Annotated in this window: 65 protein-coding genes and 1 pseudogene (1 of these 66 cut by a window edge); 16 read left to right on the top strand and 50 right to left on the bottom strand. The window is 59.1% G+C overall.

Translation table 11 applies throughout. The features are described 5' to 3' along the window. Positions 1-267 precede the first annotated feature (267 nt). Positions 268-354: pseudogene (locus BN1139_RS21910) on the top strand (gamma carbonic anhydrase family protein); the annotation flags it as partial. A 182-nt stretch (positions 355-536) separates the two neighbouring features. On the opposite strand, the gene rplQ reads toward BN1139_RS21910, so the two are convergent. The 28 genes from rplQ to rpsJ form a co-directional block, all read right to left on the bottom strand. Beyond that, a complete protein-coding gene (gene rplQ / locus BN1139_RS11445) occupies positions 537-920 on the bottom strand; it encodes a 50S ribosomal protein L17 (protein WP_005307999.1) in 384 nt (127 codons plus the stop codon). A gap of 43 nt (positions 921-963) precedes the next feature. After that, positions 964-1953 carry a DNA-directed RNA polymerase subunit alpha gene (locus BN1139_RS11450; protein WP_005355331.1) on the bottom strand — a complete coding sequence of 330 codons (990 nt, stop codon included), beginning with the start codon at positions 1951-1953 and terminating at the stop codon, positions 964-966. A gap of 25 nt (positions 1954-1978) precedes the next feature. Next, on the bottom strand, positions 1979-2599 hold the full coding sequence (rpsD, locus tag BN1139_RS11455; protein ID WP_005340600.1) for a 30S ribosomal protein S4: 621 nt from the start codon (positions 2597-2599) through the stop codon (positions 1979-1981). A gap of 39 nt (positions 2600-2638) precedes the next feature. Continuing rightward, positions 2639-3028 (bottom strand): 30S ribosomal protein S11, encoded by a 390-nt coding sequence (gene rpsK, locus BN1139_RS11460; protein WP_005307993.1) that lies wholly within the window; start codon positions 3026-3028, stop codon positions 2639-2641. A 14-nt stretch (positions 3029-3042) separates the two neighbouring features. Further along, complete coding sequence (gene rpsM, locus BN1139_RS11465) at positions 3043-3399, bottom strand: 30S ribosomal protein S13 (protein WP_005307991.1); 357 nt, start codon at positions 3397-3399, stop codon at positions 3043-3045. 139 nt (positions 3400-3538) lie between these two features. Beyond that, positions 3539-3652 (bottom strand): 50S ribosomal protein L36, encoded by a 114-nt coding sequence (gene rpmJ, locus BN1139_RS21010; protein ID WP_005319705.1) that lies wholly within the window; start codon positions 3650-3652, stop codon positions 3539-3541. A gap of 27 nt (positions 3653-3679) precedes the next feature. After that, the gene (secY, locus tag BN1139_RS11470) at positions 3680-5008 is read right to left on the bottom strand and encodes a preprotein translocase subunit SecY (RefSeq protein ID WP_005340602.1); all 1329 of its coding nucleotides are present in this window, start codon (positions 5006-5008) and stop codon (positions 3680-3682) included. Positions 5009-5016: 8 nt separating this feature from the next. Next, positions 5017-5454: a 50S ribosomal protein L15 gene (gene rplO, locus BN1139_RS11475; protein WP_005340604.1), complete on the bottom strand. Its 438-nt coding sequence runs from the start codon at positions 5452-5454 to the stop codon at positions 5017-5019. A gap of 2 nt (positions 5455-5456) precedes the next feature. Beyond that, complete coding sequence (gene rpmD / locus BN1139_RS11480) at positions 5457-5636, bottom strand: 50S ribosomal protein L30 (RefSeq protein ID WP_005307985.1); 180 nt, start codon at positions 5634-5636, stop codon at positions 5457-5459. A 6-nt stretch (positions 5637-5642) separates the two neighbouring features. Then, a complete protein-coding gene (gene rpsE / locus BN1139_RS11485; protein ID WP_005340605.1) occupies positions 5643-6143 on the bottom strand; it encodes a 30S ribosomal protein S5 in 501 nt (166 codons plus the stop codon). 14 nt (positions 6144-6157) lie between these two features. Next, entirely contained in the window at positions 6158-6511 is a 354-nt protein-coding gene (gene rplR / locus BN1139_RS11490) for a 50S ribosomal protein L18 (protein ID WP_005340606.1), read from the bottom strand. Between the two features lie 9 nt (positions 6512-6520). Next, positions 6521-7054 carry a 50S ribosomal protein L6 gene (gene rplF, locus BN1139_RS11495; protein ID WP_005340607.1) on the bottom strand — a complete coding sequence of 178 codons (534 nt, stop codon included), beginning with the start codon at positions 7052-7054 and terminating at the stop codon, positions 6521-6523. 13 nt (positions 7055-7067) lie between these two features. Beyond that, positions 7068-7460 (bottom strand): 30S ribosomal protein S8, encoded by a 393-nt coding sequence (rpsH, locus tag BN1139_RS11500; protein WP_005307980.1) that lies wholly within the window; start codon positions 7458-7460, stop codon positions 7068-7070. Between the two features lie 21 nt (positions 7461-7481). Continuing rightward, entirely contained in the window at positions 7482-7787 is a 306-nt protein-coding gene (gene rpsN, locus BN1139_RS11505) for a 30S ribosomal protein S14 (RefSeq protein ID WP_005340609.1), read from the bottom strand. A 10-nt stretch (positions 7788-7797) separates the two neighbouring features. After that, positions 7798-8337, bottom strand: a complete 540-nt coding sequence (rplE, locus tag BN1139_RS11510) for a 50S ribosomal protein L5 (RefSeq protein WP_005331162.1) — start codon at positions 8335-8337, stop codon at positions 7798-7800. A 13-nt stretch (positions 8338-8350) separates the two neighbouring features. Further along, positions 8351-8668 (bottom strand): 50S ribosomal protein L24, encoded by a 318-nt coding sequence (rplX, locus tag BN1139_RS11515; RefSeq protein WP_005307977.1) that lies wholly within the window; start codon positions 8666-8668, stop codon positions 8351-8353. 11 nt (positions 8669-8679) lie between these two features. Continuing rightward, on the bottom strand, positions 8680-9048 hold the full coding sequence (gene rplN / locus BN1139_RS11520) for a 50S ribosomal protein L14 (RefSeq protein WP_005307975.1): 369 nt from the start codon (positions 9046-9048) through the stop codon (positions 8680-8682). Positions 9049-9195: 147 nt separating this feature from the next. Then, positions 9196-9444 carry a 30S ribosomal protein S17 gene (gene rpsQ, locus BN1139_RS11525; protein WP_005307966.1) on the bottom strand — a complete coding sequence of 83 codons (249 nt, stop codon included), beginning with the start codon at positions 9442-9444 and terminating at the stop codon, positions 9196-9198. Next, positions 9444-9635 (bottom strand): 50S ribosomal protein L29, encoded by a 192-nt coding sequence (gene rpmC, locus BN1139_RS11530; RefSeq protein WP_005307965.1) that lies wholly within the window; start codon positions 9633-9635, stop codon positions 9444-9446. Before rpmC ends, rpsQ begins: the two co-directional genes overlap by 1 nt. Continuing rightward, positions 9635-10048, bottom strand: a complete 414-nt coding sequence (rplP, locus tag BN1139_RS11535) for a 50S ribosomal protein L16 (protein WP_005340612.1) — start codon at positions 10046-10048, stop codon at positions 9635-9637. Before rplP ends, rpmC begins: the two co-directional genes overlap by 1 nt. A 13-nt stretch (positions 10049-10061) precedes the next feature. After that, positions 10062-10775, bottom strand: coding sequence for a 30S ribosomal protein S3 (rpsC, locus tag BN1139_RS11540; RefSeq protein WP_005307962.1), 714 nt, complete (start codon positions 10773-10775; stop codon positions 10062-10064). Between the two features lie 3 nt (positions 10776-10778). Continuing rightward, complete coding sequence (gene rplV / locus BN1139_RS11545) at positions 10779-11123, bottom strand: 50S ribosomal protein L22 (RefSeq protein ID WP_005319741.1); 345 nt, start codon at positions 11121-11123, stop codon at positions 10779-10781. A 10-nt stretch (positions 11124-11133) separates the two neighbouring features. Further along, positions 11134-11412: a 30S ribosomal protein S19 gene (gene rpsS / locus BN1139_RS11550; RefSeq protein WP_005307960.1), complete on the bottom strand. Its 279-nt coding sequence runs from the start codon at positions 11410-11412 to the stop codon at positions 11134-11136. 22 nt (positions 11413-11434) lie between these two features. Then, positions 11435-12256 (bottom strand): 50S ribosomal protein L2, encoded by an 822-nt coding sequence (rplB, locus tag BN1139_RS11555; RefSeq protein ID WP_005340614.1) that lies wholly within the window; start codon positions 12254-12256, stop codon positions 11435-11437. A 15-nt stretch (positions 12257-12271) separates the two neighbouring features. Then, positions 12272-12574, bottom strand: a complete 303-nt coding sequence (gene rplW, locus BN1139_RS11560) for a 50S ribosomal protein L23 (protein WP_005307955.1) — start codon at positions 12572-12574, stop codon at positions 12272-12274. After that, positions 12571-13176 carry a 50S ribosomal protein L4 gene (rplD, locus tag BN1139_RS11565; protein WP_005340616.1) on the bottom strand — a complete coding sequence of 202 codons (606 nt, stop codon included), beginning with the start codon at positions 13174-13176 and terminating at the stop codon, positions 12571-12573. Before rplD ends, rplW begins: the two co-directional genes overlap by 4 nt. Before the next feature lie 17 nt (positions 13177-13193). Beyond that, entirely contained in the window at positions 13194-13826 is a 633-nt protein-coding gene (gene rplC, locus BN1139_RS11570; RefSeq protein WP_005340620.1) for a 50S ribosomal protein L3, read from the bottom strand. A 22-nt stretch (positions 13827-13848) separates the two neighbouring features. Beyond that, positions 13849-14160 carry a 30S ribosomal protein S10 gene (rpsJ, locus tag BN1139_RS11575; protein ID WP_005307944.1) on the bottom strand — a complete coding sequence of 104 codons (312 nt, stop codon included), beginning with the start codon at positions 14158-14160 and terminating at the stop codon, positions 13849-13851. 356 nt (positions 14161-14516) lie between these two features. On the opposite strand from rpsJ, the gene BN1139_RS11580 reads away from it, so the two are divergent. Next, entirely contained in the window at positions 14517-15431 is a 915-nt protein-coding gene (locus BN1139_RS11580) for a DMT family transporter (RefSeq protein WP_005355344.1), read from the top strand. A 37-nt stretch (positions 15432-15468) separates the two neighbouring features. On the opposite strand, the gene envZ is transcribed toward BN1139_RS11580, so the two are convergent. Both envZ and ompR read right to left on the bottom strand, forming a co-directional pair. Continuing rightward, the gene (gene envZ / locus BN1139_RS11585) at positions 15469-16779 is read right to left on the bottom strand and encodes a two-component system sensor histidine kinase EnvZ (protein ID WP_005355346.1); all 1311 of its coding nucleotides are present in this window, start codon (positions 16777-16779) and stop codon (positions 15469-15471) included. Next, positions 16776-17498, bottom strand: a complete 723-nt coding sequence (gene ompR / locus BN1139_RS11590) for an osmolarity response regulator transcription factor OmpR (RefSeq protein ID WP_005340625.1) — start codon at positions 17496-17498, stop codon at positions 16776-16778. Before ompR ends, envZ begins: the two co-directional genes overlap by 4 nt. A gap of 249 nt (positions 17499-17747) precedes the next feature. On the opposite strand from ompR, the gene greB reads away from it, so the two are divergent. Both greB and BN1139_RS11600 read left to right on the top strand, forming a co-directional pair. Beyond that, positions 17748-18221, top strand: a complete 474-nt coding sequence (greB, locus tag BN1139_RS11595; RefSeq protein WP_005355349.1) for a transcription elongation factor GreB — start codon at positions 17748-17750, stop codon at positions 18219-18221. A gap of 201 nt (positions 18222-18422) precedes the next feature. Further along, the gene (locus tag BN1139_RS11600; protein ID WP_041915435.1) at positions 18423-20732 is read left to right on the top strand and encodes a Tex family protein; all 2310 of its coding nucleotides are present in this window, start codon (positions 18423-18425) and stop codon (positions 20730-20732) included. Positions 20733-20801: 69 nt separating this feature from the next. On the opposite strand, the gene BN1139_RS11605 is transcribed toward BN1139_RS11600, so the two are convergent. The 4 genes from BN1139_RS11605 to bioH all read right to left on the bottom strand — a co-directional run bounded on the left by BN1139_RS11605 (position 20802) and on the right by bioH (position 23004). Beyond that, on the bottom strand, positions 20802-21080 hold the full coding sequence (locus tag BN1139_RS11605) for a hypothetical protein (RefSeq protein WP_005355353.1): 279 nt from the start codon (positions 21078-21080) through the stop codon (positions 20802-20804). 85 nt (positions 21081-21165) lie between these two features. Beyond that, positions 21166-21933, bottom strand: coding sequence for a putative metalloprotease CJM1_0395 family protein (locus BN1139_RS11610; RefSeq protein WP_005355355.1), 768 nt, complete (start codon positions 21931-21933; stop codon positions 21166-21168). A gap of 1 nt (position 21934) precedes the next feature. After that, the gene (locus tag BN1139_RS11615; RefSeq protein WP_005355358.1) at positions 21935-22168 is read right to left on the bottom strand and encodes a flagellar basal body rod C-terminal domain-containing protein; all 234 of its coding nucleotides are present in this window, start codon (positions 22166-22168) and stop codon (positions 21935-21937) included. Positions 22169-22239: 71 nt separating this feature from the next. Beyond that, a complete protein-coding gene (gene bioH, locus BN1139_RS11620; protein ID WP_005355361.1) occupies positions 22240-23004 on the bottom strand; it encodes a pimeloyl-ACP methyl ester esterase BioH in 765 nt (254 codons plus the stop codon). Positions 23005-23042: 38 nt separating this feature from the next. Between bioH and BN1139_RS11625 the strand changes: the two genes are divergently transcribed. Then, positions 23043-23771, top strand: a complete 729-nt coding sequence (locus BN1139_RS11625) for a hypothetical protein (protein WP_005355364.1) — start codon at positions 23043-23045, stop codon at positions 23769-23771. A gap of 80 nt (positions 23772-23851) precedes the next feature. Then, a complete protein-coding gene (gene nfuA / locus BN1139_RS11630; RefSeq protein WP_005340636.1) occupies positions 23852-24430 on the top strand; it encodes a Fe-S biogenesis protein NfuA in 579 nt (192 codons plus the stop codon). A gap of 69 nt (positions 24431-24499) precedes the next feature. Here nfuA and gpsA read toward each other — a convergent pair whose 3' ends face one another. The 3 genes from gpsA to BN1139_RS11645 are packed head-to-tail and all read right to left on the bottom strand — an operon-like array spanning position 24500 to position 26459. Further along, positions 24500-25504, bottom strand: a complete 1005-nt coding sequence (gpsA, locus tag BN1139_RS11635) for an NAD(P)H-dependent glycerol-3-phosphate dehydrogenase (protein WP_005355367.1) — start codon at positions 25502-25504, stop codon at positions 24500-24502. Between the two features lie 2 nt (positions 25505-25506). Beyond that, complete coding sequence (gene secB, locus BN1139_RS11640; RefSeq protein WP_005340639.1) at positions 25507-25977, bottom strand: protein-export chaperone SecB; 471 nt, start codon at positions 25975-25977, stop codon at positions 25507-25509. 50 nt (positions 25978-26027) lie between these two features. Next, positions 26028-26459, bottom strand: a complete 432-nt coding sequence (locus BN1139_RS11645; RefSeq protein WP_005355370.1) for a rhodanese-like domain-containing protein — start codon at positions 26457-26459, stop codon at positions 26028-26030. A 246-nt stretch (positions 26460-26705) separates the two neighbouring features. Between BN1139_RS11645 and gpmM the strand changes: the two genes are divergently transcribed. Together gpmM and envC are read left to right on the top strand one after the other, a co-directional pair. Next, a complete protein-coding gene (gene gpmM, locus BN1139_RS11650) occupies positions 26706-28235 on the top strand; it encodes a 2,3-bisphosphoglycerate-independent phosphoglycerate mutase (RefSeq protein WP_005355400.1) in 1530 nt (509 codons plus the stop codon). A gap of 9 nt (positions 28236-28244) precedes the next feature. Beyond that, positions 28245-29597, top strand: coding sequence for a murein hydrolase activator EnvC (gene envC, locus BN1139_RS11655; RefSeq protein WP_005355402.1), 1353 nt, complete (start codon positions 28245-28247; stop codon positions 29595-29597). A gap of 133 nt (positions 29598-29730) precedes the next feature. Here envC and BN1139_RS11660 read toward each other — a convergent pair whose 3' ends face one another. Continuing rightward, entirely contained in the window at positions 29731-30381 is a 651-nt protein-coding gene (locus BN1139_RS11660) for a Qnr family pentapeptide repeat protein (protein ID WP_005355405.1), read from the bottom strand. An 89-nt stretch (positions 30382-30470) separates the two neighbouring features. Here BN1139_RS11660 and BN1139_RS11665 point away from each other — a divergent pair, with 89 nt between their 5' ends. After that, positions 30471-31478 carry a substrate-binding domain-containing protein gene (locus BN1139_RS11665; RefSeq protein WP_005355407.1) on the top strand — a complete coding sequence of 336 codons (1008 nt, stop codon included), beginning with the start codon at positions 30471-30473 and terminating at the stop codon, positions 31476-31478. 84 nt (positions 31479-31562) lie between these two features. Here the strand turns inward: BN1139_RS11665 and BN1139_RS11670 are convergent, their stop codons facing one another. From BN1139_RS11670 to BN1139_RS11680, 3 genes are read right to left on the bottom strand one after another with little or no spacing between them, the layout of a single operon-like run. Further along, the gene (locus BN1139_RS11670) at positions 31563-32204 is read right to left on the bottom strand and encodes a bifunctional 4-hydroxy-2-oxoglutarate aldolase/2-dehydro-3-deoxy-phosphogluconate aldolase (protein ID WP_005342660.1); all 642 of its coding nucleotides are present in this window, start codon (positions 32202-32204) and stop codon (positions 31563-31565) included. Positions 32205-32213: 9 nt separating this feature from the next. Beyond that, positions 32214-34010, bottom strand: coding sequence for a phosphogluconate dehydratase (edd, locus tag BN1139_RS11675; RefSeq protein WP_005355410.1), 1797 nt, complete (start codon positions 34008-34010; stop codon positions 32214-32216). Continuing rightward, positions 34007-34516 carry a gluconokinase gene (locus BN1139_RS11680; RefSeq protein ID WP_005340649.1) on the bottom strand — a complete coding sequence of 170 codons (510 nt, stop codon included), beginning with the start codon at positions 34514-34516 and terminating at the stop codon, positions 34007-34009. Before BN1139_RS11680 ends, edd begins: the two co-directional genes overlap by 4 nt. Positions 34517-34761: 245 nt before the next feature. On the opposite strand from BN1139_RS11680, the gene gntU reads away from it, so the two are divergent. The 4 genes from gntU to BN1139_RS11700 all read left to right on the top strand — a co-directional run bounded on the left by gntU (position 34762) and on the right by BN1139_RS11700 (position 42123). Then, entirely contained in the window at positions 34762-36102 is a 1341-nt protein-coding gene (gene gntU / locus BN1139_RS11685) for a gluconate transporter (RefSeq protein WP_005355418.1), read from the top strand. 150 nt (positions 36103-36252) lie between these two features. Beyond that, complete coding sequence (gene pssA, locus BN1139_RS11690) at positions 36253-37602, top strand: CDP-diacylglycerol--serine O-phosphatidyltransferase (protein ID WP_005355420.1); 1350 nt, start codon at positions 36253-36255, stop codon at positions 37600-37602. Between the two features lie 190 nt (positions 37603-37792). Then, positions 37793-39862, top strand: coding sequence for an ATP-dependent DNA helicase RecG (gene recG / locus BN1139_RS11695; RefSeq protein ID WP_005355423.1), 2070 nt, complete (start codon positions 37793-37795; stop codon positions 39860-39862). 143 nt (positions 39863-40005) lie between these two features. Then, positions 40006-42123 carry an AsmA family protein gene (locus tag BN1139_RS11700; protein ID WP_005355429.1) on the top strand — a complete coding sequence of 706 codons (2118 nt, stop codon included), beginning with the start codon at positions 40006-40008 and terminating at the stop codon, positions 42121-42123. Between the two features lie 54 nt (positions 42124-42177). Here the strand turns inward: BN1139_RS11700 and BN1139_RS11705 are convergent, their stop codons facing one another. Next, positions 42178-43086 (bottom strand): bifunctional GNAT family N-acetyltransferase/hotdog fold thioesterase, encoded by a 909-nt coding sequence (locus BN1139_RS11705; RefSeq protein WP_005355431.1) that lies wholly within the window; start codon positions 43084-43086, stop codon positions 42178-42180. A gap of 51 nt (positions 43087-43137) precedes the next feature. Between BN1139_RS11705 and BN1139_RS11710 the strand changes: the two genes are divergently transcribed. Continuing rightward, entirely contained in the window at positions 43138-43818 is a 681-nt protein-coding gene (locus BN1139_RS11710) for a spermidine synthase (protein ID WP_005355433.1), read from the top strand. Here BN1139_RS11710 and dtd read toward each other — a convergent pair. The 5 genes from dtd to BN1139_RS11735 form a co-directional block, all read right to left on the bottom strand. After that, positions 43807-44244, bottom strand: coding sequence for a D-aminoacyl-tRNA deacylase (dtd, locus tag BN1139_RS11715; RefSeq protein ID WP_005340662.1), 438 nt, complete (start codon positions 44242-44244; stop codon positions 43807-43809). The genes BN1139_RS11710 and dtd overlap by 12 nt on opposite strands. 86 nt (positions 44245-44330) lie before the next feature. Next, positions 44331-45203, bottom strand: a complete 873-nt coding sequence (locus tag BN1139_RS11720; RefSeq protein WP_005355435.1) for a virulence factor BrkB family protein — start codon at positions 45201-45203, stop codon at positions 44331-44333. 176 nt (positions 45204-45379) lie between these two features. Next, entirely contained in the window at positions 45380-46621 is a 1242-nt protein-coding gene (locus tag BN1139_RS11725; RefSeq protein ID WP_005355437.1) for a malic enzyme-like NAD(P)-binding protein, read from the bottom strand. A 254-nt stretch (positions 46622-46875) separates the two neighbouring features. After that, positions 46876-48102, bottom strand: a complete 1227-nt coding sequence (locus BN1139_RS11730; RefSeq protein ID WP_005355439.1) for an aromatic amino acid transporter — start codon at positions 48100-48102, stop codon at positions 46876-46878. A 169-nt stretch (positions 48103-48271) separates the two neighbouring features. Beyond that, complete coding sequence (locus BN1139_RS11735; protein ID WP_005355441.1) at positions 48272-49705, bottom strand: DUF2867 domain-containing protein; 1434 nt, start codon at positions 49703-49705, stop codon at positions 48272-48274. Between the two features lie 198 nt (positions 49706-49903). Here BN1139_RS11735 and BN1139_RS11740 point away from each other — a divergent pair, with 198 nt between their 5' ends. Beyond that, positions 49904-50995 (top strand): hypothetical protein, encoded by a 1092-nt coding sequence (locus tag BN1139_RS11740; protein WP_041202828.1) that lies wholly within the window; start codon positions 49904-49906, stop codon positions 50993-50995. Positions 50996-51058: 63 nt separating this feature from the next. Here the strand turns inward: BN1139_RS11740 and priA are convergent, their stop codons facing one another. After that, complete coding sequence (gene priA / locus BN1139_RS11745) at positions 51059-53266, bottom strand: primosomal protein N' (RefSeq protein ID WP_005355445.1); 2208 nt, start codon at positions 53264-53266, stop codon at positions 51059-51061. Positions 53267-53413: 147 nt separating this feature from the next. Here priA and rpmE point away from each other — a divergent pair, with 147 nt between their 5' ends. Beyond that, positions 53414-53629: a 50S ribosomal protein L31 gene (gene rpmE, locus BN1139_RS11750; protein ID WP_005340673.1), complete on the top strand. Its 216-nt coding sequence runs from the start codon at positions 53414-53416 to the stop codon at positions 53627-53629. 100 nt (positions 53630-53729) lie between these two features. Here rpmE and BN1139_RS11755 read toward each other — a convergent pair whose 3' ends face one another. Continuing rightward, on the bottom strand, positions 53730-54380 hold the full coding sequence (locus BN1139_RS11755; RefSeq protein WP_005355447.1) for a chromophore lyase CpcT/CpeT: 651 nt from the start codon (positions 54378-54380) through the stop codon (positions 53730-53732). A gap of 122 nt (positions 54381-54502) precedes the next feature. Then, on the bottom strand, positions 54503-54868 hold the final stretch of the coding sequence (locus BN1139_RS11760; RefSeq protein WP_005355449.1) for a methyl-accepting chemotaxis protein. It continues 1488 nt past the right edge of the window; only the last 366 of its 1854 coding nucleotides appear in the window; the start codon falls outside the window, past its right edge; its stop codon occupies positions 54503-54505.

Here is a 54868-nt window from a genome sequence, read left to right on the forward strand (position 1 = left end):
ACGCAACAGTGTGTTGCTGCGGGAGTGGAATTCTACTCAACCGCCTTCTCGAGTCAAGCCTTATTTTCAAAGGCTTTTCGAGGTTACCGACTTGGCTTTCTGCGTTGCCGCTTGCCCTGTCGATGGAGGCGCATTATAGGGAACAGATTCTTTCTGGCAACCCCTCTCCTGCAATAAAATTGCAAAAAGGGCACTTTTTTAGTTATTCATATCCAACCACAGCTTTTATACAAACTTATCCACAGAAACCGGTTCCAGATTGCTAGAATGGCCGAAAACAAGGAGGCCAAGATGGACTTGCGACTGAGATCCTATAAGGGAACACGCCCGCAACTGGGCAAACGGGTGTATGTAGGGCGATATCAAGCTGGCTGACGATGCTCACGCCAAGTGAGCCAACTATTCACCGTTCAGCAGGGCTTGGGAACAGCGCTTACTTCTATAGAAGAATAAGAGGTGAATGATGAGTTGAGGCAGTTGAGGCAGTATCAGAATGGATTAAAAGAAAAGCCGGGACAAGCCCGGCTTTTTCTTTATCACTCAGCAGCTGCTTCAGCAGCGGCCGGGCGGTCTACCAGCTCAATATAAGCCATAGGGGCGTTGTCGCCTGCACGGAAACCGCATTTCAGAATGCGAGTATAACCGCCGGCGCGCTCCAGGTAGCGCGGGCCCAGTTCATTGAACAGCTTAGCCACGATCGCGTTATCGCGAGTACGGGCAAATGCCAGGCGACGATTAGCAACGCTATCAGTCTTGGCAAGGGTGATCAGCGGTTCAACTACACGACGCAGCTCTTTTGCCTTAGGCAGAGTCGTCTTGATGATCTCATGACGAACCAGGGAGCTGGCCATGTTGCGGAACATTGCCTGACGATGGCTGCTGTTCCGGTTCAGTTGACGACCACTCAAACGATGGCGCATGACCTTATCCTTCTAACTAAATCTGTGAAACCCGTAATCTGGATTACTCGTCAGCGATGCTGGCGGGCGGCCAGTTCTCAAGGCGCATGCCAAGAGACAGACCACGGGAGGCCAACACGTCCTTGATCTCAGTCAGGGACTTCTTACCGAGGTTAGGAGTCTTAAGCAACTCAACTTCGGTACGCTGTACCAGATCACCAATATAGTGGATAGCTTCTGCCTTCAGACAGTTCGCAGAACGAACTGTCAGCTCCAAATCATCGACAGGACGTAGCAGAATCGGATCAAACTCGGGTTTCTCTTCTTTCTTCTCGGGCACGCTGACATCGCGCAGATCCACGAAGGCTTCCAGTTGCTCAGCCAGAATAGTGGCAGAACGACGGATGGCTTCTTCAGGATCCAGGGTACCATTGGTCTCCATGTCGATGACCAGCTTGTCCAAGTCGGTACGCTGTTCCACACGTGCTGCCTCAACATTGTAGGCAATACGAACGATGGGGCTGAACGCAGAGTCCAGCAGCAGGCGACCAATCGGGCGCTCTTCGTCATCGTTGTGAACACGAGCAGAAGCAGGCACATAACCACGACCGCGCTGAACTTTCAGGCGCATGCTGATTTCAGCATTGGCACCTGTCAGGTGGCAGATTACGTGCTCCGGGTTTACGATCTCGACTTCATCACCGTAAGTGATATCACCAGCGGTAACGGGGCCTGTTCCAGACTTGGTCAGGGACAGAGTTACCTCGTCCTTGCCTTCCAGCTTCACAGCGATACCTTTCAGGTTGAGCAGGATTTCAAGAATGTCTTCCTGTACACCTTCTTTGCTGCTGTACTCATGCAGTACCCCGTCAATTTCGACTTCAGTAACTGCACAACCGGGCATAGATGACAGCAAAATACGACGCAGGGCGTTGCCCAGCGTGTGACCAAAGCCACGCTCGAGTGGCTCAAGAGTCACTTTCGCATGAGTCGGGCTAACTTGCTCGATGTCAACTAGCCGCGGTTTAAGAAAATCTGTTACAGAACCCAGCATTGTGTCCTCTCTTTAGAAGCTAGCTTTACTTGGAGTAAAGCTCGACGATCAGCTGTTCGTTAATGTCGGCAGACAGGTCGGAACGCTCTGGCAGACGCTTGAAAGCACCTTCCATTTTAGCGGCGTCAACCTCTACCCAAGTCGGCTTCTCACGCTGACCAGCAACTTCCAGGGAAGCTTTGATACGCGCTTGCTTCTTAGCCTTCTCACGAACGCAGATCACGTCCTCAGGGGAAACCTGGAAAGAAGGAATGTTCACAACGCGACCGTTTACCATGATGGCCTTGTGGCTCACCAGCTGACGAGATTCAGCACGGGTAGCGCCGAAGCCCATACGGTAAACAACGTTGTCCAAACGACCTTCCAGCAGCTGCAACAGGTTTTCACCGGTGTTACCCTTTTGACGGGCAGCGTCGCGGTAGTAGTTGCGGAACTGTTTTTCCAATACGCCGTAGATACGACGAACTTTTTGTTTCTCGCGCAGCTGAACACCGTAGTCGGACAGACGCGCTTTACGCGCACCGTGCTGACCAGGGGCGGTGTCAATCTTGCACTTAGAATCAATCGCACGAACACCTGACTTCAGGAAGAGGTCGGTGCCCTCACGACGGCTAAGCTTAAGCTTAGGACCGATATATCTTGCCATCTTCTTTCTCCAACAATCCTAGACCAAGTAGCTACAGCGTTATACGCGGCGCTTCTTGGGAGGACGACAACCGTTGTGCGGGATCGGAGTCACATCAGTAATGTTAGTGATGCGGAAACCAGCCGCGTTCAGGGCGCGGATGGAAGACTCACGACCGGGACCCGGACCTTTGACCATGACTTCCAGGTTCTTGACGCCATATTCTTTGGCCATCTCACCAGCGCGCTCGGCAGCTACCTGAGCAGCGAACGGGGTGGACTTACGAGAACCACGGAAACCGGAACCACCAGAAGTAGCCCAAGACAGAGCATTGCCCTGACGGTCAGTAATGGTCACGATTGTGTTGTTGAAAGATGCATGAACGTGCGCAATACCGTCGCTCACTTGCTTTTTAACGCGCTTGCGAGCACGAGTCGGAGTTTTAGCCATTTTCTACCTTCCCGTTACTTCTTGATAGCCTTGCGCGGACCCTTACGGGTACGAGCGTTGGTCTTGGTACGTTGACCACGAACAGGCAGGCTACGACGGTGACGCAAACCACGGTAGCAACCCAGATCCATCAATCGCTTGATGTTCATGGAAATCTGACGACGCAGGTCACCTTCAACGGTGAATTTACCTACTTGTTCACGCAGACTCTCGATCTGAGCTTCGTCCAGGTCTTTAATTTTCACATTCTCAGCGATACCGGCTGCGGCACAGATGGCCTTGGAGCGGGTACGACCGACGCCATAAATCGCAGTCAAAGCGATGACTGCATGCTTATGGTCAGGAATGTTAATGCCAGCGATACGGGCCACTATTCACTCCTACATATAGTAGATTACGACCACCACAAAGCCCGTGAGCGGATACGTGGCGGTCAACCAATACACAACAAAAGTTGGCTGGCTATATTAGCCAGCACAACTATTTGTTGCAAGTACTAACCGTAAAAAATTAGCCTTGGCGCTGTTTATGCTTTGGCTCGCTGCAAATCACACGCACCACACCGTGACGCTTGATGATTTTGCAGTTACGGCAGATTGCCTTAACGGAAGCACGAACTTTCATTGCTTAACTCCGTAACTACGCCGACCTTTAGCGGCCGTAGCCCTTCAGGTTGGCCTTCCTCAGGACGTCGCCATATTGATGAGACATCATATGGGTTTGTACCTGAGCCATGAAGTCCATGATAACTACCACGATAATCAGCAGCGAAGTGCCACCGAAGTAGAACTGTACGTTCCAGGCAGTCATCAAGAACTGGGGTACCAGACAGATAAAGGTTATATAGAGCGCACCTGCCAATGTCAGGCGAGTCATAACCTTATCGATGTAACGTGCTGTCTGCTCGCCCGGGCGAATCCCCGGGATAAAGGCTCCACTCTTCTTCAGATTATCTGCTGTCTCGCGGGGGTTGAACACCAGCGCGGTATAGAAGAAGCAGAAGAAGATAATGGCTGCTGCATACAGCATCTCGTAAAGCGGTTGACCCGGCTGCAGGACCATAGAGACCTGTTGCAGGATATCAGCTACTTTACCCTCACCCTGACCAAACCAAGAGGTAATGGTCCCCGGGAAGAGGATGATACTGGATGCGAAAATCGCAGGAATCACACCAGCCATATTCACTTTCAACGGCAGGTGTGTGCTTTGCGCGGCAAATACCTGGCGGCCTTGTTGACGCTTGGCATAGTTAACGACGATACGACGCTGACCACGCTCCACGAACACCACAAAGTAAGTCACTGCGAAAACAATCAAGCCCAGCAACAACAACAGCAGGATGTGCAATTCCCCTTGACGTGCCTGTTCGGCCGTAGCGCCAATGGCATGCGGCAGACCAGCAACGATACCTGTGAAAATAATCAACGAGATACCATTACCAATCCCACGCTCGGTAATCTGTTCACCCAACCACATCAAAAACATGGTACCGGTGACCAAACTCACAACCGCTGTGAAATAGAATCCTAGACCCGGATTAGTCACGAGTCCATGCATCATATTCGGCAGACCGGTTGCAATACCAATGGCCTGGAAAGTTCCCAAAACCAGCGTGCCCCAACGGGTATATTGGCTAATCTTGCGACGGCCGGATTCACCTTCTTTCTTGAGTTCAGCAAGAGCGGGGTGAACCACTGTCAGCAGCTGGATAATGATCGATGCCGAAATGTACGGCATGATCCCCAACGCAAGAATAGAAGCACGCGAGAGTGCACCACCACTGAACATGTTGAACATCTCAATGATGGTGCCCTTCTGTTGCTGGAACAACTCGGCCAGTACGGCGGCGTCAATACCAGGAATCGGCACATAAGAGCCTGCACGGAAAACGATAATCGCCCCGAGAACGAAGAGCAGACGGCTCTTCAGTTCACTCAGACCACCCTGTGCTTTAACATCCAATCCTGGTTTCTTAGCCATTGTACTGATTATTCCTCGATTTTACCGCCAGCGGCCTCGATGGCTGCGCGTGCACCTTTGGTGACGGACAGACCACGAACGGTCACAGCACGGTCAATGTTGCCTGACAGAACAACTTTAGCGAACACGATGTTCTTAGTAACAACACCGGCTTGCTTCAGAGTGCTCAGGTCGACCACATCACCTTCTACCAGGGCGATTTCGTTCAGACGCACTTCGGCAGAAACCAAAGATTTGCGAGAGAAGAAACCGAACTTCGGCAGACGGATTTTCAAAGGCATCTGGCCACCTTCGAAACCGTTGCGAACTTTGCCGCCACCGGAACGAGAGGTTTGGCCTTTAACACCACGACCACCAGTCTTGCCCAAGCCGGAGCCGATACCACGACCACGACGTTGTTTTTCAGGCTTGGAACCAGCGGCCGGAGACAGAGTGTTCAGACGCATGCTTAGCCCTCCACCTTAACCATGTAATAAACCTGGTTGATCATGCCGCGTACGCAAGGAGTATCTTCCAGCTCAACGGTGTGACCAATGCGACGCAGACCCAGACCACGCAGAGTCGCCTTGTGCTTTGGCAGACGGCCGATAGAGCTGCGAGTTTGAGTTACTTTTACAGTGTTAGCCATGTCGCATTACCCCAGAATTTCTTCAACGCGCAGACCACGCTTGGCAGCGATCTGTTCCGGTGATTGACCGTGAACCAGAGCGTCTACAGTAGCGCGAACAACGTTGATTGGGTTGGTGGAACCGTAGGTCTTGGCCAGCACGTTGTGGATACCGGCAACTTCCAGAACAGCACGCATAGCGCCGCCTGCAATGATACCAGTACCTTGGGAGGCCGGCTTCATGAACACGGTGGAGCCAGAGTGAACACCACGCACCGGGTGGTGCAGAGTGCCGTTGTTCAGCTCAACCTTGTTCAGGTTACGCTTAGCCTGTTCCATTGCTTTTTGAATAGCAGCCGGAACTTCACGGGCTTTACCGTAACCGTAACCTACACGGCCGTTACCATCACCCACCACGGTCAACGCGGTGAAGGACATGATACGACCACCTTTAACAGTTTTCGAAACACGGTTTACTGCAATGAGCTTTTCTTGCAGTTCGCCGGCTTGAGATTCGACTTTAGCCATCTTCGACTCCTAGCTTAGAACTGAAGACCAGCGTCACGTGCGGCAGCTGCCAGGGCAGCGATGCGACCGTGATACTTGAAACCGGAACGATCGAAAGATACGTTCTGAACGCCTTTGGCAATAGCACGCTCAGCGATAGCCTTACCTACAGCGGTAGCAGCATCTGCGTTACCGGTGTATTTCAGAGCTTCACTGATGGCTTTCTCTACTGTGGAAGCAGAGGCCAGAACTTCGGAACCGTTGGCTGCAATAACCTGCGCATAGATATGACGCGGGGTACGGTGAACAACCAGACGGGTAGCTCCCAGTTCCTGCATCTTTTTCCGAGCACGAGTAGCACGACGGAGACGAGCTGCTTTCTTGTCCATAGTGTTACCTTACTTCTTCTTAGCTTCTTTAGTACGCACTTGCTCGTTGGCATAGCGTACACCCTTGCCCTTGTAGGGCTCCGGAGCGCGGTAAGCACGGATATCGGCGGCGACTTGGCCAACCAGCTGCTTGTCGACGCCACGCAGAACGATTTCTGTAGCAGTCGGGCACTCAGCGGTCACACCAGCCGGCAGCGCATGCTCTACCGGGTGAGAGAAGCCCAGAGCCAGCGCAACAGCATTGCCCTTGATGGAGGCTTTATAACCTACACCAACCAGCTGCAGCTTGCGCTCGAAGCCTTGGGTAACACCGATTACCATGTTGTTGACCAATGCACGGGCAGTACCGGCCTGAGCGTCAGCACCAGCGATGCTGCCGCGCGGGGCGAACTTCAGTACATTGTCTTCTTTGGTCACTTCTACACCGGCGTGAATAGAGCGAACCAGAGAACCTTTACCACCTTTGATGGTCAGTTCCTGGCCGTTCAGAGTCACCTCTACGCCAGCAGGAATAGTGACGGGTGCCTTAGCAACACGAGACATTTCCTACCTCCTATTAAGCGACGTAGCAGATGATCTCACCGCCCATGCTTGCTTTGCGAGCAGCACGGTCAGTCATCACACCTTTAGACGTGGACACGATAGCAACACCGAGACCGCCCATAACTTTCGGCAGATCAGTAGTGCGCTTGTAAATACGCAGGCCTGGACGGCTTACGCGTTGGATCAGTTCTACAACTGGCTTGCCCTGGAAATATTTCAGTTCAATTTCCAGTTCCGGCTTCACGTCACCAGCTACGGAGTAGCCAGCGATGTAACCTTCTTCTTTCAGCACTTTGGCGATAGCCACTTTCAGCTTGGAAGAAGGCATGGAAACCGCAACTTTGCTCGCCGCCTGACCGTTACGGATGCGGGTCAGCATATCCGCGATCGGATCTTGCATGCTCATAAGTCTAACTCCCGAGATTCGTTACCAAGAAGCCTTCTTCAGGCCCGGAATTTCGCCCTTCATGGCATGCTCACGCACCTTGATGCGAGACAGGCCAAACTTGCGCAGGAAACCGTGCGGACGACCAGTAATATTGCAACGGTTACGCTGGCGGGACGGACTGGAATCACGGGGCAGCTGTTGCAGTTGCAGTACAGCATCCCAACGCGCTTCTTCAGAAGCGTTCATGTCAACGATGATAGCTTTCAGCTCGGCACGCTTGGTCGCGTACTTGGCTACCAGCTTGGCACGCTTTGCTTCGCGCGCTTTCATGGATGTTTTAGCCATAACCCTAACCTTACTTGCGGAATGGGAAGTTAAAGGCAGCCAGCAGAGCACGGCCTTCTTCATCGGTATTCGCGGAAGTGGTGATGGTGATATCCAGACCACGGACGCGATCGACTTTGTCATAGTCGATTTCCGGGAAGATGATCTGCTCACGCACGCCCATGGAGTAGTTACCACGACCGTCGAACGCTTTAGCGTTCAGGCCACGGAAGTCACGGATACGCGGTACGGAGATGCAGATCAGCCGTTCCAGGAACTCCCACATACGCTCGCCACGCAGGGTTACTTTACAACCTATCGGGTAGCCTTCACGAATCTTGAAGCCCGCAACAGATTTGCGAGCTTTGGTGATCAGCGGCTTCTGACCGGAAATGGCAGCCATATCGGCAGCAGCATTTTCCAGCAATTTCTTGTCAGAGATCGCTTCACCAACACCCATGTTCAGGGTGATTTTCTCGATCCGAGGGACTTGCATGATAGTCTTGTAACCGAACTGCTTGGACAGTTCATTTACTACATCGGATTTGTAGTAATCATGCAGTTTCGCCATCGTTAAACTCCAATTACTTCACAAGTTCGCCGGTGGATTTGAAGAAACGGACTTTTTTGCCGTCTTCAATCCGGAAACCAACGCGGTCAGCTTTGCCAGTGGCAGAGTTGAACAGCGCTACGTTTGATACATCGATGGGGGCTTCTTTGGTGACGATACCGCCAGCCTGACCCAGTGCGGGTACCGGCTTCTGGTGTTTCTTCACCTGGTTGATGCCTTCCACGATTACCTTACCTTTTGCAATCAGGACTTGAGTGACTTTGCCACGCTTGCCCTTGTCTTTGCCGGTAAGAACAATCACTTCGTCTTCGCGACGGATTTTAGCTGCCATCGTTCGACTCCTTACAGTACTTCGGGTGCCAGGGACACAATCTTCATGAACTTCTCATTACGCAGTTCACGGGTCACCGGGCCAAAAATACGAGTACCGATTGGCTGTTGGTTGTTGTTAAGCAACACAGCCGCATTGTTGTCGAAACGGATGACAGAGCCGTCCGGACGACGAACGCCTTTACGGGTGCGTACGACCACCGCGTTATACACATCACCTTTCTTCACTTTACCGCGAGGAATGGCTTCCTTGATGGAAACCTTGATGATGTCGCCGATGCCGGCGTAACGGCGGTGCGAGCCACCCAGAACCTTAATACACATTACACTGCGAGCGCCGGAGTTGTCGGCAACACCCAGCATACTTTGCATCTGGATCATCTTAGTGCTCCGCTTTGTTTACTTCTTATCCCTAATGGGATCTGGCTGCCTTCAAAAGGCGCGAAACTATAACACAGGATTTTCAGAAAAGGTAGCCTAAAAAACAAACGGCCCCTGAAAGGGGCCGCTTGGACTACAAAGTACCGATTAGGCCTTTTCTACAACGGCAACCAGGGTCCAGGACTTGGTCTTGGACAGCGGGCGGCATTCGCGGATTTCCACGAGGTCGCCAGCTTTGCACTCGTTGTTTTCGTCATGTACGTGCAGCTTGGTAGTGCGCTTGATGATCTTACCGTAGATCGGGTGCTTTACCTTGCGCTCGATAGCAACAGTGATGGACTTGTCCATCTTGTCGCTGATTACACGACCTTGCAGAGTACGGATCTTGTCAGTCATTACGCACCTGCCTTCTCAGTCAGTACAGTCTTGATACGTGCGACGTCACGACGCACTTGTTTCAGAGTGTGAGTCTGAGCCAGCTGGCCGGTGGACGCTTGCATGCGCATGTTGAATTGCTCACGCAGCAGGCCCAGCAGCTCCTGGTTCAGTTCTTCGACGCTCTTTTGACGCAGATCTTGGGCTTTCATCACATCACCGTCTTAATTACGAAAGTGGTCTGAACAGACAGCTTAGCTGCGGCCAGGGCAAACGCTTCACGCGCCAGAGCCTCAGGTACACCGTCCATCTCGTACAGAACCTTGCCAGGCTGGATCGGGCAAACCCAGTATTCCACGTTACCCTTACCTTTACCCATACGAACTTCGAGGGGCTTTTCGGTGATGGGCTTGTCCGGGAACACACGGATCCAGATCTTACCTTGACGCTTAACGTGACGGGTCATGGCACGACGGGCTGCTTCGATTTGACGAGCAGTCAGTTGACCACGGGATGTCGCCTTCAGGCCAAAGGTACCGAAGGATACTTCGTTACCAGAGGTGGCCAGACCGCGGTTACGACCCTTGTGGGTCTTGCGGAATTTAGTACGCTTAGGTTGCAACATTTACCGAATCTCCTTACTTAGCAGCGCGGCGCTTGTTGTCACGCTTGGGCTTTGCAGGAGCTTGCTCTTGAGCAGCGGCAGCGTTAACAGCAGCCAGACCGCCCAGAACTTCGCCCTTGAAGATCCAAACTTTAACGCCGATCACACCGTAAGTGGTGTGGGCTTCAGAAGTTGCGTAGTCGATGTCGGCACGCAGGGTGTGCAACGGCACACGACCTTCACGGTACCATTCGGTACGCGCGATTTCAGCGCCGCCCAGACGACCGGAAACTTCCACTTTGATGCCCTTGGCACCCAGGCGCATTGCGTTCTGTACGGCGCGCTTCATAGCACGACGGAACATTACACGACGCTCCAGCTGGGAAGTGATGCTGTCGGCAACGAGTTTGCCATCCAGCTCCGGCTTGCGGACTTCGGAAATGTTGATCTGAGCAGGCACGCCAGCAATAGTGGCTACAGCTTTGCGCAGCTTCTCAACGTCTTCGCCTTTCTTACCGATGACAACACCCGGACGAGCAGTGTGAATGGTCACACGGATGCTCTTGGCCGGACGCTCAATGGTGATCTTGGACAAGGACGCGTTTTTCAGTTCCTTGGTCAGGAACTGGCGTACTTGAAAATCGCTGTACAGGTTGTCAGCGAAGTCTTTGGTGTTCGCGAACCAGGTAGAATTCCAAGGCTTGGTAATACCCAGGCGAATGCCATTAGGATGTACTTTCTGACCCATTGCTTATCTCCCAGCCTTAGCGTCGGATACCACTACAGTGATGTGAGCGGTACGCTTGAGGATACGATCCGCACGACCTTTGGCACGCGGACGGATGCGCTTCATGGAGGGACCTTCGTCGACCATGATAGTAGCAACACGCAGCGCGTCGATATCGGCGCCTTCGTTGTGCTCAGCGTTTGCAATGGCAGATTCCAGCACTTTCTTAACCAGCACTGCAGCCTTTTTCGGGCTGAAGGTCAGGATATTCAGAGCCTTGTCTACGGACAGACCACGTACTTGATCGGCTACCAGACGAGCTTTCTGGGCAGAAGTACGGGCATAACGGTGTTTAGCGATAGCTTCCATCATTTATCCCTTAGCGCTTCTTAGCCTTCTTATCAGCAGCATGGCCGCGATAAGTACGAGTCGGTGCGAATTCACCCAGTTTGTGACCGATCATTTCTTCGGTAACGAAAACCGGAACGTGCTGACGACCATTATGGACAGCGATGGTCAAACCGATCATGTTCGGGATGATCATTGAACGACGGGACCAGGTTTTAACCGGCTTTTTATCCCCGCTTTCCACCGCTTTCTCTACCTTCTTCAGCAAGTGCAGGTCAATAAATGGACCCTTCTTGAGAGAACGTGGCATGGTGATTCCTCTATGTTAACAATTACTTGTTACGACGACGTACGATGTACTTGTCGGTACGCTTGTTCTTACGGGTCTTGAAGCCTTTAGCCTTCTGGCCCCATGGGGACACAGGCTGCATGCCCTTGTTACGACCCTCACCACCACCGTGCGGGTGGTCAACCGGGTTCATCGCCATACCGCGAACGGTCGGACGAATACCACGCCAGCGGTTTGCACCGGCTTTACCCAGTTGACGCAACATGTGCTCGGAGTTACCGACTTCACCGATGGTAGCGCGGCACTCGGCCAGAACTTTACGTACTTCGCCGGAACGCAGACGCAGAGTTACATAGTTACCTTCACGAGCCAGGATCTGGATGAAAGTACCAGCGGAACGAGCCAGCTGGGCACCTTTACCAGGCTTCATCTCTACAGCGTGAACGGTAGAACCAACCGGGATGTTGCGCATCGGCAGGGCGTTACCTACCTTGATGGCTGCATCAGCACCAGAAGCGATCGCGTCACCAGCTTTCAGGCCTTTCGGAGCCAGGATGTAACGACGCTCACCGTCTGCATACAGCACCAAGGCGATGTTTGCGGTACGGTTCGGATCGTATTCCAGGCGCTCTACTTTAGCCGGGATACCGTCTTTGTCGCGCTTGAAGTCGACGATACGGTAGTGCTGCTTGTGACCACCACCGATATGACGGGTAGTGATACGGCCGTTGTTGTTACGACCACCGGACTTGCTTTTGCTGTCCAGCAGAGCGGCGAAGGGCTTGCCCTTGTACAGCTCTTGATTGACGATCTTGACGACGTGGCGGCGGCCCGGAGAAGTAGGCTTGCACTTAACGATTGCCATTTTTGAGAACTCCTCTTACTCGGCTGCGCCCATGAAGTCGATGTCCTGACCAGCTTTCAGGGTCACATAAGCCTTTTTCCAATCGGAACGACGGCCTACGCGTGCACCTGCGCGCTTGGTCTTACCCTTCATGTTCAGGGTACGGACGGTCTCAACTTCGACCTCGAACAGTTTCGCAACTGCAGCTTTGACTTCCGCCTTGGTAGCATCAACAGCAACTTTGAACACGATAGTGTTCTGCTTTTCTGCAACCATGGTGCTCTTTTCAGAGATGTGCGGAGCCTTCAGAACTTTCAGCAGACGCTCTTCACGGATCATGCCAGCATCTCCTCGATTTGCTTAACTGCGTCAGCAGTCATCAGAACCTTGTCGAAAGCGATCAGGCTGACCGGGTCGATACCGGCAACGTCACGCACGTCAACTTTGTACAGGTTGCGAGCAGCCAGGAACAGGTTCTCATCGACTTCAGCAGTCACGATCAGAACATCAGTCAGTTCCATTTCTTTCAGCTTGGCGATCAGTTCTTTGGTCTTCGGAGCTTCGATGCCGAACTTCTCAACAACGATCAGGCGCTCTTGACGTACCAGCTCGGACAGAATGCTACGGATAGCGCCGCGGTACATCTTCTTGTTTACTTTCTGGCTGTGATCTTGCGGCTTAGCAGCAAAAGTCACACCACCGGAACGCCAGATGGGCGAACGGATGGAGCCAGCACGGGCACGACCAGTACCCTTCTGACGCCACGGCTTTTTGCCGCCACCAGACACTTCAGAGCGAGTCAGCTGCGCACGAGTACCCTGACGGGCACCAGCGGCATATGCAACGACGACCTGGTGAACCAGAGCTTCGTTGAATTCGCGCCCGAAGGTAGTCTCGGAAACTTCAAGAGCGCTCTTGGCGTCTTTCATTACCAATTCCATTACTATCTCCTCAGACGTTACGCTTTGACGGCAGGTTTGACGATCACGTTGCCGTTGGTTGCACCCGGTACTGCACCTTTGATGAGCAGCAGGTTGCGTTCAGCGTCAACACGAACCAGTTCCAAGTTCTGAGTCGTTACACGCTCAGCACCCATGTGACCAGCCATCTTTTTGCCCTTGAATACACGACCCGGAGTCTGGTTCTGACCGATAGAACCCGGAACGCGGTGAGACAAGGAGTTACCGTGGGTCATATCCTGGGTGCGGAAGTTGTGGCGCTTAACAGTACCAGCAAAGCCCTTACCTTTGGATGTGCCGGTAACGTCTACCAGCTTAACGTCAGCGAGAAGATCTACTTTCAGCTCGCTACCAACAGTGAAAGTTTCACCGTTGTTCAGGCGGAATTCCCACAGACCGCGACCGGCTTCTACACCAGCTTTGGCGAAGTGGCCAGCTTCCGGCTTGGTCACACGGCTGGCTTTCTTGGCGCCAGTGGTAACCTGAATAGCGTTGTAGCCGTCGGTTTCTACAGATTTGACCTGAGTTACACGGTTAGCTTCAACTTCGATAACAGTCACCGGGATAGAAACGCCATCTTCAGTGAAGATGCGAGTCATACCCACTTTGCGACCTACAAGACCGATTGTCATTGTTATCAACCTCTTTCCGTAATTAACCCAGGCTGATCTGGACGTCTACACCAGCTGCCAGATCCAGACGCATCAGGGCGTCTACGGTCTTGTCAGTCGGCTCAACGATGTCTACCAGACGCTTGTGAGTGCGGATCTCGTACTGATCACGCGCATCTTTGTTGACGTGCGGGGAGATCAGGACGGTGAAGCGCTCTTTGCGAGTCGGCAGCGGAATAGGACCGCGAACCTGCGCGCCAGTGCGCTTAGCAGTTTCAACGATTTCCGCAGTGGATTGATCAATCAGGCGATGATCAAAAGCCTTCAGGCGGATACGGATTCTTTGGTTCTGCATTGACAGAGCTCCAATAGATAAAAGAACATAAATCAACACCGCCCGACCGAGATTACTCCCGCCAGAGGTGTGATTTTTCACGTTTCCCCCCATATCGGGAGGACTGTATGGCTGGCTCCTGTAAACAGGAAACTCAGCAGCAGACATATCGTCTGGCTTACCTCATGGGTAAGCGGAGGGAATTATACGGATTTTTCAAATTTGCGCAAGGGAGAGCGAACAGATTATGCGCAGTTTTATGTGACAGATGGATCTCGCCTGCGGCAACACACTCTGCTACCGACACCAAGGTAACGACAATGTTACAAGCAGACTGGTAGACTGTGCGCTTGCCTCTGTCAGTGGAACGACATCCCATGCTCAAAGATCAAAAAAAAGCCTATCAGTATGGCCTTTGCGCCGTTGCCCTCTGGTCGACGGTCGCCACCGCCTTCAAGATCTCCCTAGCCTATTTCGAACCCGTGCAACTGTTGCTTGTGGCCGCCTTCACCTCGACTCTCACGCTGACAGCCGTCGTCGCCAAACAGGGCAAACTGCCGCTGCTGGGAAGCTACATCAAGGCCCGCCCTTTCTACTACCTGACTCTGGGCGTGCTGAATCCCTTTCTCTATTACCTGTTGCTGTTCAAAGCCTATGATCTGCTGCCTGCCCAGCAGGCACAGACCCTCAACTACACCTGGGCCATTACCCTCAGTCTGCTGGCCGTCCCCTTCCTCGGCCAGAAGCTGCGTCGGCGCGATGGCGTCGCCATCGTGCTGGGGTATTTTGGCGCACTGGTGATCGCCACCAGAGGGGATGTATTCGGCCTCCAGTTCGACAGCCCCCTCGGCGTGACGCTGGCGCTGGTCTCGACCCTCATCTGGGCCAGCTACTGGATCCTCAACACCCGCAATCAGGGCGATCCCATTGTCAGCCTGTTGCTCGGCTTTATGATCAGCCTGCCTTTTATCGTCGTGGCGACCTGGTTGCTCTCCGATTTTGCCATGACCGCCTGGCAGGGATGGGCTGGTGCCATCTATGTGGGACTGTTCGAAATGGGCTTCGGTTTCGTGCTCTGGCTGATGGCGCTGCGCCATGCCACCAACACGGCCCCCATCAGCAACCTCATTTTCATCTCGCCGTTTGCCTCGCTGGTGCTGCTCAATCTGCTGATCGGCGAAGCCATCCATCCGGCCACCCCCATCGGGTTGGCGCTCATCGTTGCCGCCCTGCTGATCCAGCAGCTCAAGTACGGCAAACGCTATCGAGCATCAGTCGAAACCAAGAGCTGACCATGCAGAAGGGCGTATCCACGGATACGCCCTTCTCTCAATCCATCCACTCCTGTGGCTGATGTTTCGGCAGCCGCATCTCGACCAGCAGGCCGCCGAGATCCGAGCTTCCCAGCCGGATAGTGCCATGGTGCTGGGCGACTATCTTGGCCACGATGGCCAACCCCAGCCCACTGCCGCCAACGGTCCGCGCCACATTACCCTGAGTAAACGGCTTGAGCACCCGGGAATAGTCCTGCTCCGGAATGCCGGGGCCATCATCGGATAGGCGCAGGCGCACCCAGTGCCCATCGTCCTTGAGCTCGGCATGCAAACGGCTCGCCCCATAACGCTGCGAGTTGCTTGAGAGGTTGTTCAACACCCGCCGGATACTGACCGGATTGCAGGCCACCCGCACCGCCTCTTGCGGCAGCGCCAGATCAACTTCCAGTCCCTGCTCCGAGTAGATCAGCAAGGTATCGTGCACCAGCTGAGTCAGGTCGATCGGCTCCAGATCCAGGCCCTCGTCCGGGCGGATGTAGTCGATGAACTGATCGATGATGGCATTGGACTCATCGATATCGGCGTTGATGCTCTCCTTGAGGTACTCGTCACCAGAGGACATCATCTCGGTGGCAAGCCGTATGCGGGTCAGCGGAGTACGCAGATCGTGGGAAACCCCCGCCATCATCAGGTTACGCTCTTCGATCAGGCTCTTGATGGAGTGCGACATATGGTTGAAGGTGCGGGTCAGTCGCCGCACTTCCCGTGATCCCAGCTCCCCCAGCGCCTCGGGGAAATGGCCTCTGGCCACCGCAACTGCACCAGCTTCGAGATCCTCGAGCGGGCGCACCAGCTGCCGGGCAAAGCGCCAGGCCGCAAACAGGGTGATCACCAGCAGCACGCTCAGATAGATGATGAGGGGTTCGATATCGTCATCTTCAATCTCGGTCAGCGGGATCCGCACCCAGATTTTGCTGGCCTGCGGCGGCTGGATCCAGATGATGTAGTGATCCTGGATCTCGACCCGCACCTTGGCCGGGCCACCCAGCTCGCGACTGATGTTCTCCTCCAGATAGGGGTATGGCTTGGCATCGTTGAAGCCATGTTGCACCGCCTCGCTCTGGGTGTAGATGTCGGTACCGGTTGTCACATAGACCAGCGCCTCGGCATCTTCACTCAGCGCCAGTTGTTCAGTGTTGACCGGAAAGATCAGCTTGACCTGATTGGCCAGCAAGTGACTGATCTGCTTGACGGTTGGCGCCAGCAGATAGTTGTAGAAGGTGACGTAGGAGACCGCTTGATAGACCACCAGAACGGCAGCCAGAAACCAGAGCATGCGCGAGAACATGCTGCCGACCTTTTTCATGCACCGTCACCATCTGGCACGAACACATACCCCAGACCCCAGACGGTCTGCAGATAGCGGGGCTGGGCCGGATCCTGTTCCAGCAGGCGGCGCAGGCGGGAAACCTGCACGTCGATGCTGCGCTCGGTGGCGGTGTATTCGCGGCCACGGGCCAGATTCATCAGCTTGTCGCGGGAGAGCGGCTCGCGCGGATGGCTGACCAGTACCTTGAGCACCGCAAATTCACCGCTGGTGAGCGCCATCGGCTCACCATCCCGGCTCAGCTCGCGGGTCGCCAGATTGAGTTGAAAGGCGCCGAAGTTGACCACCTTCTCTGCAGCAGAAGGGGCCCCCGGCAGCTCGACGGTATGGCGGCGCAGCACGGCACGGATCCGCGCCAGCAATTCGCGGGGGTTAAACGGCTTGGGCAGATAGTCATCAGCCCCCATCTCGAGCCCGACGATGCGATCCACTTCATCCCCCTTGGCGGTGAGCATCAGCACCGGGATCTGGTTGCCCGCTTCCCGCAGACGGCGGCAGATGGAGAGCCCATCCTCCCCCGGCAACATCAGGTCGAGCACCATCAGGCTGAAGTTTTCACGAGTCAGCAAGCGATCGGCCTGCTCGCCATTGGCCACGCCGCGCACTACGAATCCCTGCTCGGTGAGATAGCGTTCCAACAGGGAACGTAATTTCAGGTCATCGTCCACGACCAGGACCTTGTATTGCTGCTGACTCATTGCTTTGCCTCTTCATTCTTTAGCTGCCCCCAATACTAGGGGGGGATATAGCGGGAGCAAAGCACAAATATGTTACCGGTTATTACCCGTCCCGAGAGCGTGACGGCCATCAAGTCACTGCGCTGGCCAGCAACTCCCTGAATGGCGCCAGCCGAGCCATCACGATTTCCCTCGACAGCAAGAGGACAAAAGCTAATATTCCCGAGCAGTTAGCGATGAATACCCCTCTTTGACCAGGTCCGCATTACCATGAAGACAAAGCTGATCACCCGCGAAGGCTACAACAAGCTGAAAGAAGAGCTCGATTTCCTCTGGCGCCAGGAGCGCCCCGAGGTCACCAGGAAGGTGGCATGGGCCGCCAGTCTGGGGGATCGCAGCGAAAATGCCGACTACCAGTACAACAAGAAGCGGCTGCGGGAGATCGACCGGCGGGTGCGTTACCTGCGCAAGTGCCTCGAAGAGCTGGGGATCGTCGACTATGCCCCCGCGCAGGAGGGCAAGGTCTTCTTCGGCGCCTGGGTCGAGGTGGAAAACGAAGAGGGCGAGACCAAGCGCTTTCGCATCGTCGGCTATGACGAGATCTTCGAGCGCAAGGATTACATCTCCATCGACTCCCCCATGGCCCGCGCCCTGCTCAAGAAAGAGGTCGGTGATGAAGCCATCGTCCGTACGCCAGTTGGTGACGTCTGCTGGTATATCAACGAGATCAGCTACCCCAAATAGCCGGACTACTGGTGAGCTGCTTGCCACAGGCACATCCTGAGTCACAGGTGAAATGGCAAGATATGCGCTATCCCCTGCGACTTATCAGTCTGACTGGTGCAGACCCCAGCGCAGGGTGGCATCCCGCAACACGACCCCATATAGTGCTCACACTTGGCGCCTGATGGCGCGGACTCGACCACAGAGGCCCTCAACAACATCATGATGCAAACCATAGAGAGACAGATTGCCGGTGAGCTCCATGCTCGCCCGGAGCAGGTGCAGGCCGCAGTGCGCCTGCTGGATGAAGGCTCGACCGTGCCCTTTATCGCCCGTTACCGTAAAGAGGTGACCGGCGGTCTGGACGACAGCCAGCTACGTACTCTGGAGAGCCGCCTCGGCTATCTGCGTGAACTGGAAGATCGCCGTCAGGTGATCATTCGCTCCATCGAAGAGCAGGGCAAACTGACCCCCGAGCTGATGCGCGAATTGAATGGCGCCGACAGCAAGACCCGACTGGAAGACCTCTACCTCCCCTACAAGCCCAAGCGCCGCACCAAGGGGCAGATGGCGATCGAAGCCGGGTTGGAGCCGCTGGCCAACCTGCTGCTCAGCGACCCGATGCAGGATCCCGAGCAAGCGGCGGCCGCCTTCCTCAATCCCGAACAGGGCATTGCCGACAACAAGGCAGCCCTCGACGGCGCCCGCTATATCCTGATGGAGCGCTTCGCCGAGCAGGCCGACCTGCTGGAGAAGCTGCGCGACTACCTGTGGCAGAATGCCACCCTGCGCGCCCGCGTGGTGGCAGGCAAGGAGCAGGAAGGGGCCAAGTTCAAGGACTATTTCGAACACGACGAACCCCTGCACAAGGCCCCCTCCCACCGGGTGCTGGCCATGCTGCGCGGCCGCAATGAGGGGATCCTCAATCTGGCTCTGGTAACCGGTGACGACGAGAGTGCCAGCCCCTGCGAAGGGATCATTGCCCACCACCTCAAGCTCAATCTGCAGAACCGCCCGGCTGACAAATGGCTGCAAGGGGTGGTGAGCTGGACCTGGAAGATCAAGTTGTCGCTTCAGATGGAGACCGAGCTGATCGGCCGTATCCGCGAATCGGCAGAGGAGGAGGCGATCAAGGTGTTCGCCATGAACCTCAAGGATCTGCTGATGGCGGCCCCGGCGGGCATGCGCTGCACCATGGGGCTGGATCCGGGCATCCGTACCGGGGTCAAGGTTGCCGTGGTGGATGCCACCGGCAAACTGGTCGATCACGCCACCATCTATCCGTTCGAACCAAAACGCCAGATTGATCAAAGCCTCAAGACCCTGAGCGAGCTGTGCCAGAAACACAAGGTCGAGCTCATCAGCATCGGCAACGGCACCGCCTCGCGGGAGACCGACCGGCTGGTGAGCGACCTGTTCGAGCGCTACCCCGCCGCCAAGGCGCAGAAGATAGTGGTGAGCGAAGCAGGAGCCTCGGTCTACTCCGCCTCCGAACTCGCCTCCCAGGAGTTCCCGGATCTCGACGTCTCGATCCGTGGCGCCGTCTCCATCGCCCGCCGCCTGCAAGACCCGTTGGCCGAGTTGGTCAAGATCGACCCCAAGAGTATCGGGGTGGGCCAGTATCAGCACGACGTCGGCCAGAGCCAGCTGGCCCGCCGGCTGGATGCGGTGGTTGAGGATTGCGTGAACGCGGTCGGGGTCGATGTGAACACCGCCTCGGTCGCCCTGCTCAACCGGGTTTCCGGCCTCTCCCAGACGCTGGCCCAGAACATCGTCGCCTATCGGGATGAGCACGGCGCTTTCAAGAGCCGTCAGCAGTTGCTGAAAGTAAGCCGACTCGGCCCCAAAGCCTTCGAACAGTGTGCCGGCTTCCTACGCATTCGCGGCGGCAACAATCCCCTCGACAGCTCAGCGGTACACCCGGAGTCCTATCCGGTCGTGGAGCGGATCCTCGCCAAGCTGGAGCAGACCGTGGAGAGCCTGCTCGGCAACAGCAGCCTGCTGCGCAGCCTGAAACCGGCCGACTATACCGATGAGCAATTCGGCGTACCTACCGTCACCGACATCATCGGCGAGCTGGACAAGCCGGGCCGCGACCCGCGCCCCGAGTTCAAAACCGCGACCTTCAAGGAAGGGGTGGAGCAGATCAGCGACCTGGTGCCCGAGATGGTGCTGGAAGGGGTGGTCACCAACGTCACCAACTTCGGTGCCTTCGTCGATATCGGTGTTCATCAGGACGGGCTGGTGCATATCTCCTCCCTGACCGACCGTTTCGTCAAGGATCCCCGTGAGGTGGTCAAGGCGGGCGACATTGTACGGGTCAAGGTGCTGGAAGTGGACGCCCCGCGCAAGCGGATTAGCCTGACCATGCGCCTCGACGAAAAGGCAGGGCAACCCGCTCGCAAGCCGGCTGAAGCGCGCAACAGTAGTGCCGGCAACACCAAGCCAAGAAATGAGCCGCGCCAAAGCCCCCCTATGGGTGGTGCCATGGGCAACGCCTTCGCGGCAGCGCTCTCCAAAGCGAAAAAGTAACGATACCTTCAGACGTCTTCTAAATGCAAAAAGCCCCACAAGGGGCTTTTTTACACGCGAAGCTCAGGATTACTGCGTCAGGGCAGCAAGAATGCTCTCGGGCTCTCCATGCTGGGCCAGCACCTCCCGCAGTCGGTTGAATGCCTTGCAGGCCTCTTGCGGATACTTGCCGTAAGAGACGACGCCGGTGTGGCTCCAGCCAGCCGCCAGCATCACTTTCTTCTTGAAACTGGTTCCTTCAGTTCCCCCTCCTCCAAGCTGCATCAGAAACTGCTCCATCTGCAGGTGGGGGGGCGGTACACGGGAGAAGGTGGTGAAATCTTCCGCTTTGACTTCATCGAAATGCATGACAGCTCCTGTGAAATTGGAATGGGCCTGATCTTCAGGTTAGTTGCAAAACAGGCAAAGCAGCTGAAAGTTTGACGAGGGTGACTCAGATATGCAGACTGAGGGACTGGGTCGAGGCCGGGCTGACAGCCTGTCGATAGTGGCCCGCGATGACGCTGTTGCGCTTGTCCATATAGGCACTCAGCACACCGCCCGATTTCGCGCTCTGCTCGGCCATCAGCTCTTTGCGCGCCTTGGCTTCACTCGCGGCGGCGCTGCGCGCGACGGCCAGATCCTGCGCGGAAGGCTCGGCAGGCGCCAGCGCTGCAGCGCGGATCTGCTGCATCTTGGCGATGGTAGCCGCAGGGTCACCGGGTACGACACTGGTATCGATCTGGACTTCGCCACCCGTAGCATAACGCTTGCCATCCGGCCCTTGCGTAAACTGATAGGTGGGCGAGCTGGCGTACTCTCCACCCGCAGACTGGTGCGCCTGCTCGTGAGTGCGCACCTCCTTGTCACGCTCGACAAGATCCTGAACCTGCTGCTCTTGCCGCTGTTGCTGCTCCTGCTGTTTGGGATCTTGCTGCTTGCGCTGCCCATCCTCACCGGTGGCCTCGACAAAGCGATTATCTGGCAGTGTCGTCGGGGCTAATTGCCCGGTTTCACGGCTGTTCTGGGAGGTCTGATTGCTGGAGGCCTGACCGACTTTGGATTTCTCTTTCTGGGAGCCGACTTCGGATTCGGCAACGGAGGCTTGGCCCGCTCGGGCCTGCGGGATCAGTTCTGCCCGGCGATTATCCGTCCTCGCCGCTTCCACCTGGGGTTGCAGCTGTGTCGGGATAAGGGGAGGCAGACTGACATTGATGTTCATCTCACACCCGGATGTCGATCAGGGTTCCCATCATATCGCTGGCAGTCTGCACTACCTTGGCGGAAGCGCCAGCCTGTTGCTCGGCCACCTTGAGATTGACAAGCTCATCGGTCACTTGCACCTGATCCCCGCTGAGGGTGTTGAGGCGGGCGATCTGATTGGATGCCTTGTCGGCAATCTGCTCGGCTCGCTGAAATCCCTGTACCCCGCTGTTGAAAGCAGAATCAATACGCATGGTGTTACTCCTCTGGTCACAGCTTAATTATCCGCCAGACCAGAGGATTAATGAAGCTTGCAGGCTGTTTTTTAGCCAACAAAATCTCGAACGATTTCAATGAATTCGTCAGGGTGGGAGATAAAAGGTGCGTGTGAGGCCTTATTGAGAGTCACGCTGCGGCTGGCAGGGTAGAGATCATCCAGCAGGGGAATGGCCGCCTTGGGCACCAATGAATCCAGTCGGCCATAGATCCGCAACCAGGGCAGATCCAGCTCCCGCAGCGGCTCGCGCAGGTCAATGTCGGCCAACAGCGTCAGCCCGGCCTCAAGCGCGGCAAACTGGGGCGCCGGGCGCTCGGCCAGCCAGTGGCGCAACTGACGGATATCATCTCGGGCATGTTCGCTGCCCATCGCCTGGATCGCCAGAAAGCGCTCTATGGTCTGGCGAAAATCCCCCGCCAACATCTGGTTGAAGCCGGTCAGTACCTTGGGGGCAATTCCGGGCCACTCGTCCCGCGCCATAAAGCAGGGAGAGCTGGCTACCGTGATCAGGGAGTGCAACCGATCGGGATGCGTCAGCGCCAACTGGCTTGCCACCAGACCGCCGAGCGACCAGCCAAGCAGATGACACTTCTGCGGCAAGATGGCGACCACCTGCTCGGCAAGCCAGGGCAGGCTGTAATCCACCTCGTCTGCCAGCAGGCTGTTGCCAAAACCAGGCAAATCTACCAGATGAACCCGATAGTGGGGCGCCAACTGTTGGGCAATACCATGCCAGACCGCACCGTTCATCCCCCAACCGTGCAACAACGCCAGATCGGGCCCCTGGCCAAACTGCTCTACCGATATGCTCATCTAGACTCAAGATCCCTGTTCATGCTCTTGGGGTCAGCATGTTAAAGCGACTGCTCGCTAAAGCAAGCCCGCTGCTCGGCAACCACGGCGACTGGCAAGGGAGTTGCCTGCTCTGTCATCAGCCTTGCGACAACGAGCCCCTGCTCTGCAGCTGGTGTCGGCAGGCGCTGCACCAGTCACAGCCGAGATGCCACCTCTGCGCCGCACCGCTGGCTGACTATATAGAAGAGAGCATACCGGTCTGTGGTCGCTGCCAGCGCAGACCTCCCCCCTGGGAGCGGTTGCAGGTGATTGGCGACTACCAAACCCCCTACCCCATGCTGATCCCCCGGCTTAAATATTCCGGCCAGATCCTGCTGGCGCCGCTACTGGCACGCCTCTTGGCCGATCATCTGGATAGCCGCGAGCCGCCGGAGGCGATCATTCCGGTTCCCCTGCACTGGTGGCGGCAGTGGCGGCGCGGGTTCAATCAGGCGGAGGAGATCGCACAAGCCCTTGGCGAGTTCACCGGTATTCCCTGCGACAACACTCTGTTGCAACGCATCAAGGCGACCCCGCAACAAACAACCTTGAGCGCCGGGCAGCGGCGGCGCAATCTGCGCGAGGCATTCCGGATCCGCTCCCACCAATACCGTCATGTCGCCCTGCTCGATGACGTTGTGACCACAGGCGCCACCGCCGGTCAGCTCAGCCGTCTGCTCCATGAGAGCGGCATCACAAAGGTAGAAGTGTGGGCGATCTGTCGTACCCTGCGGCACAGCAAGTAGCCATCGGCATGCTACCCAAGCATTAATAACCGCGTTATCATGAATACCCTAGTCGTACACTCAGGTTTATGAGGATAGTGATGATCAGCATTTCCGACGCCGCCCAGGCCCATTTCCGTAAACTGCTGGAAAAACAGCCTGATGGCACCAATATCCGGGTGTTTGTGGTCAATCCGGGAACCCAGAATGCCGAGTGTGGCGTATCGTATTGCCCGCCCGATGCCGTGGACCCGGAAGATCAACACCTGCCCTTCAGCGGCTTCGACTGCATGGTCGATCCCCTGAGCGCCCCCTTCCTGGTGGATGCAACCATCGACTTCGTGACCGATCAGATGGGCTCCCAGCTCACCCTGAAAGCACCGAACGCCAAGATGCGTAAAGTGGCCGACGACGCGCCGCTAATCGAGCGCATCGAGTACGTGTTGATGTCCGAAGTGAACCCCATGCTGGCCGGTCACGGTGGCAAGGTCACCTTGGTCGAGCTGACTGAAGACAAACTGGCCATCCTGCAGTTTGGCGGTGGTTGCAACGGTTGCTCCATGGTCGATTACACCCTGAAAGAGGGTATCGAGAAGCAGCTGCTGGAGAAGTTCCCGGGTGAGCTCAACGGTGTGAAAGACGCCACCGAGCACCAGCGCGGCGACCACTCTTACTACTGATCTGCAGCCCTTGCAGCAAAGAAAAGGCCCCGCCATCTGGCGGGGCCTTTTGCATGGGCAATCGGCAGGTTACTCGTCCTTCTTGTCTCGCGACAGCAGGGCGATGGCCGCCTCTTTCGGGTTCTTACCCTCGTAGAGCACCTTGAAGATCTGCTCGCAGATGGGCATCTCGACGCCGCAGCGGGCCGCCAGCAGATGCACCTCTTTGGTGTTGCGATACCCCTCCACCACCTGACCTATCTCAGTCATGGCGGTGTTCACATCCTTGCCAGCCCCGAGGGCCAGCCCGAAGCGACGGTTGCGCGACTGGTTGTCGGTACAGGTGAGCACCAGATCCCCGAGCCCCGCCATCCCCATAAAGGTTTTGGCATCGGCACCCAGCGCCGCACCCAGACGCTGCATCTCCACCAGACCCCGGGTGATGAGCGCGGTTCTGGCATTGGCGCCAAACCCGAGCCCGTCGGAGAGACCGGCACCGATGGCGATGACGTTCTTCACCGCCCCACCCAGCTGCAGACCGACGAAGTCCGGATTGGTATAGACCCGGAACGAGCGGCCACAGTGCAGCAGGTGGGAGAGATCGTCGGCGAACTCGTCGTGGGTCGAAGCGACCGAGATGGCGGTCGGCAGACCGGCAGCCAGCTCCTTGGCGAAGGTGGGGCCGGAGATGACCGCCAGCGGTATCTCGTCACCCAGCACTTCACGGGCCACATCCTGCAGCAGACGGCCACTGTCCGGCTCCAGACCCTTGGTGGCCCAGGCGATACGGGTATCGGGGCGCAGGAAGGGCTTGATCCGGGTCAGCACATCGCCAAATACATGGCTCGGCACGACCAGCAGCAGCACGGGGGCAGCCTGTACCGCACGTTGCAGATCCGCAGTTAGCTGCAGATCGGCAGGAAAAGGGACATCAGGCAGAAAAGCCTTGTTGCAGCGGTCTTGTTCCAGCTCGGCGACATGAACGGGGTCGTGACCCCACAGCAGGGTCGGATGACCGTTGCGCGCCAGAGAAATGGCAAGGGCGGAGCCATAAGACCCCGCCCCCAAGACCGAGATAGCGATCTGGTCAGCCATTATCAGGCTTCCGCAGTCGCCTGCTGGGCCTGTGCTTGCGCCATGTGCTGGGCAAACAGGGCATCGAAGTTGACCGGTGCCAGGTTCAGCTGCGGGAAGGAACCCTTGCTCACCATGTTGGCCACGGCTTCGCGGGCATACGGGAACAGGATGTTCGGGCAGAAGGCAGCCAGGCAGTGAGCCAGTTGCGGCTCCGGCAGGTTACCGATGGTGAAGATACCAGCTTGCTGTACTTCGCACAGGAAGGCGGTTTCGGTTTCCAGTTTGCAAGTTACGGTCAGGGTCAGGACAACCTCGTACACGTTCTCAGCCAGGATGTTGGTCTTGGTATCCATATCCAGCTTGACGTCCGGCTGCCACTCTTTCTGGAAGATGTGCGGGGTGTTCGGCGCTTCGAAAGAGACATCCTTGGTGTAAACACGCTGGATGTGGAATTCCGGTTGTACTTCCTGGTTGTTGATCTCGTCAGCCATTTCGTTTGATTCCTTGTTATATGGATAAGTGGGCTCAGGCCCTGCTTAAATCAGCGTTTCTTGGTTACCGGCAGATTTTCTGCACGCCATTGGGCCATGCCACCGCCGAGCACATAAACCTGCTTGAAGCCAGCTTTGCTCAGCTGACGGCCCGCGCCGCCCGCAGTCATTCCCGACTCGCACACCACTATGATGGGGTCATCTTTATGCTTTTCAACCGGGCCCAGATTATTGCTCTGGATCTGGGTCAGCGGCAGGTGCTGGGCACCGGCCAGATGGCCCTTGGCGTACTCTTCCTGACTGCGAATATCCACCACGGTGGCATTCTCGCGGTTGATCAGCAGGGTCGCGGTGTGATTGTTGACGGTTTTTACCGGTGACAAACGGGCACGCACAGTGGTGTAAACCAGGGTGCCAGCCAGACCCAACCAGGCTGCGGTCAGCAGCGGGTTACGGGCCGCAAAATCCAAATACTCTTGCATCTTCTACTATCCAGGGACCAAGACAAGGGCCCGAGTATACATGGGGGTATTGATAAGATCAGCCATCTTGGCGGCAAAGCGCGAGCAGGCTCCCATCATCATTGGGCAGCGAGCATGGCAGGAAAGGCGTGGCTTGCGGGGCCGCGGGAGCGCCCCTTGGCTATCAGGTGACTATTTCGGCAGATGTAGTAATATTACGCTAGTTTCATTTCCCGCATTTTTTCCAATCCGAGAGGACATAGTCTTATGTCAACAGCTAAGAAACCTTTGGTTCTGGTCATCATGGACGGTTGGGGCTACAGCACCAAGCAAGAGCACAACGCCGTCGCTGCCGCCAAGACTCCCAACCTCGATCGTCTGGCCCGTGACTACACCAGCACCCTGATCTCCGGCTCCGGTCTGGACGTCGGTCTGCCGGATGGCCAGATGGGCAACTCCGAAGTGGGCCACGTCAACATCGGTGCCGGTCGCATCGTCTATCAGGAGCTGACCCGCATCTCCAAAGACATCCAGGACGGTGAATTCTTCCAGAACGTCGAGCTGGCCAAGGCTGTTGACGCTGCCGTGACCAACGGCAAAGCCGTTCACATCATGGGCCTGATGTCCCCGGGTGGCGTACACAGCCACGAAGAGCACATCATGGGCATGATCGAAATGGCAGCCAAGCGTGGCGCCGAGAAGATCTATCTGCATGCCTTCCTGGATGGCCGCGACGTTCCGCCGCGCTCCGCCCAGTCCTCCATCGAGCTGTTCGATGCCCTGTTCGCCAAGCTGGGCAAGGGTCGTTTCGCTTCCATGATCGGCCGTTACTTCGCCATGGACCGTGACAACCGCTGGGATCGCGTGCAGCAAGCCTATGACCTGATGACCCAGGGCAAGGGCGAGTTCACCGCCGAGAGCGCCACCGAAGCGCTGTCTGCCGCCTATGCCCGCGACGAGAACGACGAGTTCGTCAAAGCAACCCGCATCGGCGAAGCTGCCCCGATGGAAGATGGCGATGCGCTGATTTTCATGAACTTCCGTGCCGACCGTGCCCGTGAAATCACCCGCGCCTTCGTTGACACCGACTTCACCGGCTTCGCCCGTGCAGTCGAGCCGAAGCTGAACTTCGTGATGCTGACCGAATACGCGGCCGACATCAAAACTGCCTGTGCCTACCCGCCGACCGCTCTGGTCAACACCCTGGGTGAGTGGCTGGCCAAGCAGGGCAAGACCCAGCTGCGCATCTCCGAAACCGAGAAGTACGCTCACGTCACCTTCTTCTTCAACGGTGGCGAAGAGTCCTGCTTCACCGGCGAAGATCGCGAGATCGTGGCCAGCCCGAAAGTGGCGACCTATGACCTGCAGCCGGAGATGAGCTCCGAAGAGCTGACCGACAAGCTGGTTGCGGCCATCAAGAGCGGCAAGTACGACGTCATCATCTGTAACTACCCCAATGGCGACATGGTTGGTCACACCGGTGTGTTCGATGCCGCCGTCAAAGCTTGTGAAGCCGTTGATCACTGCATCGGTCGCGTGACCGACGCCTTGGCCGAAGTGGGTGGCGAGTGCCTGATCACTGCCGACCACGGTAACGCCGAGAAGATGCTGGACGAAGAGACTGGTCAGGCCCACACCGCCCACACCAATCTGCCGGTCCCGCTCATCTATTTCGGTCGCAAAGCCGAGGTAGTTGAAGGTGGCAAACTGTCCGATCTGGCACCCACCATGCTGACCCTGATGGGTCTGCCGGTACCGCCGGAAATGACTGGCAAGCCCCTGATGATTCTGAAATAATCCTTCCCCATGCGGGGATGCGAAGTTATTTCACAGAAAACCAGTCGCGTCGGCCTGCTGGCCGGCGCGCTGTTTTTTTGCCTGTCGTTTGGCGCCAGCAAACCGGCTTTGGCCGCCAATCAGCAGCTGGGGACCATGCAGTCCCAGATCAAGGAACAACAGCAGACCATCAAGCTCAGCAAGCAGGAGCTTGCCAAGCTCAATACCCAGCTCAAGGCTGACGAGCAGGCCATCTCGGCCGCCGCCGCCAAACTCAACCAGACCAAGAAGCAGTTGAAGCAGAACCAGCAGACGCTGGCGACCCTGCAAAAAGACAAGCTGGGGCTGGAAGTTCAAGCCAAACATCAAAAGCAGTTGCTGGCCAAGCAGGCGGAGAGCGCCTTTCAGGCGGGCAACCACGACTACCTCAAACTGCTGCTCAATCAGCAGGATCCGGCCAAACTGAGCCGCTCACTCGACTACTACGACTACCTCAACAAGGCCCGCATCGAGGCCATCGACACCCTGCGCGCCACCCGCGACAAGCTGGCGAAAAACCAGCAGGCAACCAAAGAGACCGAGACCAGACTGCAAACCCTGCTTGCCGAACAGCAGGAGCATCACCAGACCCTGCTGGCCAGCCAGCAGAGCCGGGCCAAGGTGCGCAACCAGTTGCAGCAGTCGGTACAGGATGACGAGCAGAAGCTCACCAAGCTGGTCAAGGCGGAGAAAGCGCTGAAAGCCCGGCTGGAAGAGCTGCGTCGCAAGCGGGAAGAGCAGGAGCGCCGCGAACGGGCTGAACGGGAGCGGCTGGCCAAGCTGAAAGCGGAGCAGGAGCGTCAGCGCAAGCTGGCCGAACAGCGCCGCGCCGAGCAACAACGACTCGCCGCTCAGCAGAACAAAACCGTCAAACCGGCAGAACCGGCCGAAGAGGTAGCCAGCAGCAAACCGGAGCGTGGCTCGGGCATCAGCAGTGCCGGTCACTACAGTGGTCTCAAGACCAATGGCAGCCTGCGCTGGCCGGTACAGGGACCGATCCTCATCTCCTACGGTTCGCCGCGCACTGCCCAGCTCAAGTGGAAAGGCACCCTGATCGGCGCCAGCGAAGGGACCCAGGTCAAGGCGGTTGCACCGGGACAAGTGGTCTACGCCGACTGGCTCGACGGTTTCGGCATGCTGCTGGTGATCGACCACGGCAAAGGCTATATGAGCCTCTACGGTCACAATCAATCGCTGCTGCGTCAGGTTGGCCAGAATGTGGAACAGGGTGAACCTGTGGCACTGGTCGGTGACAGTGGCGGTCAGGACAGACCGGGCCTCTACTTCGAAATTCGCTATCAGGGCGAGGCCATCAACCCAACCAAATGGCTGGCCAAGGGTTGAGTCAAGCCGGCCGACAAACGCATCACACGCTCACTAACAAAAGCCTGCATCACGCAGGCTTTTGTCGTTTCAGGAGTACAGCAACCCGCTGTCACTCCTATTTGATGAAAAATTACCTAATTTTTCGCTCGGCTCAGGGGAAGACAACCAGACCGATCTGCTCCAGCAAGGTCTGCTGCTGATCCTCGTTGATCTGCACCCCTTGCAGATCGACCCGGCGCAGATCCAGCCCCGGCAGATCGCACTGGCGCAGATCGCAGCCCTGCAGCTTGAAGCTGGTCCAGTCAATCTGGCCAAACTCGGAGCCGCTGAGATCGGAACCCACCAGCGAGGCACCAAACAGGTTGGCCCCCTGCCAACGGTTGCCGGTCAGCTCGCACTTCTCCAGCAGGCTGCCCTCGAAGCTGGCGTAGCTGAAGTTGTTGCCGGTCAGATGGGCCTCGCAGAAGTAGCTTTTCGCGGTGATCTGGTTGGCGAAGCTGGCATGGCTGAAGTTGATGCCGACCGCCTGACAGTCGCGCATCTCCAACCCCAGACACTGGCTGCGGCTGCAATCGGCCATGGTGAGATCGCAGCGCAGGAAGCTGGCCTCGCGCAGATCGCAACCCTGCAACAGGCAGCCCCGTTCACTCTCCCGATCGTAGAAGCTGCAGTCGATGAAGCGGCTATCGCTCAAATCCAGCCAGGAGAAATTACAGCCGATAAAGCGGCACTCCGAGAACTGCTCCCCCTCCACATCCTGTTGCTCGAACCGGACATCCACGAACTGCTTGCCTCTGCTCATCGGAAAACTCCTGCAAAAACGGCTTCATATGCTGACTTTATCCGCCAAAAACGGTAATGTTACATGTAACATCCACGCTGGACACCCCTATGAGCCCCACCCGCAAGCGCCGCCCCACCCTGCAAGATATCGCCGACCAGACCGGCGTGACCAAGATGACTGTCAGCCGCTATCTGCGCGACCCGCAGACCGTGGCGGAGGGGACCCGCGAGCGGATCGCGGCTGTGGTGGAAGAGCTGGGTTATATCCCCAACCGGGCACCGGATATTCTCTCCAACGCGACCAGCAAGGCGATCGGCATCCTGATCCCCTCCCTCTCCAACCAGGTTTTCTCGGCGGTGATCCACGGCATCGAGTCGGTGACCCGACCGGCCGGTTACCAGACCCTGCTGGCCCACTACGGCTACAGTCCGGAGAGAGAGGAGGAACAGGTCGCGTCCCTGCTCTCCTATCACGTGGATGGGCTGATCCTCTCCGACAGCCAGCACACCGAACGCACCCGCAAGATGATCGCCACCGCCGGCATTCCGGTGGTGGAGACCATGGATCTGCCACAAACCCCCATCGACATGGTGGTCGGCATGGATCATAGAGCCGCGGCCCGGGCCATGGTAACAGAGATGCTGCACCGGGGCCGACGCAAGGTGGTCTATCTGGGAGCGCGGCTCGACGTGCGTACCCAGCTGCGGATGGAGGGTTACTATCAGGCGATGACCGACTTCGGCCTCACCGGCCAGCATCTGCTGACCGAACAATCCTCCAGCTTCACTCTGGGGGGCGAGCTGCTGGATCAGGCGCTGGTACGCTATCCCGACCTCGACGGCCTGTTCTGCACCAACGATGACCTGGCGGTGGGCGCCCTGCTGCAGTGTCAGGCCAAGTGGATCCCGGTGCCCCAGCAGATCGCCATCGCCGGTTGCAACGCTCTCGACATCGGCCACGCCATGACCCCCAAGCTAGCCAGTATCGCCACCCCGCGGGAAGCGATCGGTCGGGAGGCGGCCACCATGCTGCTGGCTCGTCTCAACGGCCAATCCCAACCCGACACCCGCAAGGATATCGGCTTCTCCCTCTATGTCGGGGAGAGTCTGGGGTAATCCCTTCCCTCACCCACTGAAGTCACGCCGATAACAGACAGGCCACCCGAGGGTGGCCTGTTTGGTTTTCTGCACAACTGATGCTTAGCGTTTTACCAGCTCAACCGCTTCGCGGGAGAGGCGGGTCACCTCTTCCCAGTTGCCGCTCTTGACCGCATCGGCCGGCAGCATCCAGGAGCCGCCGACGGTGGCGACGCACTTGAGCGCCAGATAGTCGGCCACGTTTTTCGGGCCGATACCGCCGGTCGGGCAGAACTTCACCTGGGGCAGCGGCGCGGCAATGGCGGAGAGCGCCTTGGTGCCGCCGTTCGCTTCGGCCGGGAAGAACTTCAGATGGTCATAACCCGCTTCCAGCGCCTGCATCACTTCAGACGGAGTTGCCACGCCCGGGATCAGCGGCGCGGTGCTCTTGGCCGCGTGGGCCAGCAGGGCCGGGGTCATCCCCGGGGAGATGACGAAGCGGGCACCGGCAGCAACGGCTGCGTCAAACTGCTCGCAGTTGAGCACGGTACCGGCACCGACCATGGCATCCGGCATCGCCTTGGCAATGAGGGCGATAGCATCGAGCGCCACCGGGGTGCGCAGGGTGATTTCGAAGACAGAGATGCCGCCGTCGAGCAGCGCCTTGGCCATCGGCAGGGCCTGATCCAGCTCGTTGATAACCATCACGGGTACCAGCGGGGAGGCGGCAAACACCTCGGCCGGGGTCACTTTCCAGTTCTGCATAGCTCTTCCTTAGTCAAAGATGGTAGCGCCACACTCGGCGCTCGATACCGCGCGACGCATCACGCTGAACAGTTCACGGCCCCACCCCTCTTGTTCCAGAGTGAGGTCAATCTCGGCCTGGGTACGGCCACTCAAATCGGTCAGGCAGTCGAGGCTGCCGTTTACCGCGTCAACCCGCAGCAGGTCGCCGTCAGCCAGCAAGCCGATGGCCCCGCCGTGCAGCGCTTCCGGAGTGACGTGGATGGCGGCCGGGATCTTACCGGAGGCGCCGGAGAGGCGGCCATCGGTGACCAGCGCCACCTTGTAACCCGCCTTCTGCAAGTTGCCGAGCACCGGCATCAACTTGTGCAGCTCCGGCATGCCGTTGGCGGCCGGGCCATTGTGGCGTACCACGATAACGGCATCCTGATTGAGCTCGCCCGCCTTGTAGGCCGCTTCCACCGCATGCTGGGAGGAGAAGACCCGCGCTGGCGCTTCGATAACCCGATACTCGGGAGCCACGGCGGAGACCTTGACCACGGCGCGACCCAGATTGCCCGCCAGCAGCTTGGTGCCGCCGGTGGCCTGGAATACGCTGCCGGAAGGTGACAATACGCTCGCATCGCCGCTCTCGCCCACCGGCTGCCATACCAGCTGGCCATCGACCAGTGCCGGACGGCTGAGGTAATCCTGCATCTCGCCAAAGACCGGAGTGGCATCCATGTGGATCAGCCCCTCTTGCGCCAGACGGCGCATCAGGCCGGGCACGCCGCCCGCCTGTTCGAAGGCGTTGACGTCAGCCGGGCCGTTCGGGTACATGCGAACCAGCAGCGGCACCACGTCGGATAGATCGCTGATGTCATCCCAGGTCAGCACCAGACCGGCGGCGCGGGCCAGCGCCACCATGTGGATGCTGTGGTTGGTGCTGCCGCCGGAGGCGAGCAGGGCCACCAGACCGTTGACCAGCGAGCGCTCATCCAGCACTTCGCTCAGGGGGCGATAGGCCGGGGAACCCGGGATCATGGCGCTGATACGACGGGCCGCTTCGGCGGTCAGGGCGCGGCGCAGCTCGCTATGGGGATGCACAAAAGCAGAGCCCGGCAGCATCAGGCCCATGGCCTCGAATACCAGCTGGTTGGTGTTGGCGGTGCCGTAGAAGGTACAGGTGCCTGCCGCGTGGTAGGCGCCGCACTCCATCTCCAGCAGGGCATCGCGACCCACTTCACCGGCAGCGTACTTCTGACGCACCTTCACCTTCTCGTCGTTGCTGATGCCGCTCGCCATCGGGCCAGCAGGCACAAATGCAGTCGGCAGGTGAGCGTGGGAGAGGGCCCCCATGATCTGACCCGGAGCGATCTTGTCGCAGATACCGAGAAGCAGGGTGGCATCGAAAGTGTTGTGAGAGAGCGACAGTGCGGTCGCCTGGGCGATCAGGTCGCGGGAGAAGAGGGACATGTCCATCCCCGGCTGACCCTGAGTCACGCCGTCGCACATGGCGGGCACGCCGCCGGCGACCTGGGCGCTGTGGCCCAGCTCGGCCAGCACCGCCTTGATCTGATCCGGATAGCCCTGATAGGGCTGATGGGCGCTCAGCATATCGTTGTAGGCGGTGACGATGCCGACGTTGGCGCGGGTCATATCGAGAATGCGACCCTTCTCGTCACTGCTGCAGGCAGCCACGGCGTGAGCCAGGTTGCCACAGGCCAGAGCGGCGCGGGTCTTGCCCTGCTCTGCCTGACGCTGGATGCGGGCCAGAAATGCCTGACGACGGGCGACACTGCGCTCGCGGATGCGGGCGGTGACGTCGGAAATTACCTGATGAATCATTGGGCTTGCTCCAATGCTGTGACGGCGCGGTCAACCACCTGTTCGAAGGTGCCGTCTATATCAATGTGGAATACACCGGCTTCGCCATCCGGGCGCTCCAGGGTATCGAACTGACTTTGTACCATGCTTTCACGCATGAAGTGGCCCTTGCGGGCACGCATCCGCTCGAGGATCAGCGGCTGGCTGCCATCGAGGAAGATGAAGCTGACCGACTCGTTGCCTTCGCGGATCTGGTCGCGGTACTTCTTTTTGAGGGCGGAACAGACAATGATGCCGGTCTCGTTCTTCTGCTCGAGACTGTAGGCGGCGTCGCGGATCCGCTCCAGCCAGGGGGCACGATCCTCATCGTTGAGGGGGTTGCCGCCAGCCATCTTCTGGATGTTGGCCTTGGGGTGCAGGTCATCACCATCGATGAACTTGGCGCCCAGCGCTTCGGCCACTTTCAGACCCACGCTGGATTTGCCGCTACCACACACACCCATCACGATAATGCACTTACCCGCCATAATTTGACCTCTGTCCCACTTTTCAAAAAACCAGCTGTTGATGGGTTCTAATCTAACACGTTACCGGTAACATGTTACCGGTAACGATTGAAAATGTGAAGTCTGCCACAGACTGAGCAAACCCATAGTCACCTGGGCATATGATGTTGAGCCCTTGCCATAAATCTAAATAAATCATAAAGATATGGTTTGCCGACGGATCGGCAAGGTGTCACGACTGAACTTGGAAAAAGGAACGCATAACAATGTCTGACCTCTCCCTGATCATGACAGCCGCCGGCTCCATTGTGCTGCTGCTCTTCCTGGTGATGAAGGCCCGGCTCCACGCCGTGGTAGCCCTGATCCTGGTCTCCATGGTGGCGGGTCTCGCCGCTGGCATGAACCCGGCCGATATCGCCAACACCATCCAGAAAGGGATGGGTGGCACCCTCGGTTTCGTCGCCGTGGTGGTGGCGCTGGGCGCCATGTTCGGCAAGGTGATGGAAGTGACCGGTGCCCTCGACCGGGTGGCTCACACCCTGCTCGGCAAGTTCGGCGTCAAGCGCGCCAACTGGGCCATGGCCCTGACCGGCTTTGTCTGCGCCCTGCCGCTCTTCTTTGATGTGGCCGTGGTGCTGCTGATCGGCGTCGCCTTCGCCATCGTCCGTCGTGGCGGCGGCAGCGTGGTGAAGATTGGTATCGCCCTGCTGGCCGGTATCGCCACCTGCCAGGCCTTCCTTATTCCGGCGCCGGGCCCGATCCTGGTCGCTTCCCAGCTGGGTGCCGACTTCGGCTACATGATCCTGTTCGGCCTGATCGCCGCCGTACCGGCGCTGATCCTGGCTGGCCCGCTGTTCGGTGACTTCATCAGCAAGATCGTCGATGTGCCGCTGCCTGCCGATGCCCAGAACAGCGTCCACGATGACAGCAAATCCCTGCCCTCTTTCGGGCTGGCCATGGGTCTGATCGGTCTGCCGCTGCTGCTGATCGGCCTCAAGACCATCGTCGGTCGCTTCGTCGAGGCGGGTTCCACCCTGCATAACTGGCTGGAGTTCATCGGCCACCCCTTCACCGCCATCATGGTCGCCTGTCTGGCCGCCTTCTATCTGCTGGGTATTCGCCGCGGCATGTCCCGTGACGAGGTGATGAGCGTCTGCAACAGCGCCATCCAGCCCGCCGGTGTCATCATCCTGGTGACCGGTGCCGGTGGCGTCTTCAAGCAGGTACTGGTTGATTCCGGTGTGGGTGCCGCTCTGGGCAACATGCTGGCCGACTCCGGTCTGCCCATCGTCGCGCTGGCCTTCATTCTGGCCGCTGCGGTACGGGTGATTCAGGGCTCTGCCACCGTCGCCATGCTGACCGCCTGCGGTCTGGTGCTGCCGATGCTGGAGCCGCTCGGCCTGAACGGTGCCCAGCTGGCTGCCGTCACCATCGCCATCGGCGGCGGTGCCATCGTGCTCTCCCACGTCAACGACTCCGGTTTCTGGCTGGCCAACCGCTACCTCGGCCTGACCGAGAAGCAGACCCTGCAGACCTGGACCGTGATGGAAACCATCATCGGCACCACCGGCGGCGTGATGGCGATGATCATCTACAGCTTCCTCTGACAAGGAGGAAATGCTGACAAAAAGGCCTCACTCGTGAGGCCTTTTTCATCTTTCTGATGATTCTTTCTTTGGCTGAGAGGGCGAGATTGCTAGAATCGCCTATTCATCGCTCCGAGTGGAACGCTTAACCCCGTGATTTCAGGTTTATCTATGCATTCATCGGCCCATTATCGACAACTGCTGGCGCGCCTGCCCCAGATCGCCGTCGCAGCGGATCAGTTTGAAGTGCTCTATAGCGCCCAGGATTTCAAACGCCGCATTCTTGCGCTTATCGCCAGTGCCACCCGGCGCATCTATCTGGTCGCGCTCTATCTGCAGGATGACGAAGCAGGCCGGGAGATCCTCTCCGCCCTCTACGCCGCCAAGCAGCTCAATCCGGCCCTCGACATCAAGCTGTTCGTCGACTTCCACCGTGCCCAGCGCGGCCTGATCGGCAAGGGCAAGCAGGGCGGCAACCACCTGATGTATCAGGCCATGGCTGCCGAACACGAGCACCAGATCGAAATCTACGGCGTGCCGGTAAAAGGGCGCGAGCTGCTCGGCGTGCTCCACCTCAAGGGCTTCATCTTCGATGATGTGGTGCTCTACTCCGGCGCCAGCCTCAACGACATCTACCTGCATCAGCAGGATCGCTACCGCTTCGATCGCTATCACCAGATTACCAGCCCGGAGCTGGCCCGCAGCATGGTCAACTATGTGGATGACCTGTTCGTGAAGAGCGACGCGGTGCAGCGACTGGATCACAACGATATCCCCAGCGCCAAACAGCTGAAGGGGCCGATCCGTCGCTTCAAGCAGAACCTGCGCCAGAGCCAGTACCGCTTCAGCACCATGCCGGTCAACACCCAGGAGGTGGCTGTAACCCCCATGGTGGGTCTGGGCAAACGCAACAATCAGCTCAACCTGATGATCCGCAATCTGGTGCGCGCCACCGAGCGGGAGATCTTCATCTGCACTCCTTACTTCAACCCGCCCAAGGAGTTGAGCAAGGATATCGAGGATCTGCTGCAGCGCGGTTGCAAAGTCACCATCGTAGTGGGCGACAAGACCGCCAACGATTTCTTCATTCCGCCGGAAGAGAAGTTCTCCACCATCGGTGGCCTGCCCTATCTCTACGAGACCAACCTGCGCAAGTTTGCCGAGCGCAACCAGCGCCACATCGACGACGGTCGCCTCAACCTGATGCTCTGGTGTTGCGAGCGCAACTCCTACCATCTCAAGGGGATATTCGTGGATGACGAGTGGGCCCTGCTCACCGGCAACAACCTCAACCCCCGCGCCTGGGCACTGGATCTGGAGAACGGCCTGCTGGTACACGATCGTCGCCACCTGCTGCGTCCCCAGTTCAACGCGGAGCGGGAGAACATCCTGACCAACACCAAGCGGATCAGTCACTTCGATCAGGTGGAACAGATTCAGGACTACCCGGAACAGGTGCGCAAGCTGCTGGGACGGATCCATCGGGTCAAGGCCCATTTGCTGCTCAAACGCATCATCTGACCTTGGGCGCCATGCGCCCGCACCTTGCCTGTAGGCAACCGCACAGAGGCCTCCCGTTTTCGGCAGGCCTTTGTTATATCCGCCGTTTCCCCTACGTTGGCGGCCCTGCCAGCAGCAACTCGGCTTGCATCGGCCCCTCAACAACCCCTATCATCTGGACATATTTACAGTGTTTTCGGGCATCTAATTGATGAAATTGGATAAAATTCCTCTCGATAGCCTCAAGGGTGTCGGCAGCAAGATGCAGGAGAAGCTCGAGCGGCTGGGGCTGGCCACGGTACAGGACCTGCTGTTCCACCTCCCCCTGCGCTACGAGGACCGCACCCAAGTGTGGCCCATCGGCGATCTGCCGCCCGGCCTGCACGGCGCCGTCGAGGGCGAAATCCAGGACACTCAGCTGGTGATGGGGCGCCGCCGCATGATGGTCTGTCGCATCAGCGACGGTACCGGCACCCTCACCTTGCGCTTTTTCAACTTCACCGCCGCCCAGAAAAACAGTCTGGCGGCGGGCCGCCTGATCCGCTGCTTTGGCGAGGTGCGCCCCGGCAAATACGGGCTGGAGATGGCCCACCCCGAGTACAAGCTGCTCGGCGAGGAGCAAGCCGGCCAGACCGAAGAGGCGCTCACCCCCGTCTACCCGACTACCGAAGGGCTGCGCCAGCTCACCCTGCGCAACCTCACCGATCAGGCGCTGGCCCAGCTCGACCTCTATGGCGTGGAGGAGCTGCTGCCCGCCGGCCTCTATCCCCACCAGATTGAGCTGGCCGCCGCCCTGAAGCTGCTGCACCGCCCGCCCCCCTCGGTGGCGCTGCCGCTGCTGGAAAGCGGCCAGCATCCGGCCCAGCAGCGACTGGTACTGGAGGAGCTGCTGGCTCACAACCTCTCGGTACTTAAGGTGCGCGCTCAGGCGCAAACCCAGCTGGCTCGCGCGCTCAAACCGGCGCCCGAGCTGGTTGAACAGCTGCTCGGCGCCCTGCCGTTCAAGCCCACCGGCGCCCAGAGCCGGGTAGTGACCGAGATAAGTAAGGATCTGCAACAGAGCCACCCCATGATGCGGCTGGTGCAGGGGGATGTGGGCTCTGGCAAGACCCTGGTCGCGGCGCTGGCCGCCCTGCAGGCTATCGGCAACGGCTGTCAGGTGGGGCTGATGGCGCCGACCGAGCTGCTGGCAGAACAGCACGCCATCAACTTCGCCAAGTGGCTGGAGCCGCTCGGCATCGGAGTCGGCTGGCTGGCGGGCAAACAGAAAGGCAAGGCGCGGGAAGAGTCGCTGGCCGCGATCAAAGATGGCAGCGTCAAGATGGTGGTGGGCACCCACGCCATCTTTCAGGAGCAGGTGGTGTTCCAGCGTCTGGCGCTGGTCATCATCGATGAACAGCACAGATTCGGGGTGCATCAGCGCCTCGCCCTGCGCGAGAAAGGGGAACGTGAGGGGGTGCATCCCCATCAACTCATCATGACCGCCACCCCGATCCCCCGCACCCTGGCGATGACCGCCTATGCCGACCTCGATACCTCGGTCATCGACGAACTGCCGCCGGGCCGAACCCCCATCACCACAGTCGCGCTGCCCGACAGCCGTCGCGGCGACGTGATCGAGCGGGTCAAGCTCGCCTGCACCGAGGGCAAGCAGGCCTACTGGGTCTGCACCCTGATCGAGGAGTCGGAGGTGCTGGAGTGCCAGGCTGCCGAGGATACCGCTGCCGAGCTGCAGAACCTGTTGCCCGGTCTGCATATCGGGCTGGTGCACGGCCGGATGCGGCCGGTGGAGAAACAGCGGGTGATGGAGGAGTTCAAGGCAGGCATACTGCAACTGCTGGTCGCCACCACCGTCATCGAGGTGGGGGTGGATGTGCCCAACGCCAGCCTGATGATCATCGAGAACCCGGAACGGCTTGGGCTGGCGCAGTTGCACCAGTTGCGTGGGCGGGTTGGCCGGGGGGCGGTAGCCTCTCACTGCGTGCTGCTCTATCATGCCCCCTTGTCCAAGACGGCCCAGAGCCGACTCGGGGTGCTGCGGGAGACCAACGACGGCTTCCTCATCGCCCAGCGCGATCTGGAACTGCGCGGCCCGGGGGAACTGCTCGGCACTCGCCAGACCGGTCTGGCCGACCTCAAGATCGCCGATCTGGTGCGGGATCAGCCGCTTATTCCGCAGGTGCAAAAAATGGCGCGCTTCCTCATGGATAGGCACCCAAGCCATGTCGAACCCTTGATTCGCCGTTGGCTCGGCTTACGGGATCACTATTCCAATGCCTGATCGAGGTAGATGCAGAAGATGGGCACATCTCCTTATGGATAGGCACCCAAGTCATGTCGAACCCTTGATTCGCCGTTGGCTCGGTCTGCGAGACCACTACTCAAACGCCTGACAACACATCCCAAAACAGGAGGAAAGCAACCATGAATTCCTGGCTACGCGGCCTGCTCTACACCTTCGCCTTCCTGCTGCTCTTTGTCTGGGTTGCCCTCGGCCTGTTCGACGCCGAACGCGCCAAAGGCCCCATCGCCAGCTGGATCAGCCAGCAGACCGGTGTACCGGTCACCATAGGGCGGCTGGTATTCAACCCGCTCCACCCCTACACCCTGCTGGCAGAGCAGGTGCGCTACGGCGATGCGGTCTCCCTCGACAAGATCTATCTGGAGATCGAAAGCATCGACTGGCTGAGCCGCGACGTGCGGATCGCCCACCTAGATCTGATCCGTCCCGCCATCAAGCTGCCGCTGCCCAACCAGCTGCCGAGCCTGCCGGTGCACTCCCTCACCATCAGCGACAGCACCATAGACAGGCTCAGTCTGGAAAGCCCCGAGCTGACCCTGCGCGGCCTCAATGCCACCCTGAGCGACTGGGAGCTGATCGATCCGAAACGGCAGCCACAGGCCAACCTGAGCCTCAATATCGGCCAGCTGGAGACTCCGCAGTTCACCTTCGCCCGTCTCAACCTGCAAGGACAGCTGGAAGGAGAAGTGCTGCGCACCGACAAGCTGGTGACCAACCTGTTCGACGGTCTGCTGGAGACCGGCATGGTGCTGGACTGGCCCGCTCGTACCCTGCAACTGCACGATCTCAAGGCGCGCGGCATGCGGGTGGAGCTGGGGGATCTGACACAGCAAGGCTTCCCGCAGCGCTTCCCGTTGCAAAGCGTGTCGCTGGATCGCGGTCAGTTGGACGGCGTCAGCCTCAACGACATCAATCAGGAGCTCTCCTTCAACAACTTCAGCGGCCAGCTCACCGCCTTCAACTGGCAGGCGGGCAACCAGCCCACCGGCTATCTGAGCGGCACCCTGGGGGACATGGGCCGTGGTCTGTTCCAGCTGGAGGAGATCAAGGGCAAGCTCGCCTTCTCGCCCCAGCAGATCGACGGCGAACTGCAGGGCAAGGCCTATGAAGGGGAGTTCAATGTCGAGCTCTCCCTCGATACCCAGCAGCAGAAGCTGACCCTGAAAGACGTGGCGCTAAGCGGCATGGATATCAGCCTGCCGCAAGGGTGGTGGCAGGATTGGCAGAGCTGGCGCCCGCAGCAGGTCGATATCCGCAAGCTGGCGTTCGACAAGCTCAAGGTGCTCTCCTTCGACGATACCCTGCCCCTGTCGCTGACCGGCTGGCAGCTCTATCTGAGCGATCTCGCCCTGCGCGATAACCAACCCGGCCCGCTGCTCGGCCGTGCCCGTATCGAGAGCAAGTGGTTCGAGCTGGTGTGGGATGGCCTCAGCGCCCGCAACGGTGAACTGGATGGGGAGCTGACCCCCAGCTCGTGGCAGTTGGGCAAACTCACCAGCTCGCTGCCGGATGAGGGCACCCTCAGCCTGAGTGGTCAGTGGGGCCGCGAACCGGGCCAGGGCAGCCGCCTGCAGTTGCAGGCAACCAAGCTCGATCTGCAGCAGTGGGGCAAGATATTCCACTCCCCTGTCTCGTTCGCTGGCAAGGCGGACGTGAGCGCCGATCTGCAAGCCGAACATGGCAAAACGGCAGGCGAGTGGCGCCAAACCCTGCAGGGCAGCTTTGCCCTCGATGCCGACGAGCCGTTCTGGGACAAGGTGAAGATAGATCCGCTGCTGGATGAGTGGTTCAAGGGAGCGACCCCGCCCACCCTGACGCCGGAACAGCTGTGGCAGGCGATGCAGGAGGGTGACACCCCCTTCTACCGCATCAAGCTGCAGGGCAAGATCGACAAGGGGCAACTACAAGTCGAGCAGGCTGGCGCCTCCACCATCACCCATCTGCTGGCGCTGCAAGGTGGGATCGATCTGGTCAACGAGCAGTGGCAGCTCGATCTGGGAGTGCTCAATGGCAACCGCTGCGCCGAGCTGCTCGGCCAGTGGCGCGGGCCGTTGACGGAACCCACGCTGGCCTGGAGCTTCCCGCAGAAGCAGGACGCCTGCGGCTGGGAAGTGGGAGTACGCTATCCGCCGCAAGGCAACAGCGCCCCGCTCTGGCGACCGGCTCCCGCACCGAAAGCCCAAAACCAGGCCCAAGTGCAGACCCAAGCCGGGCAGACAAGCGAAAGCCAGCAAGGGTAAAAACAGACAAGGCCTCATGATGAGGCCTTGTTGTTTGATGGGGAAACGACGCGGTTACTGGCCCGGACGGCGGGGCGGCTGCACCACGTAGTGGCCGCAGAACTCAGCCGCCAGCTTGCTGCCGCTGAACAGCTGGATCTTGAGGCTGAAGGTGGCAGGCTCCCCCCGTTTGAGCGGCTGCAGCACGGCGGGCATCCCCTCGCGGGCCACTCGCGCCTCGGGCTCCTCATCGACCGGACCATGATATTTGATGGTGCTCTCGGCCAGCACCGGCTCGCCCACCAGCCCCTCCTCTTTAAGCTGCAGCCAGATCAGCCCCCAGCCCGCCAGCACGCACTGGCTGTAGACACTGCCGGCGAACATGCTGCCATGCACGTTGAAGTTGGCCGCCAGATTGGCCTTGAGATGGAAGGTCTGGCCGTCGTAGTGGCTGATGTGCATCCCCATCTTCTCGCTGATGGGCACCCCGCGTGACCAGCGGGTGGTGAGATCCTGACACCACTCCGGCCGGTACTGGATAGTCTGCAACGGGCTCAGGGATTTGATCATCTGGCGATGGGGAATGCGACCAAATGAGACAGGGCCACCCCCCACTTCGAGAAAACCGCACTTGCGATAGAACTCCACCGCCTCCTGACGGGCGTTCATCACCAGCCGTTTCACCTTCTCGCTGCGGGCCAACTGCTCGAGATCTTCCACCATTTGGGCACCCAGCCCCTGGCCGCGATATTCGGGCCGCAGCGCCATAAAGCGGATCTGTGCCTCGTCGCCGCCGATAAAGAGGCGGCCCACCGCGATGGGGGTACCATCGGGTGCCAGCATCAGCCGGTGAATGGCGACCGAGTCGTATTCGTCCCGCTCGGAACCGACGGGCAGATTGAAGGGCTTACGCAGAAGTTCCCAGCGCAACTGGTAGTAGGCATCCAGCTCGGCTGCCGTTTGAGGGGTGACTACCCGGTACATAGTTTCATCCTTGAGTTACACTGGTCGGAAACCATCTTGCCGTGCAAATTCATGGACTTCAATCTGCAAGCGTACCAAGCCGATCACTTGTTGCACCTCAGCGTCAAACCCCAGCGCCGCCTCACGGTACAGGAAAATGACCAGCACCGCTGGCTGGAGATAGACGGCGTGGTGCAATCCGCCATGTCGCTCGCCAACCCCGCCACCCTCTGTCTGCCCCATCAGCGGGTCATCGCCTGCCTGCTGCCGGAGCGGGCTGAGCAGATCCTCGAACTGGGGCTGGGTGGCGGCGATCTCACTCGCCATCTCTGCCAACGCTGGCCCGATGCCCGCCACGAGTGCGTCGACCTCGACGAAGAGGTGCTGACCGTTTATCAGCAGTTTTTCCAGCATCAGGAGAGCGATGAACGCGCTGCTCCGGCACTCCATCAGGCCGATGCCCTCGCCTTTTTGGAGCAGAGCGAACAGCAGTACGATCTCATCCTGCTCGATCTCTTCAGTCAGGATGGCAACCCGCTGCTGCTGTTTCAGGAGCGGCTCTACCGGGCGCTGGCTCCCCGCCTCTGCGGCACTCTGGTCATCAACCTGCTGCCGCGCACAGAACTGGAGCTAACCCACGCCCTGACACTGATCGAACAGTGGATTGGCCCGGCCACCCCCTATCCGGTTGCGGGGCTTATCAACGTGATCGTCCACGTCACACCGCGGGACGAGACATCCTCAGACCTGTAGCCAGAAGGTCGTCGGCCCCTCGTTGACCAGCGCCACCTTCATGTCGGCGGCAAAACGGCCGGTTTCGGTCGGGATGCCGCTGGCGGAAGCCTTGGCCACGAAGTAGTCATAGAGCCGCTCGGCCTCGCTCGGGTGAGCACCGCAGGAGAAGCTGGGACGCATCCCTCGCTTGGTATCCGCCGCCAGCGTGAATTGGGAGACAACCAGCAGACTGCCGCCGATCTGGCTGACATTCAGGTTCATCTTGCCCTCCTGATCCGGAAAGATGCGATAACCACTGACCCGATGCAGCAACTTGTCGGCCTTGGCCTCATCATCCCCCTGCTCCACCCCGAGCAGCACCAGCAATCCCTGACCGATGGCGCCGGTCACCTCCCCCTCGACAGTCACGCTGGCCTCGCTGACCCGCTGAATCAATGCAATCACATCCCTCTCCTTTGAAAACAGAACGACCGCCCCCTCGCAGGGGCGGTCGTCGATGCTACCAATAAACTGGTGGGCAAGGCGATGGCTTAGCCAAGCTCCTCACTCGCCGGTTTCTCATATTCACCGAGGCAGGCCGTGGTTTCAGCCCCCAGTAGCACCACCAGCCAGCTGAGATAGACCCAGACAAACAGGATCGGGATGGTAGCCAGCGCGCCGTAGATGGCCTGATAGGAGGGGAAGTTGGTGATGTAGATGGCAAAGCCGCGCTTGGCCAGCTCGAACAGGGTCGCCGCTACCAGCGCACCGATAAAGGCGTGGATCAGCCGCACCTTGCAGTTCGGCACCACGGTATAGACCAGCAGGAAGGTGAGCACCGAGAAGAGGAACGGCAAACCCCGCAACAGCAGATAGCCGATGCCGAACAGGCTCTCGGCGCCAAACAGCCGCAGCGAGAAGATATAGGAGGAGATGGCGATACTGGCCCCGATAAGCACGGGCCCCAGGGTGAGGATCATCCAGTACATGGCAAAGGCCTGCGCCAGCGGGCGGCCCTGGGTCGAACGCCAGATGTAGTTGAGGTTCTTGTCGATGGCGGAGATCAGCATCAACGCCACCACCACCAGCGCCCCAATCCCCACTGCCGTGGTGTTGGTGGCATTGGCGACGAAGCCGTCGATGTACTCCTTGAGCATATCTCCCGCAGTCGGCACAAAGTTGTGGTAGACGAACTGCTCCATCGCCTGCTTGAGGCTCTGGAACACCGGGAAGGCGGACATCATGCCAAAGACCACTGCGATCATCGGCACCAGTGAAAGCAGGGTGACATAGGCCAGATAACCGGCGGTAACCGTCAATCTGTCCTGCTGGAAACGGCCCCAGACAAACTGGGCAAAGTGGCGACCATCATGGCGCAAGAAGGAGAGGACGTGGGCCAAACGGCCGCTGACAGGCTGCTGCATCTTGATTCTCGTTAGCGTCATAGTGGCAATATTGTGTCAGAGGAGAGCGCTGTTTGACCACCTTTGTACCCGATTTGCCTCCATCTACCCCAACCTGTCGCCCGGCTGGCGTCTCTGGCTGTCGTCAGAAGCAGAAATCAAAACGGCCCCGCTATGGGGCCGTTTGCAACGCCGGATTACAGCATGTAGTCCGCGGGCAGCTCGATGCGGGCAATGCCGGAGGCCACCGCCGCCAGCGCCACGGCGCGGGCTACGCGCGGCAGCAGACGGGCATCCATCGGCTTGGGAATGACGTAATCCTTGCCGAAGGCGAGCTCGCTCACCCCGGCGGCGATCAGCACCTCGACCGGCACCGGCTCCTTGGCCAGCGCACGGATCGCCTCGACCGCGGCAATCTTCATGGCATCGTTGATGCGGCTGGCACGGGCGTCGAGGGCACCGCGGAAGATGAAGGGGAAGCAGAGCACGTTGTTGATCTGGTTCGGGTAGTCGGAGCGGCCGGTGCCCATGATGAGGTCGCTGCGCACCGCGTGGGCCAGCGCCGGCTTGATCTCCGGGTCCGGGTTGGAGCAGGCAAAGATCACCGGGTTGGGCGCCATCAGGGCGACCGCTTCGGCGGGCAACACGTCGGGGCCTGAAACACCGACAAACACATCCGCCCCTTCGATGACATCCATCAGGGTGCGCAACGGGGTCTCGTTGGCGAAGCGCTGCTTGTACTTGTTGAGATCGCTGCGGCCGGTGTGGATAACACCCTGACGATCCAGCATGAAGATGTTGTGCGCTCTGGCGCCACACTTGATCAGCAGATCCATGCAGGCGGTGGCGGCAGCCCCCGCCCCCATGCAGACGATGCGGCTGTCACTGATCTGCTTGCCCTGCACTTCCAGCGCGTTGAGCAGACCGGCGGCGGTGACGATGGCGGTACCATGCTGATCATCGTGGAACACCGGTATGTCGCAGCGCGCGATCAGCGCCTCTTCAATCTCGAAACACTCCGGCGCCTTGATATCTTCCAGATTGATGCCACCGAAGGTATCGGCGATAGCCGCTACCGTGTCGATGAACTGCTGGCTGGTCTCGTGCTTCACCTCGATGTCGATGGCGTCGATACCGGCGAAGCGCTTGAACAACAGGGCCTTGCCTTCCATCACCGGCTTGGAGGCCAGCGGCCCCAGATTGCCCAGACCCAGAATGGCGGTGCCGTTGGAGATGACGGCCACCAGATTGCCCTTGCCGGTATAGCGATAGGCATCGGCCGGGTTGGCGGCGATCTCGCGCACCGGCTCGGCAACACCCGGGCTGTAGGCCAGCGCCAGATCGCGGGCGGTTTCGGCAGGCTTGGTCAGGGCGATGGCAATTTTGCCCGGTACAGGCAGGGCGTGGTAATCGAGTGCTTCTTGACGCAGATCGGACATGGGGGACCCCGATGTGGTTGGTGCAAATGAGGTGCCGACAGGGGGCACACAGAAGGGCGGGGATCATAAAAGAAAGCAGGGGGCATTCCCAGCAGATCATGCTACCGCCAGCCAGATCAGACCAGTTATTTCAGCACCTTACCCCACTCACGCCTACCACTTTAGTTATAGATCCTGCTGCGTGGGGTAAAAATGGCGCAAAAAGGGCGGCAAGTTGGCCTTGCCGCCCTTTCTGTCAGAGCTGTAGACCTGACTCAGTTGCCCAGATAGACCGGCAACAGATTTGCCATCGACAGGAAGTGGAACAGCGCGGTCGCCAATCCGAACAGGATCAGCAGCCAGGCCATCAGCTTGCCGCCGGGGGTGACGAAATGGGGGGTCACTTCGCCCCGCTCGGCCCGCGCCCGAGTGCGCAGCACCAGCAATGCCGGGATGATGCAGGTCCAGATGGTGGCGGCGGCACCGGCATAGCCGATGGCCAGCAGGAAACCGAACGGGAAGAGCAGGGAGAGCACCAGCGGCGGTAGGAAGGTGACCGCCCAGGTCTTGCAGCGACCGGCGCGGCTGTTGTCGAACTTGAACAGATCAGCCAGATAGTCGAACACCCCGAGCCCCACTCCGATAAAGGAGGAGAGGATGGCCGCCATGGAGAAACCGTTGATGGCGCTGGCAACCTTCTCCGATTCGATCACCCCTGAAAGCGCGGAGAGCAGCACACTCACGTCACCCCCCTTGGCAATCACCGGAGCAAAATCCTGACGGGGCAGGTTGCCGAAGATCCCCAACAGCCAGAGCACGTAGAGCGCCAGCGCGATCAGGGTTCCCCCCAGAATGGCCCATCTGGCCTGCTGCTCGTTCTGGTAATAGGCACGCAGGGAGGCCACCGAGTGGTGATAGCCGAACGAGGTGAGCGCCACCGGCAGCATCGCCATGGCATAGGGGGCGTAGCGACTCTCGCTGCCCGCCAGATCGAGCAGGGTCGGCAGCTTGATACTGCCGAGCAGCCCGGCCACACCGAGGGCGAAACTGAGGATCATGAAGGCGATCAGTACCACCGAAATACGGTCAACGGCGCGAGTCGAGTGCCACACCACCGCAGAGAAGAGCGCCACGAACAGCACGGATGCAAGCTTGCTGTCGATCCCCAGTATCCCCTGCAGAATGGCACCGGAGGAGGTGATATAGGCGTAGAGCAGAATGCCGCCAACAAAGTAGACCGAGAGGTTGTTGAGGAGATTGAGCTTCTCCCCCAGCAGCTCGCGAGTCACGGTATTGAAGGAGACCCGCATATCGTGGTGCTGGAAGGATTCCAGCAGCATCCAGCCGGAGAGGGTCATCATCACCATGGTGACGGTCAGCGCCAGCACCGACCAGAGGGTCCAGGCCCCTGCCCCCGAACTCGGCAGACCGAGCATGCCGGCTCCCACGCAGACGCTGGCAATGATGCAGGCGCCCCCCAAAATTGACGGTTTTTTCTTCATAATCCCTTCTTTTTCTGACTGATTATCTATCCGCGGTAAACAAGACCGCGGCATGATGCCAGCCTTTGCCATGAGACGCCTACCACTATCTGCCATAACCGGGCATGGCCGCCGCATAAAAAGTGCCCCGAACGGGGCACTCTATCAGCGGAAATGATGTGAAGAGGGGTTAATCCATCACCGGGATACCCGCTCTCGCTTCGGCCTGACGGGCGATGGCTTCGGTCATGCCCTGAAAGATGAAGAGGTGAAACGGCAGCATGGCGAGCCAGTAGGCCAGCCCCCAGGCGCCCTGCGGGTGCCAGTGAGCGGTGACCCGGATACGGGTCAACCCGGACTCCTCCGGCAGGATGTTGAACTCCAGCCGCCCGACGCCCGGGGCCTTCATGTTGAACAAGAGATCGAGCCTGCGCCCCTCATCCACACCGAGGATCTGCCAGGAGTCGAGCATGTCCCCCTTCACGAAGCGATCGGGATTGGTGCGGCCACGGGTGCGGGCAGGGCCGCCGATCAGGTGATCCATCCATTCGCGCACCACCCACAGCTCATTCATGTAGAAATAGCGCTGCTCACCCCCCAGCTGCTGCAACACCTGCCACACCACCTCGGGAGAGGCGAGACAGATGGCATCGCCGCTGGCAGTACGGTCATAGAAGCCATATTCGGGATGGCGCCAACGCAGGCCGAGCGGCGTCTCCTGCCCCTGCTGCTCGGCACCCAGTTTCTGCTCCAGCGCCAGACTCTCCGCCAGCGCCTCGTCGAAGCTGAGCAGGGTCTGCGGCAGCAAGGCACGCAGTGGGCCGTCGTCGGCCGGGATATCGTGCTTGAGACCGCCCACCAGCGCCTTGGCCACCGGTTGCGGCACCGAGGTAACAAACTGCAGCCACCAGGCGGAGAGGCGCGGACTCAGAAACGGGATGGGAATGATGGGGCAGCGCTTGCCGATATGGGCGGCGAACTTCTGCAACTGCTGTTGATAGCTGAGCAGCTCGGGGCCGACCGCGTTGAAGATGAGCCCATCCACCTCGTCTGCCTCTACCAGCCCGCCCAGATAGTGCAACAGGTTGGACAGCGCAATCGGCGGCGTGCGCGAGCGCACCCATTTGGGCGTCACCATCATCGGCAGGTTGAACACCAGATCCCGCATCACCTCGAACGCCGCCGAACCGGGCCCGATGATGATGCCGGCGCGCAGCTCCACCGTCGGTACGCCGGAGTCACGAAACAGCTCGCCACAGTGGCGGCGGGAGTTGAGATGACGGCTGTTGCACTGCTCCGGCTGGATCGCCCCAAGATAGATGATGCGGCGCACCCCGGCGGCGCGGGCAGCGGCAGCGAAGTTCTTCACCCCCTGCTGCTCCAACCGGTGAAAATCGGCCCCCGCCCCCATGGCATGCACCAGATAGAAGACGGTATCGATGCCCGCCAGCGCAGGCAGCAAGGTGATCGGCTTGAGGCTGTCGGCGAGGCGAAACTCGACTCCCTCAGGCAAGCGGCAGGGACGGCGCGCCCCGGCAATCACCCTGTAGCCCAGCGTTTGCAGGTGGGGCACCAGATAGGAACCGATATAGCCTGCCGCCCCCATCACCAGACAATTTCTCATGTAATTCTCCCTATCCTCACCGATGCCGCTTGTCAGCCAGAGTGCGCAGCGCTACCTGAAAATGTTCAACTAGAGCGCCACTATCCAGTCTCTTGCCATCCTGCCACGCCACCACCTTGCAACCTAGTACTAACCACCTCCCTGATTAGTCCGATTTGGTGTTAAGCCCTGCTCATTCGCTGGTCGATAACTGACCAGATGTATAGCGCCGAGGGCGAACGTATGCGCATCGATCACTACGACCTCCAGGGGGAGGTGCAATACCGGCAACAACAGACCCAGAGCCGCAAGGTGCGCAATCTTGCGCCAGTGCCACCCGTCGTCAATCCACCGGAGGACAACAACGCGGCTGCGGCCGGCGAACGCAGCAGCACCCTGACTCTCACCAGCGCCCTGACGCTGCAAACCACGAGGCAATCGGCCGCCAGCCAGCAAGCGGCAACACCTCCCGCCCCGCCAGCAGCGGACGTCGGCAAAGAGCAGGATGGTATTCCCGACGATGGACTGGATAACCGCCAGCGGCTGATCAAGCTGATGATCGAGGCGATGCTGGGCCACGAAATCGAGCTGCCCAAGCCGATCAACCCCTCCGAAGAGGGAGGTGATGGAGTGACCCAAGGAGATGCCGCGGCTCAAGCCGCCGAGCCGGATCAACTGGTGGAGGTGACTGACACCCTGCTGCAACAGGAGCAACTCAACGTGGTGGCATCGGCCAGCGTAGCGACTCGGGATGGTCAGACTATTCAGCTCGATCTCGGCTTTGTGCTCGACTGGCGCCAGCTGGAGGTGAGCCAGCGGCGCACCACCCTCAATGCCCTCAAGGATCCGCTGGTACTCAGTCTGGATGGCAAGATCGCCGACCTGACCGAGGCTCGGGTCACTTTCGATATCGATCAGGATGGCAAAGAGGATAGCCTGCCGGGCTTGAGTGAAGGGAGCGGCTTTGTGGCGCTGGATCGCAATGGCAACGGCACCATAGACGATGGCGGCGAGTTGTTCGGGGCCCGCTCCGGCAATGGCTTCGGCGAGTTGGCCACCCTGGATGAGGATGGCAACGGGGTGTTGGATGAGGGGGATAGCCAGTTTTCAGCCCTGCAGTTCTGGCATCCGGAGCACGCACCTATCGCACTGGTCGAACTGGGGATCGGCGCCATCCTGCTGCGCCCCCTCGACACCCCCTTCAACCATCTGGGGGAGAGCGGCAGTCAGGGGGTGCTGCGCCAATCCGGCCTCTATCTCACCGAACAGGGTAAAGGAGGCTGGGTGCAGCAGATCGATCTGCGGGTCTGAGCCTTGAAATGAAATCACCCATCGGTCGCTGACGATAACTGCCAGCGACCGGCGCCGGTGCCATCAACTCAGCTCGGTGGGGTCGATATCCAGACTCCAGCGCACCCTTTTGGTCTCGGGCCAGCCTTCCAGCTCCTTAACCGCCCAATCCAACAGTTGGGCCAGCGGTGCCCGATTCGGCCCCTGCACCAGCAACTGCATGCGAAACTTGCCCGCCTTGCGCTCCATAAAGCCGCTGATGGGCCCCAGCACCTGAACGTGGGGATAGCGGGCTCTGCGCAGGGTATCGGCGAGGCGGGCGAGGAACAGCTGCACCTCGTCACGACCGTTGGCCTCGGCGCGGAACAGCCCCTGATAGCTGAACGGCGGTAGCCCCAGCAGACGGCGTTCTTTCAACGCCGTATCGGCGAAATGGCCGTAACCGTTCTGGGTCAGATCCTGCAGCAGGGCGTGCTCCGGATGGTGGCTCTGCAGCACCACCAGCCCGGGTTTGCTGGCGCGACCGGCACGGCCCGCCACCTGGGTGTAGAGCTGGGCCAGCTTCTCGGCGGCGCGAAAATCGGCGCTGAACAGGGCACCATCCACATCCAGCAGACCCACTAGCGTCACGTCCGGAAAGTGGTGGCCCTTGGCCAGCATCTGGGTGCCGATCAGGATCTTGTACTTGCCCGCCTTGATGTCGCCGAGATGGGTCTCCAGCTCCCCCTTGCGGCGGGTATTGTCCCGATCGATGCGCACTACCGGATATTGCGGGAACACCGTGGTAAGCAGCTGTTCCAGCTGTTCGGTGCCCACTCCCGATCCGATCAGCTCGTTGCTGCCACACTCGGGGCAGTGGTGTGGCAACGGGCGCACGCTGTCACAGTGGTGACAGTGCAGCCGTCGTCCGGCCTGATGCCAGGTGTACCAGGCATCGCAACGCTCGCAGGCGGCGCTCCAGCCGCACTGGTGGCAGATCAGAGCCGGGGCATAGCCACGGCGGTTGAGAAACAGCATCACCTGATTGCCCGCCGCCAGATGCTCTGCCATCAGCTGCTCCAGTTGGGGGGAGAGCCCGGCCTGCAGCCGCACGTTCTTGATATCCAGGATCACCTGACGGGCGGTCTGGGCGTTACCGGCACGGCGAGTCAGGGTGAGATGGTGATACTTGCCGGTGCGGGCGTTGTGCAATGTCTCCAGCGACGGGGTGGCCGAGCCAAGCAGGATGGGGATACCGGCACGATGAGCCCGCATCACCGCCAGATCCCGCGCGTGGTAGCGAAAACCGTCCTGCTGCTTGAAAGAGCCGTCGTGCTCTTCGTCGATGATAATGATGCCGAGGTTGTGAAACGGGGTGAACACCGCAGAGCGGGTGCCGATCAGGATGGCGGCACCGCCGTCGCGACAGGCGAGCCAGGCATCGAGCCGCTCCCTGTCGTTCATGGCGGAGTTCATCGCCACCACCGGCACGTTGAAGCGGCGGCGAAAGCGGTTGATGGTCTGCGGGGTAAGGCCGATCTCCGGCACCATCACCAGTGCCTGCTTGCCCGCCTTGAGCAACGGCTCGAGGATGCTCAGGTAGACCTCGGTCTTGCCGGAACCTGTGATGCCATCCAGCAGGAAGGCGCCGAACTTGTCGCTCTGGCTGGTAACGGCAGAGACAGCCAACGCCTGTTCGCCATTGAGGCGCAGCCCCTCCCCCGGCTCGAAGCGGGCAGCCCAATCGCCATCGTGGCTCGGCTCCAGCGAACGCTTCTCCAGCAGCCCCTTCTTCTCCAGCGCGGTGAGAGCTGCGCCCTGGATCTCCTCCTGCTTGAGGGCGGAGGGGGTCTGCGGCCCCTTGCGCAGCAAGGCGAGCGCTTGCTGCTGCTTGGCCGCCCGCTTGAGCTCGTTAAGGTCGATGGCCATGCCAGCCTCGGTGGCAAACCAGAACTCCAGTTCACGATAAGCGGCAGGCTCCCCCTTGCGCACCAGCACCGGCAGGGCGTGGGGCAGCACCTCCCCCAGCGGATGCTGGTAGTAGCTGGCGCTCCAGTTCATCAGCGCCAAAATATCCGGCCCCAGCACCGGAGCCGTGTCCAATACCCGTTTGATGGGCTTGAGCTTGTTGCGGGGCACCTGGCTGTCAGCCGGATGATCCACCACCAGCCCGACCAGGGTCTGGGGACCGAAAGGGATCTCGACCCGGCAACCGGGGGCAGGTAACGGCAGGGGAGAGAGATAGTCGAAGTGACGGCGTAACGGTACCGGGACAGCGACACGAACCAGATCCAGCGTTTGGGAAGAATTCACCAGGGGTTGCCTATTTTTTCTGCGAAGCCACTTGCCTGATCTCAGGCATTTCCTATATTATTCGCAGCCTTTGAAACTGTGTTCAACAATCGTGTGGTGTCCGACAAGAGATCGGATGGCGACACGGCCTATTAATTGAGGTTGTCCATGAAAGCTGGTATCCATCCTGACTACGTAGCCATCACCGCCAAGTGCTCTTGCGGTAACGTCATCAACACTTTCTCTACCATCGGTAAAGATCTGAACCTGGACGTGTGCTCCGAGTGCCACCCGTTCTACACCGGCAAGCAGAAAGAAGTTTCTAGCGGCGGCCGCGTAGACAAGTTCAACAAGCGTTTCGGTGCGATGACCACCAAGAAGTAATTTTACTTCTGAAGAATTCTGAAAAAGGCGCCCATCGGGCGCCTTTTTTACGATCCCTGTTTTTCATCCTTCATGTTCCCGCAGCCAGACGCACTCTCCCCTACTGGCCAAATCCTTTGGAACGACGCAAATAGACATACCCCTCACCAGGGCTGCCCCAGCGCGGGCTCCCTGCGTTGTCATAGGCGCGATCCAGCAGTCTGACACTGTCGGGGCCAATCCAGATATGCTGCACCAGCGTCGTGGCACCGCCAAAATCGGTGGAGCAATGGCCCACCCGGGTGTGACCGGCATATTCGCCGGAGGGAGTGCGTGTCAGCCAGATCTCGCAACCGTGGCGCAAGGAGAGCTGCTGCGGGGTCAGACTGTCGAGCAGGGCGGGATCATGCCAGGCACCGGCAAAATCGGTGGCACGGGGCATGGTCAGCTCTGCCATCAGGATCCGCCCGTCAGGGGCGGGGGAGAAGCGATAGATGCGCTGGCGGAAGGGACGGACGGAGCGCAGACTCAGGTACTGCTCGGCATAGACCCAGCGATAGCCCTGATAGCCGGGCCAGATCTCCATCAGGCGCAGCTCGGCACTGGTAAAGCGGCTGTCGTAACTGGCCTGCTCCCGGCTCGTAAAGGCCCCGTTGAACCAGCTGAGTAGCGGCTCCATACCGGGCTTGAGTGGGGTAGCCTGAGGCGCCGGCCCTGCCAACACCAGACAGGAACAGAGCAGCCCGAATGCGGCCACCAGCAACTTTGCCATCGAATCCTTCCGAATCATCATAGTGGCGGCGATTATATGAGCGAATTTCCCCAATAACAGCCATTACGATCAAATCATTGCCACTCTGGTGTAAAAACCTCACAAGGATGCCAGTCCGCTCACTAAACCCGATATTTTGCCACCGCCTTGTTGAGCAGCTGGGCCTGCTCGTTGAGGCCCTCGCTGGATCTCGCATTTTCCTCCGCCATGATGCTCGACTCCTGGGCGATGTCACGGATGTTGTTGACGTTGCGGTTCACCTCGTTGGCCACCAGACTCTGCTGTTCGATGGCTGCCGCAATCTGGGTGCTCATATCCATGATGTTGGTAACATCCTGAGTGATCTGCCCCAGCAACTCCCCTGCAGTACTGGCCTGATCCGAGCTGCGGTTGCCCTGCTCGCGGCAGGTTGCCATCACCTCGACGATGCTGCCGGTCTGTTTCTGCAGCGAGCTGATGATGCCGGCAATCTCCTGGGTCGATTTCTG

Origin of the sequence: Aeromonas veronii bv. veronii (assembly GCF_000820225.1) — a bacterium.
GTDB lineage: Bacteria > Pseudomonadota > Gammaproteobacteria > Enterobacterales > Aeromonadaceae > Aeromonas > Aeromonas veronii.

Coding starts and splice junctions, on each gene's coding strand:
- rplQ (WP_005307999.1), bottom strand. CDS start 920: ATGCGCCATCGTTTGAGTGGTCGTCAACTGAACCGGAACAGCAGCCAT.
- rplW (WP_005307955.1), bottom strand. CDS start 12,574: ATGATCCGTGAAGAGCGTCTGCTGAAAGTTCTGAAGGCTCCGCACATC.
- rpsK (WP_005307993.1), bottom strand. CDS start 3,028: ATGGCTAAAACTCCGACTCGTGCTCGCAAGCGCGTTAAAAAGCAAGTG.
- BN1139_RS11660 (WP_005355405.1), bottom strand. CDS start 30,381: ATGAGCAGAGGCAAGCAGTTCGTGGATGTCCGGTTCGAGCAACAGGAT.
- envC (WP_005355402.1), top strand. CDS start 28,245: ATGCGGGGATGCGAAGTTATTTCACAGAAAACCAGTCGCGTCGGCCTG.
- rplX (WP_005307977.1), bottom strand. CDS start 8,668: ATGGCAGCTAAAATCCGTCGCGAAGACGAAGTGATTGTTCTTACCGGC.
- BN1139_RS11600 (WP_041915435.1), top strand. CDS start 18,423: ATGATGCAAACCATAGAGAGACAGATTGCCGGTGAGCTCCATGCTCGC.
- BN1139_RS11665 (WP_005355407.1), top strand. CDS start 30,471: ATGAGCCCCACCCGCAAGCGCCGCCCCACCCTGCAAGATATCGCCGAC.
- rpsQ (WP_005307966.1), bottom strand. CDS start 9,444: ATGACTGACAAGATCCGTACTCTGCAAGGTCGTGTAATCAGCGACAAG.
- BN1139_RS11450 (WP_005355331.1), bottom strand. CDS start 1,953: ATGCTGGGTTCTGTAACAGATTTTCTTAAACCGCGGCTAGTTGACATC.
- gntU (WP_005355418.1), top strand. CDS start 34,762: ATGTCTGACCTCTCCCTGATCATGACAGCCGCCGGCTCCATTGTGCTG.
- gpsA (WP_005355367.1), bottom strand. CDS start 25,504: ATGGCTGACCAGATCGCTATCTCGGTCTTGGGGGCGGGGTCTTATGGC.
- rplP (WP_005340612.1), bottom strand. CDS start 10,048: ATGTTGCAACCTAAGCGTACTAAATTCCGCAAGACCCACAAGGGTCGT.
- rpsJ (WP_005307944.1), bottom strand. CDS start 14,160: ATGCAGAACCAAAGAATCCGTATCCGCCTGAAGGCTTTTGATCATCGC.
- BN1139_RS11610 (WP_005355355.1), bottom strand. CDS start 21,933: ATGAACATCAATGTCAGTCTGCCTCCCCTTATCCCGACACAGCTGCAA.
- BN1139_RS11580 (WP_005355344.1), top strand. CDS start 14,517: ATGCTCAAAGATCAAAAAAAAGCCTATCAGTATGGCCTTTGCGCCGTT.
- secB (WP_005340639.1), bottom strand. CDS start 25,977: ATGGCTGACGAGATCAACAACCAGGAAGTACAACCGGAATTCCACATC.
- BN1139_RS11625 (WP_005355364.1), top strand. CDS start 23,043: ATGTTAAAGCGACTGCTCGCTAAAGCAAGCCCGCTGCTCGGCAACCAC.
- greB (WP_005355349.1), top strand. CDS start 17,748: ATGAAGACAAAGCTGATCACCCGCGAAGGCTACAACAAGCTGAAAGAA.
- rplN (WP_005307975.1), bottom strand. CDS start 9,048: ATGATCCAGATGCAAAGTATGCTGGGTGTTGCCGACAACTCCGGCGCT.
- BN1139_RS11730 (WP_005355439.1), bottom strand. CDS start 48,102: ATGAAGAAAAAACCGTCAATTTTGGGGGGCGCCTGCATCATTGCCAGC.
- edd (WP_005355410.1), bottom strand. CDS start 34,010: ATGATTCATCAGGTAATTTCCGACGTCACCGCCCGCATCCGCGAGCGC.
- rplR (WP_005340606.1), bottom strand. CDS start 6,511: ATGGACAAGAAAGCAGCTCGTCTCCGTCGTGCTACTCGTGCTCGGAAA.
- rpsD (WP_005340600.1), bottom strand. CDS start 2,599: ATGGCAAGATATATCGGTCCTAAGCTTAAGCTTAGCCGTCGTGAGGGC.
- rplF (WP_005340607.1), bottom strand. CDS start 7,054: ATGTCTCGTGTTGCTAAGGCACCCGTCACTATTCCTGCTGGCGTAGAG.
- rpsC (WP_005307962.1), bottom strand. CDS start 10,775: ATGGGTCAGAAAGTACATCCTAATGGCATTCGCCTGGGTATTACCAAG.
- BN1139_RS11725 (WP_005355437.1), bottom strand. CDS start 46,621: ATGTCCGATCTGCGTCAAGAAGCACTCGATTACCACGCCCTGCCTGTA.
- rplD (WP_005340616.1), bottom strand. CDS start 13,176: ATGGAATTGGTAATGAAAGACGCCAAGAGCGCTCTTGAAGTTTCCGAG.
- rpmE (WP_005340673.1), top strand. CDS start 53,414: ATGAAAGCTGGTATCCATCCTGACTACGTAGCCATCACCGCCAAGTGC.
- BN1139_RS11735 (WP_005355441.1), bottom strand. CDS start 49,705: ATGAGAAATTGTCTGGTGATGGGGGCGGCAGGCTATATCGGTTCCTAT.
- rpsE (WP_005340605.1), bottom strand. CDS start 6,143: ATGGCTAAAGTCGAATCTCAAGCCGGCGAACTGCAAGAAAAGCTCATT.
- rplO (WP_005340604.1), bottom strand. CDS start 5,454: ATGCGTCTGAACACTCTGTCTCCGGCCGCTGGTTCCAAGCCTGAAAAA.
- BN1139_RS11670 (WP_005342660.1), bottom strand. CDS start 32,204: ATGCAGAACTGGAAAGTGACCCCGGCCGAGGTGTTTGCCGCCTCCCCG.
- BN1139_RS11680 (WP_005340649.1), bottom strand. CDS start 34,516: ATGGCGGGTAAGTGCATTATCGTGATGGGTGTGTGTGGTAGCGGCAAA.
- BN1139_RS11705 (WP_005355431.1), bottom strand. CDS start 43,086: ATGTACCGGGTAGTCACCCCTCAAACGGCAGCCGAGCTGGATGCCTAC.
- rpsS (WP_005307960.1), bottom strand. CDS start 11,412: ATGCCACGTTCTCTCAAGAAGGGTCCATTTATTGACCTGCACTTGCTG.
- BN1139_RS11740 (WP_041202828.1), top strand. CDS start 49,904: ATGTATAGCGCCGAGGGCGAACGTATGCGCATCGATCACTACGACCTC.
- ompR (WP_005340625.1), bottom strand. CDS start 17,498: ATGAGTCAGCAGCAATACAAGGTCCTGGTCGTGGACGATGACCTGAAA.
- BN1139_RS11700 (WP_005355429.1), top strand. CDS start 40,006: ATGAATTCCTGGCTACGCGGCCTGCTCTACACCTTCGCCTTCCTGCTG.
- rplC (WP_005340620.1), bottom strand. CDS start 13,826: ATGACAATCGGTCTTGTAGGTCGCAAAGTGGGTATGACTCGCATCTTC.
- rplE (WP_005331162.1), bottom strand. CDS start 8,337: ATGGCGAAACTGCATGATTACTACAAATCCGATGTAGTAAATGAACTG.
- BN1139_RS11755 (WP_005355447.1), bottom strand. CDS start 54,380: ATGGCAAAGTTGCTGGTGGCCGCATTCGGGCTGCTCTGTTCCTGTCTG.
- rpsH (WP_005307980.1), bottom strand. CDS start 7,460: ATGAGCATGCAAGATCCGATCGCGGATATGCTGACCCGCATCCGTAAC.
- nfuA (WP_005340636.1), top strand. CDS start 23,852: ATGATCAGCATTTCCGACGCCGCCCAGGCCCATTTCCGTAAACTGCTG.
- pssA (WP_005355420.1), top strand. CDS start 36,253: ATGCATTCATCGGCCCATTATCGACAACTGCTGGCGCGCCTGCCCCAG.
- rplB (WP_005340614.1), bottom strand. CDS start 12,256: ATGGCAATCGTTAAGTGCAAGCCTACTTCTCCGGGCCGCCGCCACGTC.
- BN1139_RS11605 (WP_005355353.1), bottom strand. CDS start 21,080: ATGCATTTCGATGAAGTCAAAGCGGAAGATTTCACCACCTTCTCCCGT.
- rpsN (WP_005340609.1), bottom strand. CDS start 7,787: ATGGCTAAAACATCCATGAAAGCGCGCGAAGCAAAGCGTGCCAAGCTG.
- bioH (WP_005355361.1), bottom strand. CDS start 23,004: ATGAGCATATCGGTAGAGCAGTTTGGCCAGGGGCCCGATCTGGCGTTG.
- BN1139_RS11615 (WP_005355358.1), bottom strand. CDS start 22,168: ATGCGTATTGATTCTGCTTTCAACAGCGGGGTACAGGGATTTCAGCGA.
- secY (WP_005340602.1), bottom strand. CDS start 5,008: ATGGCTAAGAAACCAGGATTGGATGTTAAAGCACAGGGTGGTCTGAGT.
- recG (WP_005355423.1), top strand. CDS start 37,793: ATGAAATTGGATAAAATTCCTCTCGATAGCCTCAAGGGTGTCGGCAGC.
- rpmJ (WP_005319705.1), bottom strand. CDS start 3,652: ATGAAAGTTCGTGCTTCCGTTAAGGCAATCTGCCGTAACTGCAAAATC.
- gpmM (WP_005355400.1), top strand. CDS start 26,706: ATGTCAACAGCTAAGAAACCTTTGGTTCTGGTCATCATGGACGGTTGG.
- BN1139_RS11710 (WP_005355433.1), top strand. CDS start 43,138: ATGGACTTCAATCTGCAAGCGTACCAAGCCGATCACTTGTTGCACCTC.
- rplV (WP_005319741.1), bottom strand. CDS start 11,123: ATGGAAGCTATCGCTAAACACCGTTATGCCCGTACTTCTGCCCAGAAA.
- envZ (WP_005355346.1), bottom strand. CDS start 16,779: ATGAAAAAGGTCGGCAGCATGTTCTCGCGCATGCTCTGGTTTCTGGCT.
- rpmD (WP_005307985.1), bottom strand. CDS start 5,636: ATGGCTAACACTGTAAAAGTAACTCAAACTCGCAGCTCTATCGGCCGT.
- rpmC (WP_005307965.1), bottom strand. CDS start 9,635: ATGAAAGCCCAAGATCTGCGTCAAAAGAGCGTCGAAGAACTGAACCAG.
- BN1139_RS11720 (WP_005355435.1), bottom strand. CDS start 45,203: ATGCAGCAGCCTGTCAGCGGCCGTTTGGCCCACGTCCTCTCCTTCTTG.
- BN1139_RS11645 (WP_005355370.1), bottom strand. CDS start 26,459: ATGCAAGAGTATTTGGATTTTGCGGCCCGTAACCCGCTGCTGACCGCA.